Origin of the sequence: Methylotuvimicrobium sp. (assembly GCF_050611805.1) — a bacterium.
Lineage (GTDB): Bacteria > Pseudomonadota > Gammaproteobacteria > Methylococcales > Methylomonadaceae > Methylotuvimicrobium.
This window is the reverse complement of the sequence record NZ_JBNGHF010000013.1, coordinates 1-57,671: the sequence shown is the minus strand read 5'-3', so window position 1 is coordinate 57,671 and position 57,671 is coordinate 1. Positions and strand designations below refer to the sequence as shown.

The following is a 57,671-nucleotide window of genomic DNA, read 5'->3' as shown; positions in this document are numbered from 1 at the left end:
CCAATGGCTTTTGGTTAATACAGGTATTTTGGTTCGATCGCGTGTACTTGGTCAGGTTATAAATATCGACCCCAGGCTCACCTGACTCGGTTTCGGCATCGTTCACCCTGACCACAATCCTAGCAGCATCGACGGCCTCAATGGTTCCGCCTCGCGTAGCTACGACAGCCACCCCGGAATCCTTTGCTACGGTTCGCTCCATACCCGTTCCTACTAGCGGCTTCTCGGCTCTTAGAGTCGGAACCGCTTGACGCTGCATATTCGAACCCATTAACGCTCTATTCGCGTCGTCGTGCTCCAAGAAAGGGATGATAGACGCTGCAACCGATACGATTTGTTTAGACGATACGTCCATATATTGCACGGTATCGGACATCGACAATGTAAATTCGTCTTTATAACGGCATGATACCAGCCCTTCTTTTAGACGACCGTCCGCATCGACCGGCACAGCAGCCTGAGCGATGACAAATTCCCCTTCTTCGATCGCCGAAAGATATTCAACCTGATCAGTCAGTTTTCCATCGACAACTTTTCTGTAAGGCGTTTCAAGAAAGCCATATTCGTTGGTGCGCGCATAAACGGCCAATGAGTTGATCAAACCGATATTCGGCCCCTCCGGAGTTTCGATCGGGCAAACGCGTCCGTAATGCGTGGTATGAACATCACGCACCTCGAAGCCGGCACGCTCTCGCGCCAATCCACCCGGGCCCAAAGCCGATACCCGGCGCTTATGCGTAACCTGAGAAAGTGGATTATTTTGATCCATGAACTGTGACAGCTGGCTTGAGCCGAAAAACTCTTTAACCGCCGCAGATACCGGTTTCGCGTTGATAATTTCCTGCGGCATCAGGCCTTCGGAATCGGCTAATGTCAGCCGCTCTTTAACCGCACGCTCAACCCTGACCAAGCCAACTCGGAATTGGTTCTCTATCATCTCGCCAACGGAACGGACTCTTCGGTTACCCAAATGATCGATATCATCGACATTACCGTTTCCGTTTCGGATATTGATCAATTCCTTTAATACATCAATGATATCTTCCTTGCTGAGCGTACCCTCTCCAGTTGTTTCTTGACGACCCAGACGGCGATTGAATTTCATACGTCCGACGGTCGACAAATCGTAACGGTCTTCGGTAAAAAACAGGTTTTGAAACAGATTCTCCGCTGATTCTTTAGTCGGCGGCTCTCCCGGTCTCATCATGCGATAAATTTCAACTAACGCTTCCAGCTGCGTGCTACTCGTGTCCAAACGCATCGCGTTCGAGATATAGGGCCCTCTATCCAGGTCGTTGACATAAATCGTGTTTAGCTCTTGTATACCGCTATCTATGATTTTATCAAGCAATTCCTCGGTAAGCTCATCATTGACATTGGCAATCAGCTCACCTGTCGATTCATCGATCAGGTTACGGCTTAGCACTTTTCCATGCAGATAGGCTTTAGGGACTTCGATTTGAGTGACGCCCGCTTCTTTTAATTGGCGTATATGTTTTGCCGTTATCCGACGCCCCTCTTCGATAAGAACCTTTCCGTCATGTTTAAAATCGAAGGCGGCAATTTCGCCTCTCAGTCGCTCCGGCACTAAATCAAACAAACAACTATTATCATTCAAGACAAAGCGATTGGTTTCAAAGAAAATATCCATCATTTCTTCGTTATTATAACCCAGCGCTCTTAATAAGATCGTTGCCGGAATTTTTCTACGTCTATCTATTCTGACATAGACACAGTCCTTGTGATCGAACTCGAAGTCAAGCCAAGAGCCGCGATAAGGGATAACTCTTGCGTTGAATAATAACTTTCCTGATGAATGCGTTTTACCTTTATCGTGATCAAAAAACACGCCCGGAGAACGGTGTAACTGAGAAACGATTACCCGCTCGGTTCCATTAATGACGAAAGTTCCGTTATCGGTCATTAACGGCAACTCCCCCATATAGACTTCCTGCTCCCGGATATCCTTAACAACTTTCGTGCTTCCAGGTGCGTCTTTATCGTAAATGACTAAACGCACCAACACTCTCAGTGGCGCTGCAAAAGTTGCACCCCTTTGTTGACATTCCCTGACGTCGAATGTCGGCTCTCCTAACCGGTACTTTACATATTCCAGAACTGCATACCCGGAATGACTTTCTATTGGGAAAACACTGGAAAAAGCGGCGTGCAAACCTACGTTCGACCGTTTTTCCGGTAACATACCGGATTGCAGAAAACTTGCGTAGGAATTGATTTGCGTCGCTAAGAGATAAGGCACGTCGAGTACTTCTGTACCTTTGCCAAAGTTGTTACGAATGCGTTTTTTTTCGGTAAAAGAGTAGGCCATATTGCTTCCATACCTATTTCATCAGGAATTATTTTTTGCCGCCTATAAATAAGCAGCAAAAGGCCGATGACAAAATGTCACCAGCCGTACTAAGAGGCTTAATGCCTTAAATTTTGCGTCAAAATCGTTACTTAATTTCGACTGAGGCGCCTGCGTCTTCAAGATCCTTTTTGACCGCTTCTGCTTCATCTTTGCTAACGCCTTCTTTCAAAGTAGTTGGCGCTCCTTCAACGGCGTCTTTCGCTTCTTTCAAGCCCAGACCCGTGATTCCGCGAACCGCTTTAATCGCGGCAACTTTGTTGGCTCCGGCCGCAGTCAAAATAACATCGAATTCAGTTTGTTCTTCAGCCGCTGCCGCCGTCGCTGCCGCTGGAGCCGCAGCCATGACAGCCGCCGATACGCCGAATTTTTCTTCCATCGCTGAAATTAAATCAACGATTTCCATAACCGTCATGTTAGAGACCGCTTCCAAGATATCTTCTTGTGAAATTGCCATTATGTATTCCTCTAAAATAGATGTAAAACTGGTTAAAAAAAGGTTATGCCGCTTCTTTAAGATCTTTAAGTGCAGCCAATGTCCGTGCAAGCTTACCAACCGGTGCTTTCATCACCGACATCAACATGCTAATTCCTTGATCGCGCGTCGGCAATTTTGCCAGTCTTTCAAGTTCATTAGCATCATATGCCTGCCCACCGATAGCCACTATTTTAGTGACGAGCTTGTTATGACTTTTTGCAAACTCATGGATTAATCTTGCCGCACAACCTGGGTCTTCCATCGAAAAAGCTAGCAATAACGGACCGACTAAGCCCTCTTGCATACATTCGAATTCTGTCCCGGCTATGGCTCTTTTTGCCAATGAGTTTTTCACAACCCGCAGATAAACACCCGTTTCTCTTGCATTTTTCCGTAATTCGGTCATTTCCGACACGGTCAAACCGCGATATTCCGCCGCGACGGCGGAATGGGCTTTAGCGGCGAATTCGGCAACCTCTTCGACGACAGCTTTCTTGCTATCTAAATTTAGTGCCACAATTTACCTCCGGTACATTTCTGATTTTTTGTCAGAATCAATAAAACGCATCTTTAAGTAGATGCCCCTTACGGTCCCTTTCACCATCTTTGCGGCTCCAGCTCCCGTCTACGCAGGACAATTAAGTTTTTACAACACCTGCGGTCTTTGACGGTTGCCGGCATTTCCGGCAACCCAAAGTCTTTCCCCTTAACCTGCTAGTCCGCTCTGATCGATCCACAGCCCTGGGCCCATGGTCGAAGACAGCGTAATTTTCTTCATATATACGCCTTTTGCAGCACTTGGCTTGGCTTTGCGCAAATCGGCCAATAACGCTTCCAGGTTTTGTTGAATGGCTGTTGCGTCAAAATCCACTTTACCGATTGAGCAGTGGATGATCCCCGACTTGTCGGTACGATAACGAACTTGCCCTGATTTTGCATTTTTAACGGCGGTTGCAACATCAGGCGTAACCGTTCCGACTTTTGGATTTGGCATTAAGCCTCTTGGGCCCAAAATCTGTCCAAGTTGACCAACAACTCTCATTGCATCGGGAGAAGCGATCACTACGTCGAAATTCATTTCGCCTTTTTTAACCTGATCGGCTAAATCGTCCATACCAATAATGTCCGCACCCGCTTCTTTCGCCGCATCTGCATTGGCTCCTTGAGTAAATACAGCAACTCTTACCGATTTACCGGTTCCATTCGGCAATACGGTAGCACCACGAACATTTTGATCGGATTTTCTTGGATCAACGCCTAAGTTGACACTGACATCTATCGATTCGATAAACTTGCTGTTACCTAGCTCTTTCAATAAACCAACCGCTTCATCGACCGAATATTGTTTGCTTCTATCTACTTTCGACTTAATCAGTTTTGCTTTTTTAGTCAGCTTTGCCATTACACGCCCTCCACATTGAGGCCCATACTACGAGCACTTCCGGCTATAGTTTTAACTGCCGCATCCAAACTTGCCGCATTTAAATCTTCCATTTTTGTTTTGGCGATTTCTTCAAGCTGTTCACGCGTCACTGTGCCAATTTTCACTTTATTCGGCGTACTACTGCCGCTCTTTACACCAACCGCTTTTTTCAACAAAATCGAAGCAGGCGGCGTTTTAGTAATAAAGGTAAAACTACGATCGCTATAAACGGTAATAACAACCGGAATCGGCAAACCTTTTTCTAACTCTTGAGTTTTTGCATTAAAGGCTTTACAAAACTCCATAATGTTGACACCATGCTGACCTAATGCAGGCCCTACTGGTGGACTAGGATTTGCTTCGCCAGCTTTTACTTGCAACTTTATGTATGCATTAATTTTTTTTGCCATTATTTACTCCAAATCGGGTGCAATCGCTTTTCAGCTCCCCTAATAAACAAAAATCCCGGACACAATCATATCCAGGATTTTAAAAAATTTTTAACGCTTTTTTATGATTTTTCAACTTGATTGAAATCCAACTCTACCGGTGTCGACCTGCCAAAAATTAAAACCGAAATCCTAAGTTTGCTCTTTTCGTAATTAACTTCTTCTATCGTTCCGTTAAAATCCTTAAATGGACCGTCGTTTACTCTTACAACTTCACCGACTTCAAATAAAACTTTTGGCCTTGGTTTATTAACCCCTTCCTCGACTCTATTTAAAATAGACATCGCCTCTTTTTCTGTTATAGGCGCCGGCTTGTCGGATGTTCCACCAATAAACCCAAGTACTCTAGGGACATCTCTAACCATATGCCATGTTTCATCGGTCAACTCCATCTGCACGAGCACATAACCCGGAAAAAACTTCCGTTCGCTTTTACGCTGCTGCCCCATACGCATCTCGACAACTTCTTCTGTAGGCACAAGAATTTTGCCGAAATACTGCCCTAGACCTTCTCGCTTTATCCTTTCTTCTAACGCTTCTTTAACTTTGTTTTCAAAGTTTGAATAAGCATGAACAACATACCAACGAAGTGCCATTTATTATCCTCCTTGACCGGTCAATAAACGCACACCCCAGAATAAAAACATATCAAGCAACCAAAGTATCACGCCAACGATAAGAACCATTGCAAACACCATTAAAGTCGTCCGCATTGTTTCTTGACGCGTCGGCCAAACTACTTTTCTTACTTCTTGTTTCGATTCCAGCGCAAAAGTCCAAAATCCTTGACCTATCCGGGTTGTTAACATGAGCCCCATCGCAATCATCACGATAACGACTAGTGAGAGAACCCTATATAATAAGGCATATTCGGAAAAGTAGTAAAAACCCGCAAGACCTGCAATAACAAAAACAATTGAGAAAACTTGCTTAACAACATCACCTACCGATGCTGAGGATTCAACTTGTGTACTCATGATTGTTATTACGATTTATAGTTATTGTATTTTTCTGATGGCAGGCCAGGAGGGAATCGAACCCCCAACCTGCGGTTTTGGAGACCGCTGCTCTGCCAATTGAGCTACTGACCTAATTCAGAAAATATTAAAAAAGTTATTTAGCGCTTTCGTTATTCGATAATCGAAGCAACAACGCCCGCGCCAACGGTACGGCCACCTTCACGAACCGCGAAACGCAAACCTTCTTCCATCGCAATCGGAGCAATTAATTTTACTTCAACGTTGACGTTATCGCCCGGCATCACCATTTCCACGCCTTCCGGAAGATCGACCGCTCCGGTTACATCCGTTGTTCTGAAATAAAATTGTGGACGATAGCCATTAAAGAATGGTGTATGACGCCCGCCTTCGTCTTTCGATAATACGTAGATTTCCGCCTTGAAATGAGTATGCGGCTTAATGGTACCTTTGTGCGCCAAGACTTGTCCGCGCTCGACGTCGTCTCTTTTAGTGCCTCTTAACAAAACCCCAACGTTATCGCCCGCTTGGCCTTGATCTAATAATTTACGGAACATTTCCACGCCGGTGCAAGTTGTCGTCGTAGTCGGTCTAATTCCGACGATTTCAATCTCTTGCCCGACCTTAATAATCCCACGCTCGACACGTCCGGTAACCACGGTGCCGCGACCAGAAATCGAGAACACGTCCTCAATCGGCATCAGGAACGGCTGATCGATCGCACGCTCAGGCTCGGGAATATAGGTATCTAAGGCTTCGACCAGTTTAAGGATCGACGGCACGCCAATTTCACTAGTGTCGCCTTCCAGCGCTTTTAACGCCGACCCGATAACTAATGGGGTATCGTCGCCCGGAAACTCGTACATGTCCAATAATTCTCTGACTTCCATTTCCACCAATTCGATCAATTCGGCATCATCCACCATATCGGCTTTATTCAAATAAACTACGATATATGGAACACCCACTTGACGCGCCAATAATATATGCTCACGAGTTTGCGGCATCGGACCGTCGGCCGCCGAACATACCAGGATCGCTCCATCCATTTGCGCCGCACCGGTAATCATGTTTTTAACGTAGTCAGCATGACCCGGGCAGTCCACGTGCGCATAGTGACGTGCTTCTGATTCGTACTCCACATGAGCCGTTGCGATTGTAATACCACGCTCGCGCTCTTCGGGGGCGTTATCAATTTGATCGTAGGCTTTGTAGACGCCGCCACGCGCATCCGCCATCACTTTTGTCAATGCCGCGGTTAATGTGGTTTTACCATGATCGACGTGACCGATGGTTCCTACGTTTACGTGTGGTTTTTTACGTTCGAATTTTTCTTTGGACATTTTACTTTCCCGAAAAAGCTTTTATTGTTGCAAATTTATGGAGCCCATAACCGGATTTGAACCGGTGACCTCTTCCTTACCAAGGAAGTGCTCTACCTACTGAGCTATATGGGCAGAAACCACCGATCATCTGGAGCGGGTGATGGGAATCGAACCCACGTGACCAGCTTGGAAGGCTGGAGTTCTACCATTGAACTACACCCGCAATCTTAAATTTAAACAGGATGGTGGAGGGGGGAGGATTCGAACCTCCGAAGGCAGAGCCGGCAGATTTACAGTCTGATCCCTTTGGCCACTCGGGAACCCCTCCAAAACCAGGAAGCAGGCCATTCTCACAAAACTCTATGACATTGTCAAGAAGAACAACCTATTTTTGCGTTTCTGCCGCCATTCAAACTGACAAAAACACAACTTATAAACTTTTTAGTCTTATATTTGCCTACATATTGGCAAACACGGGTAGAGCATTAATCGATTACTCTTCAGTATCTGAAGCAGCCTCGGTCTTTTCGACCTTTGGAGGCACAATTGTCACCACTGAAACATCCGCATCATGATCGTCGCCGTGTGACAACGCTAAGAACTCAACACCTTTCGGCGCATTTAATTGAGAAACATGCAACGATTCACCAAGATTCAAATTCGTTAAATCGACTTCGATATACTCAGGGAGATCTTCTGGCAAGCAAGCCACCTCTATGTCGACTAAATTATGCATAACCACACCGCCTACTTTAGCACCAACACAGATTTCTTCATTGATAAAATGAAGAGGCACTTGAGCCTTTAACTTATCATTCGCATTTACTCGCAAAAAATCCAAATGCAAGACCTTAGCTTTAGCAGGATGTCTTTGTACGGATTTTAGAATTGCTTTTTGCACCTTGCCCGCAACAACCACATCTAAGATATGCGAATAAACAGCCTCGTGAGCAAGATGCTTAACAACTTCATTATGATCCAAAACCAACATTTCAGGATCATCTTCTCCGCCGTAAATTACCGCCGGAATTTTTCCTTGTCGACGAACCGACTTAGCAGAAGCAGTTCCCGGTTTTACCCGAGCTTCCGCTACGAATTCAAATACGCTTGACATTTCATTCTCCAAAGCTGTGCATCTATACACTTCGCTAATTTATCAATCCACATACAACGAGCTAACCGACTCACCGACTGCGATACGTCTTATCGTTTCCGCCAGCATCTCCGCAACGCTGAGCTGCCTAATTTTACCAATGCGACTTGCTTCTAAGCTTAACGGTATCGTATCGGTTACGACCAATTCATCCAAAACCGAATCCCTCAAATTATCAATTGCTCTTCCGGAAAGAACAGCATGCGTACAGTAAGCCACAACCCTGAGCGCACCGTGATCTTTCAATGCTTCCGCTGCATGACATAGAGTACCGGCAGTATCGACTAGATCATCGATCATAACGCAGGTACGCCCCTCAACATCGCCTATGATATGCATTATCTCGGAAACATTAGCTTTAGGACGTCTTTTATCTATTATTGCCAAATCAGCATCATCAAGCCGTTTAGCCAGAGCCCTTGCCCTAACAACCCCACCCACATCGGGCGAGACAACTATTAGATCCTTATACTTTTGCCGCCAAACATCGCCCAGCAAAATCGGCGAAGCGTAGACATTATCTACCGGTATATCAAAAAAACCCTGAATTTGATCCGCATGAAGATCAACAGTGAGCACTCGATCCGCCCCTGCCTCACCTATCATTTTGGCGACTAGTTTAGCACTGATAGGAACTCTTGCGGAACGCGAACGCCTATCCTGCCTTGCATAACCATAATACGGCATAACCGCCGTTATTCGAGATGCCGATGCCCGACGAAATGCGTCGATCATCACCAGCAACTCCATTAAATTCTCATTTGTCGGAGAACAGGTCGGCTGAATGACAAACACATCCTTGCCTCTTATGTTTTCCTCAACCTCAACAGCGATCTCTCCGTCACTGAATCGACCTACCGCAGCCATCCCCAGCCGCATACTAAGCTTTTTAACAATACCTTCCGACAACGCCCGATTTGCATTACCGGAAAACACCATTAAAGAGGCATCACTCATTCAGGCACTCCCAGATTGAATTAATTCGCTATTTAGGTAATGGCTGGGCCGCCAGGATTCGAACCTGGGTATGCGGGGATCAAAACCCCGTGCCTTACCGCTTGGCGACGGCCCAATTACTTAGATATACTTACCAGTCTTAAGCATCATTCAGACTTGAGTACAACGGAGACCTGTTTATTCCCTTACACAGATAGGATTGCCACTTTCCGCTAAGCGACAAATACGCTTTTTTAGCTGCCAACTCTGTATCAAACTGAGCAAAAACGCATGCTCCTGTACCTGTCAACCTTGCTTCGGAAAATACGGACAATTCTCTCAAAGCCCTATCAACAGACGGGTAAAGCTTCCGAACAACGCCCAAACAATCGTTTTGGTGCTGCCCTGCAATAAAGTCAGCTATTTTGATTGATTTACTATCCCTTGTCAAATCTTTTGATGAAAAAATTTCCTTGGTATCGACATGACAATCTGGCTTCAGCACTACGACCCATTTTTCCGACACTTCAATCTCCTGAAACACCTCACCAACGCCTTCCGCCCAGGCACTATGGCCCAAAACAAAAATCGGCACATCCGCGCCCAGCCGCAAGCCTAACTGCATCAGCCGCTCACGGGAAAGCCCTAACTGCCATAAATCATTAAGCGCTACCAACGTCGTTGCCGCATCGGAACTCCCCCCGCCTAGACCGCCTCCCATAGGCAAGTGTTTTTCAATCTCGATGACAACCCCCCCCTCATAACCGGTTTCTTCTTTTAACAACTGAGCAGCCCTAAAAGTTAGATCATCACCCTTAGGAACCCCGGGGAGCGGTGTACGCAACGAAATCGCCGACTCATTTACTGGTCGAAACACCAACCAATCGCACAAATCAATGAATTGGAATACTGTTTGCAGCAAGTGATACCCATCTTCCCTCTGCCCCACAATTCTCAACATTAAATTCAATTTTGCGGGCGCAGGCCATCGTTTATACACCTCACTCATGCGTATTCCATTGATCTATGATTAGTTTTAATTTCACTTCCGGATTAGAAACATCGATTTTATAGGGCAACAGCCCTCGATCGGTTTTTTGCATCTTTCTATATCGAATCGTCCAGTTGTCCTGGATAAAACCATTACCAATATTTTCGAACGACTCATTCGGATCGGTCAAGCCTATCACCCAGTAGCGCAATGATCTTAATGGCACATAAAAACCCAGTTGTTCGGTTATAAATTCATCGGACCGATCATAATATCTAACCGCACCGTCGCCTCGATCGACGTCGACATAATCGTCGGCAATATTAATGCCCACCGCTCCCTGACCGAATGGCCCCGAAACTCGAATCATCTCTTCGCTATCCGCGCGCCGCCATTCTATAGCACCAGCCCACGAATCATGTCGAGCCGTTAACGACACACGCCCATCCAGACTCCATTCCCGCAATTGATACAACTCACCTCGACCAAGCTCCGAATAAGCCGCCAAATCTTTAATCGGTGAGGCCGAACACCCCGTTAAAACCGATAGAACCAATACCAGCCATCCATAGCGAGATTTTGTGTATTGATTTCTCATTCAGCATCAAGAATGCGCTGCTGAAAATCCAAAAGATATTCATCGTCCGGCGACATTTTTATCGTCTGCTCGAATAATTTCTTCGCTTCATCCCTGCGACCCAAGACCCATAAGACTTCCGCCAAATGCGCCGCAATTTCGTTTTCTTGCTGCTTGGAATAAGCCTTCTGCAAATATTCTAAAGCCTTTTCATAATTCCCCAGCTTAAATTGCAACCATCCATAGCTATCAATAATGACCGCCTCATCCGGCTGCAATTCCAGAGCCTTTTCAAGATACACCAGCGCCTCTTCGTAACGCTCGGTTCTATCCGCCAAGGTATAGCCCAATGCGTTCAAAGCACTCACATCATCGGGATACTGAGCCAGTATCCTTCTTAAATCTTGCTCCAGTACGTCTAGGCGATCAATACGCTCCGACACCAAAGCCCGAGTATATAACAATTCTTTTTGCTCGGGCATTTCTTCAATTGCCTTGCTCAACAAGTCGAAAGCCTTGATATATTGCTTTTGTTCGTTATAAAACTCCGCCTCTAACAACAGCGCTCGCATCTTTTCATCGGACGAACGCGCACGAAGCCGGCTTAATCGCTGGGACGCCTCTTCAAATTGCTTATCTTTAATCAGTAGCGATATTCCCGCAGCCGCAGCATCGAAACGTAGACTCCCCCTCGAGACCTTATCGAACCAAACCAGCGCCTCGCTATTTCTGCCATCCCGAACCGCAATTCTACCCAGGTAAAAACTTGCCTGATCACTCCATTCGGGATAAGGAATCAAACCCTTAAACAAGGACTCTGCCTTATCGTCTCGCTCCATCTGTAAATTAACCAACGCCAAAGAAAAACGCGATTCAAAATCCTCCGGTTCCTGATCAATGATATCCAGATACAACCTGCTAGCCTCATCATACTCGCTCAACTTAACCAGGACTTGGGCCAACAACTTCTTAATCTTCAAACTATCCTGATTTTGCTCCGATAAATCCGTGAGATAAACCCTTGCATTATCTAAATCTCCAGAAAAAGCCGCAATTTGCGCCCTAAATAACAAAGCCTTTTCCCAATCCGGTCGCAATTCAATGGCTTGATCAATTTTACGTTGCGCCAAAACATTGCTGTTTAACTGCATTGCCAACATGGCTTGAATAAAAAAAACAGTGGCTTCTTCCGGCCTTTGCTCGGCAAGATCTTCCAATACATCATATACGAAAGCGGTATTGCCTTTTTGACCCAACGCTCTAATTAACTCAACAAACGCATCTTCAAAACCTTCTGGGTCCATATCCAACAAAAAGAGAGCATGCTCGATAGCCGAAGGCTTTACTTCCTTTCTTAAGGCCGATAGCAAGGCTATTTTTCTTGCTGTTAAATTATCCGGCTCTTGTTTCAACCAAAGCACAACAGCCTCATCGCCTCGTTCGGTATCTTTAATGTAAAGAGCAATCTTCGCAGCACGCTCGGTCAACCTAACATCGTTAACCCGTTTTGCGGCCTCGAGATACCCTTCCAGAGCAACATCGTACTGTCCTCTTTGCCCGGCAATTTCAGCGGCCAGCAACATGTACATAATATCCGGCTCAATAGCGGTTATAGGCTCCGCTGATTCGACGCCTTGCTCGTCATGAGAACTTTGTGAATACTCGTCAAGCTCATCCATGGCTCGCCCTCTTTCCTGAGAGGAACCGCAACCACTAAGAAAAACAAGGGCTATTACGGCAATTAACTTATAATTCGACACACTCACATCCTTCATATTTTGCAATACAGTTTTGCAATAGATTAGCAGAAAAACATTTCAGTTCGGATAGTTGTTTTACTGCATTTGAATAAAACTTAATTATTTAATTAAAATATTAAAAAATTTGACTAAAAAAATAATTTTGGCAAACAATGGCGCGCCATAGAAAACTAACTTAGGATTTGACCATAAATAACATCTCTATTTCTTATGACAGGATCTTCAGGAGTCTGGGTCGAGCAGGTTTTTGCTCTCGCAACATGTGCTTTCACCCAGCACCTAAGCCCCATAGCCCATTGGCTTATGGCCAACTATCTTGGATAATTAAGGCGCTAGGCCTGTCAAGCGAGCAACCGAACCTATTAAAAACACATAGACCTGAAGTTGCTTGTCACGAAATTCTTATGACGAAACTTAAATCCGCTAAGTTCAATCGGTAATTTCACACACGCAAATCGATACAGCAACTTTAGACGATTTCAATAGCCTAATGGCCTGACTTACCAAGCTAAAAAACCACATTCGCTCCGAACTCTAAATTTAAAACGATGACACTTCTTGCCGTAGGGATAAATTACAACACCGCCCCCGTTTCTATCCGAGAAAGGCTAGCTTACCCTGCCGAAATATTGGATTCATCACTCAAAGATCTATGGCGTTTAAAGGATATATCCGAAGCCGCTATTCTATCGACCTGCAACCGAACGGAATTTTATTGCGAATCATCCAATGAAAATAAACACATTTTGATCGATTGGGTCGCTCAAACCCGTAACATCAAGCCTAACGATTTAACCCCCTATCTTTACACCTACAACGATAACCAGTTAATTCGGCATATGTTTCGAGTTGCATGCGGCTTGGACTCCATGGTCCTCGGCGAACCGCAAATATTAGGTCAAATGAAAGCCGCTTATCAAGCCGCTAATGAAGCGGGCACCTTGGGCAAATATTTAGGTAAGCTCTTTCAGCATACTTTTTCCGCGGCAAAAAAAGTCAGAACCGATACCGCCATAGGATCGAGCCCGGTTTCAGTAGCCTTCGCCGCCGTGCAACTGGCACAACAAATCTTCGACAAATTAAGCGAGCAAACCGCGATTCTAATCGGCGCGGGCGAAACCATCGAATTGACGGCACGGCATTTGGTCCAACATGGCATCGGACGCATCATCATCGCCAATCGAACCTATGATAAAGCGCACGCCTTGGCGACGCGCTTTAACGGTTATGCCATTGCGCTATCGGAATTACCGATGCACTTGGCCGAAGCCGATATCGTCGTTTCATCGACAGCAAGCTCACTGCCGATTTTAGGGAAGGGTCGAGTAGAAAGTGCCATCAAAAAACGCAAACACAAGCCAATGTTCATGGTCGACTTGGCAGTTCCGCGCGACATAGAATCAGAAGTCGAACAACTGAACGATGTCTATCTCTATACGGTCGACGACCTCAAAAACACGATCGACCAAAACATGGATAACCGGCGCAAAGCCGCCGAACAAGCGGAAGAAATCATCGATACTCAGGTCGAACATTTTCTTTCCTGGTTGCGTTCGCAAGGCGCGTTAACCACGATCAAAGACTACCGCATTCAGGCCGAGCAAATTCGCGACGACGCGTTACGCAAAACATTAAATCAATTACAAAGCGGCATTTCCGCCGAAGAAGCGCTGCAGAGACTCGCTCATACATTGACTAACAAGCTAATCCATACGCCCAGTGCGCAAATTCGGGAAGCCGGCACCAACGAAAGACACGACTTAATAGCGGCGGCCCGCGAAATTTTCAAATTGAACAACACACAATGAAGCCATCCATAGAACACAAATTAGCCAACTTAAGCGAACGTTTCGATGAAATCACCGCCTTATTGGCCGAGCCCGAAGTACAAGCCAATCAGAATAAATTCCGCTCATTGAGCCAAGAATACGCTCAAATCAACCCGATTGTCACATGCTATAAACGCTATCTCGATACCGCCGAAAATCTAGCCGGGGCGCAAGAAATGGCAAAAGACCCGGACCCGGATCTGCGCGAAATGGCCCACGAGGAAATACTCGCCGCCGAAAAACAACAAAAGGTCATTGAGCAAGAACTGCAGATTTTATTATTGCCGAGAGACCCTAACGACAACAGAAACATTTTCCTGGAAATCCGCGCCGGGACCGGCGGCGATGAAGCCGCGATATTTTCAGGCGATCTCGCGCGCATGTATCAGCGCTATGCCGAGAAAAAAGGCTGGAAGACCGAGATTATCAATGAAAACGAAGGCGAACATGGCGGCTATAAGGAAATTATCCTGCGTGTAACCGGCCAAGATGTCTATTCGCAACTCAAATTCGAATCGGGAGCGCATCGAGTACAACGCGTCCCGGAAACCGAGTCCCAGGGGCGCATCCATACTTCGGCTTGCACCGTTGCAGTCATGCCCGAAGTCGAGGAAGTCGATGCTATCGACATTAATCCCGCAGACCTTCGTATCGATACGTATCGCTCATCCGGCGCGGGCGGTCAACATGTCAACAAAACAGACTCGGCAATCCGCATCACTCATCTTCCGAGCGGCATCGTCGTCGAATGTCAGGACGAACGCTCACAACACAAAAACCGTGCCCGAGCGATGTCGTTATTGCAATCGCGCCTATTATCGGCCGAACAGGAAAAACATCAAGCCGAACAACAGGCGAATCGCAAACTTCAAGTCGGCAGCGGCGACCGCTCCGAGAGGATTCGCACCTACAATTACCCGCAGGGGCGCATGACCGACCACCGAATCAATCTGACGCTGTATAAACTTGACGAGATCATGGAAGGCGGACTCAATCATGTCATCGAGCCGTTAATTAACGAGCATCAAGCTGAACTATTGACACAACTGGGCGAAAATTAAACCGATGCCCACCGTTCAATCGGCATTGGCACACGCGGCCCAAAGTTTGAGTTTCGTTTCCGAATCGCCCTTGCTCGACGCCGAAATTCTGCTCTGCCTCGCGCTCGATAAAGACCGCTCTCATCTGCGCGCATGGCCGGATAAAAAGTTATTACCCGAACAAAACAGCCATTTAGAAGCGCTACTGCAAAAACGGCTTTCCGGCATGCCGATCGCATACATCACCGGCAACCGCGAATTCTGGTCGCGTGATTTCGAAGTTAACCGCGACGTGCTGATCCCAAGGCCCGACACCGAACTACTAATCGAACTGGCCTTGCAACGGATACCGGAACGGCAACCTTACCGACTGATCGATTTAGGAACCGGATCCGGTATCATAGCCATTACCCTGGCCGCCGAGCGCCCCGATAGCGAAGTCATTGCCACCGACTTCAGCACTAACGCGCTGACAATCGCCCGCCGAAATGCCCAGGGACACAATGTTCGGAACATCCAATTTTTGCAAAGCGATTGGTTTGGGGCGATAAGCGACTCGGCGCTGTTCAATCTTGTCGTCAGCAACCCGCCCTATATCGCGGATTACGACCCGCACTTAACCGAAGGCGATGTCAGATTCGAACCCATGGCCGCATTGATCGCGGACAATCATGGCTTGAGTGATATCGAGCGCATCGCGACCGCCGCCAGACGACATTTGCTTCCTCAAGGTCACTTATTGATCGAACACGGCTACAATCAACAAGATCAAGTCCAGGCTATCTTCAGCCAATTGAATTACCGTAATATCGTCACCTATCACGATCTTTCAGGTCAGCCTCGGGTCACTTATGGACAATCGTGTCCATAGCGATTAAATTTAGGAACGAGCATCGAGTAACTTCTTCAAATGCAGGAAGGGGGGTCGGCGGCTCGATTGACAGGTATCGGCGGCAAGGCAGATTTTTGCTCCTGCAAAATCTGCATTCATGCCATCCATGGCAATCAGATTCCGCCGTCAAGCCAACATGGATGTATTTACCCAGCACCTAAATTCCATAGCCCATTAGCCATGGTTAATTGTCTTGGATAATTTAGGTGCTGGGTTTACGGCATCCTGTCAAGCGAGTCACCGATCCTCCACAAAGCTTAATGTTTTGAGAAATTATTTTGTGCATATTCCTTAAATTATCTATACGCCAACAACTTAAACAATAATGCAAACTTCAGAAATTCATATTCCCCGAAAAATCACCAATCAACTGCTGCATCTCGCGCAATTGTCACCCGAAGCCGAGGTCTGCGGACTGATCGGAAGCCTGAACGGCATTCCGAACCATTGCTACCCGGTCGACAATAGCGCCGATCACCCTGAAAACCGGTTTTTATTGGATCCCAAACAGCAAATTGCTGCGATGGGACAAATGCGCGAAAATGGTGAGGAATTGTTCGCGATTTATCACTCTCACCCGACAGCGCCGGCATTTCCTTCAAAAATCGATTTGAAAATGGCAAACTATCCTGAAGCACTCAATTTGATCATTTCGCTTAATACGAAAGGCGTACTGGAAATGCGCGGCTTCCGGATCGCTGAACAAAAGGCTGAGGAAGTCCCGTTGATTTTGGGCTAATAGTTGGTTTTGAAGCAACAAAATCGTTCCTCAGTCATCGCCATCGTTACCAAGGCATAAGCCTTCATAAATATCGCCTATTTCGACAACACAATCGATCGATGCAAAAAAAACGGCCTGGCCTTGCTGAAACAGCAGCAAATCCCATTGTTCATCGCGCCGGTAACATTCGACACGCTGCGTATCCTGAGCGATCAACACATACTCTTCGAGACTGGTTAATTTCCGATAGTGATGAAATTTCTCGGAGCGATCGTAACGCTCGGTTGCGTCGGAGAGTATCTCGACGATCAATTTCGGCTGAGTGTTGAAATGCTCATGAGTATCGTCAGCCGAACAGGTAACATGCAGATCGGGATAGAAAAAATTATCGTCCGTTTCGGTTTGCACCCGGACCTTCATTTCGCCTGAATGAACTCGGCAAGGCGAACCGCGCAAATGTGCATGCACATGAGCGATCAGGTTCATTGCGATCGTGTCATGCGCACGCTTAACGCCGACCATCGCATAAACTTCTCCCCCGACATACTCATGCTTGATGTCACTGAGTAACTCGCCTTGCAAATAATCCTCTATGCTTATCTTCAGTTTTTCCGCAAATGCCATATAAACCGCGCCTATTCCGTTGGATGGGCCGGAATTCCGCCCATCCATAAACCTAAAAAGAGCTGTTGACATGTGTTGTAGACCGTTCGTGCTGAGCTAAGTCGAAGCATGAAGGGTCTACAACACTTTCACCGGCTTGGTGAGGCCTCAAACTACCGTTCACCCTTCGACAGGGCTCAGAGCGAACGGTAGTTTGAGGCTCTCAACTGCTCTTTTTAGGATAAATCTTACCTTTTCAACTTAGTTTTCAAAATCTTATTGACCTCTGCCGGATTCGCCTTACCCTGCATTTCCTTCATGACTTGGCCGACAAAAAAGCCGAAGACTTTATCCTTACCGCCGAGGTATTGTTCGACTTGACCAGGATTGTCGGCGATGATTTTATCGATGATCGCCTCGATCGCGCCGGTATCGGTGATTTGCTTTAAACCTTGGCTTTCGATGATTTGATCGGCCGTTTCTTGGCCTTGCCACATCGCCTCGAAGACTTGTTTTGCGATTTTTCCCGAAATCGTGTCATCGGCGATACGTTTCAACAAGCCCGCCAAACGCTCGGCATCGACAGGACATTGACCGACTTCTAACCCGGCCTTGTTCAGAGCGCCGAGCACGTCGCCGGTCACCCAATTTGTACAAATCTTCGCTTCGCCGCCGGACGCTTCGACCAATGCTTCGTAATAATCGGCTAATTGCCTCGACGAAGTCAGCGTAGCCGCACTCTCATCGTCCTGACCGTATTGCTCGATAAAACGCCGTTTCTTCGCATCGGGCAATTCCGGTAAAGTGGCGCGTACTTCGTCTTTGAAGGCTTCGGTAATCTCGACCGGCAATAAATCGGGGTCGGGAAAATAACGATAGTCGTTCGCCTCTTCTTTGCCTCGCATCGAGCGGGTTTCATCTTTGTTCGCGTCGTAAAGCCGCGTTTCCTGAACGACCTTGCCGCCGCCTTCGATCAGGTCGATCTGACGTTCGATTTCGTGATTAATCGCTTTCTCAACGAAGCGGAACGAGTTGATGTTTTTGATCTCGGCGCGCGTGCCGAATTCCGCTTGGCCTCTCGGACGCACCGAAACGTTTGCGTCGCAACGGAACGAACCTTCTTGCATGTTGCCGTCGCAGATTTCCAGATAGCGCACCAGTTCGTGCAGCTTGCGCATATAGGCGACCGCTTCTTTCGCCGAACGCATGTCGGGTTCCGAAACGATTTCCAGCAATGGCGTGCCGGCACGATTCAAATCGATGCCGGTTAGGCCGTGAAAATCCTCATGCAAGGATTTTCCGGCATCTTCCTCTAAATGCGCTCGCGTCACGCCGACGCGTTTCGTTGCCCCATCGACGTCGATATCCAGGTGCCCATTGCCGACGATCGGCAACTCGAACTGACTGATCTGATAACCTTTCGGCAGGTCCGGATAAAAATAATTTTTGCGCGCGAAGACCGAGTAAGGCGCGATTTCCGCTTCGATCGCGATACCGAATTTGACGGCCATGCGCACGGCCTCTTGATTCAACACCGGCAACACGCCGGGCAAGCCTAAATCGACCGCGCAAGCCTGTGTGTTCGGTTCGGCGCCGTAGGCTATCGATGCGCCTGAAAAAATTTTGGATTTTGTCGCGAGTTGTGCATGAATTTCCAACCCGATGACGACTTCCCATTGTGAATTCATTGCTAGTTCCTTATTGATTTATTCGGCAAAAACTTCGGCCAAATCGATTTTTAGTTCGGGAAAAAGATAGGGCTGTGCCGTTTCGTCGCCTGCATAGAGGGCGTGGAGCCGATAGGCTTCGCCATCCCGGTCCAACACAAATTGCTGCACGGCGCGTTCATACGGAAACACCAACCAGTATTCGCCGACGCCGCTTTCCTGATACAGATCGTATTTGAAGCGAAGCTCCTTCTTATTATTGCCCGGAGAAAGCACTTCGATGATCCAATCGGGCGCGCCGTCGCAGCCTTGTTCGGTCAATTTGTTTTTATCGCAAATCACGCACAAATCGGGCTGTACGACACTAAACACTTCGCGGTCGCTCAATTTCGATTTGCGGCGATCGTAAAGCTTGACGTCGAACGGGGCCGAGAAGACTTCGCAGCGTTTATCTGCCATATAATTAACGATCGGCTTGAAAAGATTGCGAGAAATCCGCTGATGCTTGACATTCGGCGCCGGCGACATCGTAAAGATCTTGCCCTTGATCAACTCGACCGTTTGATCCAAACTCCACGTCAAATAATCGGCGTAGCTGTAACTCCCGTTCATATCCAATTGCGACAATTCGGTAACCTTGGCCATATCCAACCTCTTATTCGAACCCTTTCGGCACCTGTTTGTGCCAGTCAGTATTCATCTGATAGCGATGAGCTACATTCAACAACCGGTCCTCGGCAAAATAATTCCCGATGATTTGCAAACCAACCGGTTTATTGTCAACGAAACCGGCCGGAATCGACATGGCCGGAAGACCTGCCAGATTGACCGCGATTGTATAAATATCGGACAAATACATTTGAATCGGGTCGCCGGTTTTTTCGCCGAGACCGAACGCCACCGTCGGCGACACCGGCCCCATCAACACATCAACCTCGGCCAATGCGCTTTTGAAATCATCAGTGATCAAACGCCTGACTTTTTGAGCTTTTAAATAATAGGCATCGTAATAACCGGCCGACAAGGCATAGGTTCCGATCAAGATACGGCGCTTAACTTCCTTGCCGAATGCTTCGCCGCGCGAGCGCGTATACAAATCGGCCAAATCGGCAGGATTCTCACAGCGGTAGCCGAACCGGACACCGTCGAAACGCGAAAGATTCGCTGAACATTCAGCTGGCGCGATCACATAATAAGCCGGAATCGCATGTTTCAGATTCGGCATCGAGACTTCTTTAACCTCGGCACCCAATTTGCGATATTCATTGACGGCTGTTTCGATGACTGCCGCGATTTCGCCGTTCAACCCTTCGCCGAAAAATTCTTTCGGCAGACCGATTTTCAAACCGCTTAACGGCTGATTCAGCCCGGCCGAATAATCGGGAACCGGCATATTGACGCTAGTCGAATCCTTTTCGTCGAAACCGGCCATCGCTTGCAGCATGATCGCCGCATCCTCGGCAGTACGCGTCATCGGACCGCCTTGATCGAGGCTTGAGGCATAGGCAATCATGCCATATCGGGAAACGCGCCCGTAAGTCGGCTTCAAACCGGTAATACCGCAAAAAGCCGCCGGTTGACGTATCGAACCGCCGGTATCCGAACCTGTCGCGCCTGCCGTGAGTCCTGCGGCAACCGCCGCGGCCGACCCGCCCGAAGAACCGCCCGGAACGCACGAAACATTCCAAGGATTTTGTACCGAACCATAAAAACTGGTTTCGTTCGACGAGCCCATTGCAAATTCGTCCATGTTCGATTTACCGAGCATCACTGCTCCGGCTGCATTGAGTTTTTCGACGACAGTTGCATTGTACGGCGAGATGAAATTATCGAGCATCTTCGAACCGCAAGACGTTTTAACACCATCGGTACAGAAAATGTCTTTTTGCGCAACCGGTATTCCGGTTAATAAATCGGCCGTTCCTGCCGCCAACCGTTTATCCGCGACTTCGGCTTGGGCAAGCGCCTGCTCGGCGGTCACGGTAATATATGCATTGAGGGCCGAAAACTGCCGAATCCGCTCTAAATAGTCTTGCGTCAACTCCACGCTGGAAAATTCGCCGGCTCGCAAGCCTCTGGCTAGTTCGGCGATGGTTTTATTATTCATAGCCTTTCCCCATCCTTCATTCGATCACCTTAGGGACTAAATACAATCCCGCTTCGACTTGAGGTGCAATCGCTTGAAATTTTTCTCTCATATTCGTTTCGGTTACCCGATCCGGTCTCAACCTCTGGCCTTGCTCCATCGGATGCGCCATGGGAGCAACTCCCTCGGTATTTAATTGGCTCATTTGCGTAACCAAATCGAGTATCCCCGATAAATCATGCGCATAAGTGTCGACATCTTGAGTATCGACGCCCAACCTTGCTAAATGCGCGATTTTATTTACATCATCGGTCGTTAAAGACATTTTACAACTCCATTAATCATCAATCCGAAAACATGACTGTTCGCAGCTCAAAATTCGTGCATTTCATAACTTTTTGGAAACATCTTAAGGATTTGGTCGAAAATAACCTCCCTATATTTATGGAGGATTCGGTTGCTCGATTGGCAGGCGTCGGCGGCGGCAGGGCAGATTTTTGCTCCTCGGCAATTGCTCCTGCATTGCCCTAATACACGCCATCCATGGCAATCAGTAACCGCCACAAGCCTAATCTGACGTATTTACCCAGCACCTAATCCCATAGCTCATGATTAATTGTCTTGGATAATTTAGGTGCAGGGTCTGTCAATCGAGTTACCGAACCCTCAACAAAGCTCATAGCTGCAGGAGGTTATTTATCACGAAATCCTAAGGCGTATCCGTATCTGGTTTACCTAATAAATCCGATTTACCAATTCTCGCGAATCCGGCGGCATTGCACGACCGTTATTTCCATGCCCAATTATAGTCCCTATGACCCCGCCCTTGCCGGAAAAAGGCGTTTAATTGCAGTGCGGCAACAAGCGAATATTGAAACGGAATTTTAAATTGCGTTAAGTATAATACTTTATATCTTGCTCAATTACCCGCTTGATTGATAAAGTAATACAATTTATTCGCTCAGGATACAGGTTAATAAATGTTCAAACGAATACGCGGCCTTTTTTCCAACGATCTCTCGATAGATTTAGGAACCGCCAACACTTTGATTTACGTTCCAGGAAAAGGAATCGTATTAAACGAGCCCTCGGTTGTGGCCATCAAGGAAGACAAAATTCGCGGAGCTAAAACTATCGCGGCGGTAGGTATGGAAGCAAAAATGATGCTTGGCCGAACCCCCGGCAACATCACCGCGATTCGTCCTTTAAAAGATGGAGTGATTGCCGATTTCGCAGTTACTGAACGCATGCTGCGGTATTTCATCGAAAAGGTTCACGAAAATAAACTGCTACGTCCCAGCCCTCGTATCCTGATTTGCGTCCCATGCGGCTCCACCCAAGTAGAACGCCGAGCGATTCGAGAGTCCGCCTCGATGGCCGGCGCCCGTGAAGTTTATTTGATCGAGGAACCCATGTCGGCTGCGGTCGGAGCAGGACTCCCCGTCGATGAAGCCCAAGGTTCGATGGTGCTCGATATAGGCGGAGGCACATCGGAAGTCGCCGTCATCTCATTGAACGGTATTGTCTATTCGGCATCGGTACGAATCGGAGGCGATCGTTTCGATGAGGCAATCATCAATTATGTCCGCCGTAATTACGGCACACTGATAGGCGAGGCTACAGCCGAACGAATCAAACATGAAATTGGGGCGGCTTACCCGGGTAGCGAAGTCAAAGAAATTGAAGTTAAAGGGCGCAATCTCGCCGAAGGCGTACCTCGCAGCTTTTCATTAAACAGTAATGAAATTCTAGAAGCACTTCAAGACCCTTTGTCCGGCATAGTCGGTTCTGTTAAAGTCGCACTGGAACAGACTCCGCCGGAACTCGGCGCCGATGTTGCGAACCGAGGTATCGTTCTGACCGGCGGCGGCGCGCTGCTCAAAGATATCGATCGTTTGATCGCAGAAGAAACCGGACTACCGGTTTATATCGCCGACGACCCTCTAACCTGCGTGGCTCGAGGCGGTGGAATCGTTTTGGAAATGCTGGATAAAAAAGGCCCTAGCGCATTTTCGCTAGAATAACTTCAACCGTAAAACAATACTCGCCACGCCGATTTATTCGGCAGAATCGAAGCTTTGAATAGCTTAGGATTTGGTCGTAAATAACTTCCTTATTTTATGGAGGGTTCGGCTGCTCGATTGGCAGGCCCAACGAGTTACCGAAACCTCAACACAGCTCATAGTTACAGGGCGTTATAATCACGAAATCCTTACTAAATCAATTTCCACGGATAGAATGTCGATTCGAATGATACACAATCGAACTATCCAAATAATATTCTGTCCGTTATGGGATACATATCGCGCGACCATGCTTGTAGCGTTTATGGCAATGCCACCGACTAAAAGAGCTCGTCAGAAACTCGCAAACATGACCGCACGAAATATCTTTACCTATACGGTTCATTTTCGAGGTAATCGTTATTAATCCTTTATTTGCCACCGGCCCTTCGATTAATACGCGACTGCTGGTGGCGATAGTGGCCTCAATCGCACTTCTGGTCGCTGAACGCAAAAGCTCGCAACTGGACAAACTTCGCAGCGTACTATCAATGATTACCTATCCGATTCAATCGATTACGGACTGGCCTCTACATCACTCAAAAGAAACCGTAGAATCGATAAAATCACTTTATAGTCTAAAAGAAGAAAATGAACGACTAAGCCAAGAACAATTGATTTACAAATCCCAATTGCTTAAATATGAAGCCCTGGAGAAGGAAAATATCCGGTTAAGGGCATTACTGGAAAAATCCTTTAAACTGGGCGAACAGGTACTGGTGGCCGAGTTATTATCCGTCAACCTAGCACCCTTCGAACATGTCGTCGTCGTCGATAAAGGAACGCGGTTCGGCGTGCATGCTCAGCAAGCGGTTTTGGATGCATATGGCGTGGTCGGCCAAGTATACCGCGCGCTTCCGCTTAACTCCGAGATCATGTTAATTACCGATCCCGGCCATGCAATTCCAGTACAGATCAATCGCAACGGCTTACGTACAATCGCAGTCGGCAGCGGGCGAATCAATAGGCTAATATTGCCTTATTTAGCCAACAACGCCGACATCAAGGAAGGCGACCTACTGATTAGTTCAGGCCTAGGCGGCATCTTTCCGCAAGGCTATCCGGTTGCTGTCGTAGAAAAAATAATCCTCCAGCCTAACAAACCTTTCGCCGAAATATACGCAACACCTAAGGCACAATTAAATCGAAGCCGGGAATTGTTAATCGTATGGAAAAGCGAAGCGCCTATCCCGCTGGAAACTCAAGAAACAGATCAAGCGGACGAAAACCATGCCGAAGAATAATGCTTTCGGCTACGGCCGTTATTTCCTCTCGATTATTTTTGCCATGTGCCTGAATATCGCCGCCTGGCCTCAACCCATGGCGCAATTCAATCCCAATTGGATATTACTCGTGGTTATTTACTGGGTACTGGCCGCACCCGAACGAGTCGGCATATTTAGCGCTTGGACCATCGGCTTACTGACTGACGTATTAACCGGTAGAATGCTGGGCTTGAATGCGCTCACCAACTCGCTGGTAGCCTTTCTGTGCTTGAGGCTACACAAGCGACTCAGACAATACCCGATTCTGCAACAAGGCCTATTTATCTTTTTTTGCCTACTCGTATCTCAATTTTTGATATTCTGGATCACTGATAGCCAAACTATCGCACGCGCCTCTTACACTTTTTGGTTACCCGTATTAACCGGCACCTTTTTCTGGCCCTTAGTCTTTTTTTCTTTGCGTGCAATACGACTCTACCGACGCATTCGTTGAATCGTTTGTCTCATGCCTCGCACCTACACCATAAAAAACCCGGCGGAGGAAAACCGCATTTTTACGGGACGCGCGATTGTCGCGATGATCTTCATTCTCCTTCTATCGACCGGCTTAATCGTTCGCTTGGTTTATTTGCAGATTGTCGGCCACGAACATTACGCGACCTTAGCTAAAAACAACCATATTAAAATATCGCCGCTGCCACCGACCCGCGGCATCATCTTCGACCGAAAAGGTAGAGTGTTGGCCGATAATGTTCCAACATACAGCCTTGAGCTGATACCCGAACAAATCAAAGATCTCGACGACACACTCGCTCGATTACAAGAATTATTGGACATTCCCGAAGATAAAATCGAGCAGTACCAAAAATTGCGCAAACGCGAAAAACGCTTTACCAGCACACCGCTATTGTTGCGCATGTCCGAGGAAGAAATCGCCAAATTCGCTGCAGTTAGACCTTATTTTCCGGGTGTCGATATTCATGCTCGCCTGGTCAGGCACTATCCCTACGACATTCTAACCTCGCATGTTATCGGTTATGTTGGGCGTATCAACGAAAATGAATTAAAAAGGCTTCCGGTTTCTGAATATCGCGGCACACACCATGTCGGCAAAGTTGGGATCGAGTTAGCTTATGAGACCGAACTACACGGCAAAGCCGGCTATGCCGAAATAGAAACCAACGCGCAATCCCGAGCGATAAGCACTTTAAAAACAGTCGACCCTACTGCGGGCTCGAACCTACACCTAACCCTCGATATCGATCTACAAAAGACCGCTTATGATGCTCTCGATATTTATAACGGGGCGGTCGTGGCGATCGAGATAAAAACCGGTGGCGTCTTGGTTTTTACCAGTCGCCCCGGCTTCGATCCGAATCCGTTCGTCTACGGCATCGACACTAAATCATATAAAGAACTACAAACCTCGGATGCTCAACCGATGTTTAATCGGGCACTCCGAGGGCAATACCCGCCCGGCTCAACGATCAAGCCTTTCATGGCCTTGGCCGGGCTTGAATATCAAGTGACTCACCCAGGCCAAAAAACTTATTGCCCCGGTTATTTTCAACTTCCCAATGTCAAACATAAATACCGAGATTGGAAAAGAGGAGGCCATGGTACGGTGGATCTGAATCTCGCAATCGTTCAGTCTTGCGATGTTTACTTTTACAGCCTGGCTTTATCGCTCGGCATCGACAACATCCACCGTTTTTTCACGAAGTTCGGCTTCGGAGAAAAATCCGGCATCGATCTAGTCGGCGAACTATCAGGCCTACAACCCTCTAAACAATGGAAGCGCAAAGCCCGTAATCAATCCTGGTATCCCGGCGAAACGGTTATTACCGGCATCGGCCAAGGTTATACTCAGGTCACGCCGCTGCAATTAGCTCGAGCTACTGCTACGCTGGCTAATAAAGGCAAGGTCGTCCATCCGCACTTAGTGGGCTCGTTTACCGAGAACGGTATTCTGAAACCCGCGGAAGCCAAACCGGAAACCACCCTCGCGCTAAATCCTAGGAATATCGACGCGGTCGTCTCTGCCATGATCAATGTCGTACATAGCGCTAGGGGGACGGCTAGGAGCATCAGCCGGGGCATCGATTATCAAATTGCCGGCAAAACCGGCACGGCCCAGGTCTTTACCGTCAAACAAGAAAAGCGCTATAACGAAAACGAAATCGCTTTTAAACTACGCGATCATGCTTTATTCATGGCATTTGCGCCGGCTCACGACCCACAAATCGCTGTTGCCGTCATAGCCGAGAACGGCGGCCATGGCGGTTCTGTTGCGGCTCCGATAGCCGGAAAAATCATTCGTCAATATTTACAGGAACCCAGCGATGAAGACCGAAACACGCAGTGAACAATTCGTACCGCACTCGCTCCTCGGCAATCTATTGAGAAAACTGCATATCGACATTCCCTTGCTGATATGTTTGCTGCTAGTTCTTAGCCTAAGCTTTCTGATTTTGTATAGTGCTAGCGGGCAAGATACCGACATCTTGATCCGTCAGGCCACCCGCATGCTGATTGCCTTTGTCCTGATGATCGTACTTGCCCATATTAATCCTTATCAATTTAAACGCTATTCGACGATTCTATACGGAATCGGCGTAACTTTGCTGGTTGCCGTGCTGATCATGGGGCAAATCGGTAAAGGCGCGCAGCGTTGGCTCGATTTAGGGTTCTTTCGCTTTCAGCCCTCGGAAATGCTCAAAATTACCGCACCGATGATGATTGCCTGGTATTTATCGGAAAACACTTTGCCCCCGAAGTGGAAGCAGATGGGTATCGCCGGCTTGCTACTCCTGCTACCGGCGCTACTGATTGCAAAGCAACCCGATCTCGGCACCTCGATATTGGTGTTCAGCTCGGGAGCCGCGGTCATTTTTTTTGCCGGACTATCATGGCGATTCATCATCAGTATCGGCGCTATTATTGCCTCGTTGACTCCTATTATTTGGCATTTTATGCGCGACTATCAACGCGCCCGGGTTTTGACCTTTATCGACCCGGAAGCAGACCCGCTCGGGCGCGGTTATCATATCATCCAATCGAAAATAGCCATCGGCTCCGGCGGCATCTTCGGCAAGGGCTGGCAAGGCAGCACCCAGGCCCAACTCGATTTTCTGCCAGAAAGCTCAACCGACTTTATATTCGCTGTATTTGCCGAAGAATTCGGTCTCTCCGGTTGCCTTGTGTTAATCGCGCTCTACATTGTTATTATTAGTCGTTGCCTGTATATTTCAATACAAGCGCAAGACAGTTACAGCCGCTTATTGGCGGGAAGTCTCAGCTTTACCTTTTTTGTCTATGTCTTTGTTAACATAGGCATGGTCATCGGCATCCTTCCGGTTGTCGGTGTTCCGTTACCGCTGATCAGCTACGGCGGAACCTCGATGGTTACCTTGCTCGCAGGATTCGGCATCCTGATGTCCATCCACACCCACAAAAAATTCTTACCGACTTAACGATGAAGCAAACCTCAATAGCCACTTTAATGCTTTGCGGAGCCCTGATACTGAGCTCCTCCTCCCCTTCTTCGGCGCAAGCGACCGCGCCGGTCTCGCAGTCCGAAACATTGCCCGAAAACATGTCGGCATTCATACGTACGATGACGGCTAAGCACGGCTTCGACAAAAACAAACTGAATACATTATTCCGGTCGGTCGAATTGCAACCGCGCATCATCGAGGCCATCACACGTCCTGCCGAAGCGATGCCCTGGTACAAATACCGGAAAATATTCATGACCGAAGCGCGCATCGAAGGCGGCGTTAAATTTATGCAAGATAATGCCGCGGCCTTGGCCGTTACACAACAAAAATACGGCGTCCCGCCCGAAATCATCACGGCGATCATCGGCGTCGAGACTTCCTACGGTAAAAATACCGGCAGTTACCGGGTCATCGATGCCTTGTCGACATTGGCTTTCAACTACCCGAAACGGAGCCCGTTTTTCACCAGCGAGCTTGAAAACTTTTTATTGCTATGCCGCGAGGAACACATCGATCCGTTACAACCGACCGGATCTTATGCCGGAGCAATGGGTATCCCGCAATTTATGCCAAGCAGTTTTCGCAGCTATGCAGCCGATTTTGAAGGAGACTATCACCGCGACATCTGGAACAATTCGGCCGATGCCATTGCCAGCGTCGGCAATTATTTTTACAAACATCACTGGCAACGCGGACAACCGGTGACTTTTCAAGCGGCCGCGCAGGGCAACGCTTACCGCAAAGCTCTTGGGGGAGATCTGAAACCGGACCGTACTATAGCCCAACTTAGGGCTTTAAATGTCGAATCGATAGAAACTGCGAGCTCCGACCGAAAAGCCAAACTCCTTGCTTTCGAACTGGAGCAAGGAGAAGAGCTTTGGCTAGGCTTGGACAACTTCTACGTCATTACCCGTTACAATCATAGCCCTCTCTATGCCATGGCGGTTTATCAGCTCAGCCGCGCGATTGCCGAACATTCGGAAACTCCCAAGATAAGCGCCGGCCTACCGAACAACCCAACCGTTGTCCCTCCCCTCCCGGAAAGCGGTCAACAGGCCGTCATCTATATCCAACTAGGTGCTTTCGGTAATGAAGCCAATGCTCAAGCTTTACGCAAAAAAATCGCCGAACATAGCCTCCTTCCGCTACCCAAAATTAAACCCGTCACTCAAAACGGAACGACGCTTCACAAAGTGCAAATCGGCCCGTTAAAATCCGCCGAAGATGCCGAACGGTTGAACGCCAAACTGAATGAAATCGGCATCAATCAGACACGGTATATCGTCGAAAGCATCGGAAATTAACCAATCACTGTTACAATATGACCTTCTGTTTTTGTATGCTCACACCGCGAATAATGACCTCCTCAAAAGTTTACCTCAGCCTGATTGTTTATCTATTTTTTAGCTTATTGCAAACGGCAAACGCGGCTTCCGATAAGACCGATCCAATCATGATTCCTTCGCCGCCGAGTATCGCCGCGAGCAGTTATATTTTGCTTGATGCCGATAGCGGCAAAGTGCTGGGCGAGAACAATGCCGACGTCAAACTCCCCCCCGCCAGTCTGACCAAAATCATGGCCGTTTATGTCGTCTTCACCGAATTGAGTAAAGGCCATCTGAGCCTGAACGAAAATGTCACGGTCAGTCAAAAGGCCTGGCGCACCCCGGGCTCGCGTATGTTTATCGAAGTCAACAAACAAGTCACGGTCCAAGAGTTGCTCAAAGGTATCATTATCCAATCGGGGAATGACGCGAGCGTCGCACTAGCTGAACATGTCGCCGGAGACGAAGCCACTTTCGCCGAAATGATGAACCAACAAGCCGCCATACTCGGCATGAAAAACAGCCATTTCGTCAATAGCATGGGACTGCCCGACGACGACCATTACACGACCGCGCAAGATTTAGCCATTTTAACTCGCGCAATGATCCGCGAATTTCCGGATTATTATGCGTGGTTTTCGGAAAAAGAATACACCTACAATAAAATCACGCAACGTAATCGCAATAAACTTCTTTGGCGCGACCCAAGCGTCGACGGCGTCAAAACGGGCCATACCGAAGCGGCCGGTTACTGTTTAGTCGCATCGGCAGTTCGCGACGGCATGCGCCTGATTTCAGTCGTCATGGGAACCGGCAGCGAACGCGCTCGTGCCAATGAAAACCAGTCCTTGTTGAATTACGGTTTCCGCTTCTATGAAACTCATCGACTGTACAAAGGCAATGAAGCCTTGACCGAGACCCGCATCTGGAAAGGCGCAGATAAAAACTTGGCTTTAGGTCTGGCCGAAGACCTTTATGTCACGATTCCACGCCGCCATTACGAAGACTTGAAGGCTGTCATTAATTTTGAACAAAAAATCATCGCACCGGTCAACCAAGGCGACAATTTAGGCACCGTCAGTGTGACGCTGGCCGGCGAACCATTAATGGAAAAGAAGCTAATCGCACTAACTACCGTAGAAAAAGGCAACTTAGTGCGCAAACTTTACGACACTGTTCTCATGCTGGTGAAATAAAAAATGAGTGATAACCCGACAGTTTATTTAAACGGCCAGTATCTTCCGCTCGATCAAGCCAAAATCTCAGTGCTTGACCGCGGCTTTTTATTCGGTGACGGCATTTACGAAGTCATTCCCGCTTATGCCGGGCGCTTATTCCGCCTGCCGGAACACATCGACCGTCTCGAAGCCAGCCTGAAAAGCATTCGCCTAATTAGCCCTCACAGCCGCGAGCAATGGGCCGGTATTCTAGAGCCGCTGCTCGAACCGGGACAGGATCAATACATTTATCTGCAAATCACACGCGGCGTAGCACCGAAACGTGACCATGCATTCCCCGAGCATATCGAGCCAACCGTATTCGCCATGTGTTCGCCGATTGTGCCCTTAAGCGACCGCGACAGTGGTGTCAAAGCCATCACGCTTGACGACACCCGCTGGGCATTATGTCATATCAAGGCGATTACCTTATTAGCCAACATTTTGCTTAGACAAAAAGCGGTCGACCAAGGCTGTACCGAAGCGGTACTGGTCAAGGACGGCTACGTGACCGAAGGCGCGGCCAGCAATATTTTCGCGGTCCTCGACGGCATTCTAGTGACGCCACCGAAAGGCGAAGAAATTTTGCCCGGCATCACCCGCGATGTCATCCTGGAACTGGCTAAAACCAACGACATTCCCTATAGCGAAGATATTATTTCGCTCGAAGCCTTGAAAACCGCCGACGAAATCTGGCTTACCAGTTCGACTCGCGAAATCATTCCAGTCGTCGAACTCGACTCCCAACCTGTCTCGGACGGTAAACCGGGACCGGTTTGGCAAAAAATGCATCAACTTTATCAAGCGTTCAAGAAAGCCCAGTCATGAGTGACCAAGAAGATATACTGAAATTCCCCTGCCGCTTTCCAATTAAAGCGATGGGCATGAACAGCATTGAATTAGATATTCATGTCGTCGAAATTATTCGGCGCCATGTCAACGACCTTCACGAAGGCGCAGTCACATCGCGCCCCAGTAAAGGAGGAAAGTACACTTCAGTCACAGTCACCATCATCGCGACCAGCAAACAACAACTAGATGCGATTTATCAAGATTTAACGGACTCGCCGCTCGTATTGATGGCTTTATAGTGACAAACGGATAACGCTTTCCAATGAAGACTTTCCATGAAATACCGTTGACGGCAATGATAACGAAGAATATCGGCGATAATATGCCCTATCTGAATAATCTGCATCCCATTGCATAAGATAACACGATGACACTGGCGATCCGCAACCTCGGCCTGCAACCCTACGAAGGGGTTTGGCGCGACATGCAAACGTTCACGCAGCAACGCGATACCCATACTCCGGACGAACTGTGGATCGTCGAGCATCCGCCGGTTTATACGCTCGGTTTGAACGGCAAACGCGAACACCTCTTGCAAGCCAGCGATATTCCCGTCGTACAAACCGATCGAGGCGGCCAGATTACCTACCACGGCCCGGGACAACTGGTACTATATACATTACTGGACATCAAGCGCTTGAACCTGGGTATCCGAGCAATGGTCACGACGCTCGAGCAAGCAATCATAGAAACGCTGGCCCAATACGGCATTCGAGCATCATCGCAAGCCGACAAACCCGGCGTTTATGTCGCGGACAAAAAAATCGGATCGATCGGATTACGGGTAAAAAAAAACTGCAGCTATCACGGACTGAGCTTGAATAACCACATGGACTTAAGACCGTTCGACCGAATCAACACTTGCGGCTACGCCGACATGCAAGTCACGCAATTAGCCGACTTCGGCATCGAAATCGAAACTAGCGAACTGGCCGTACCGGTCGCTCACGCCATCACTCAGGCAATACCACGATGACTTTACAAGCCCCCTCACGAAACACGCCGGAGTCGCATCAACGCAATTCCGTCAAACTCTCTCGAATCCCAGTCAAAGTCGAACCGGCTGCGGAACCGCTTCGCAAGCCTGATTGGATACGCATTAAAGTCTCGGCGAACGACGAAATCAACCGCATCAAAAAACTATTGCGCGAAAACAATCTGCACACGGTTTGCGAAGAAGCCGCTTGCCCTAACCTCGGCGAATGTTTCAGCCACGGCACCGCGACTTTCATGATCATGGGCGACCTCTGCACCCGTCGCTGCCCCTTCTGCGACGTTGCGCACGGAAAACCAAAACCGCTCGATCAAAACGAACCGCTACATTTGGCGCAGACGATCAAGGCAATGAAGCTGAAGTATGTCGTGATTACCTCGGTCGACCGCGACGATTTGCGAGACGGCGGCGCAGGCCATTTCGCCGATTGTATCGCCGCAATTCGGCAAGAAACGCCGACCACCAAAGTTGAAATACTGGTTCCCGATTTTCGCGGTCGCCTCGACAAGGCCGTCGACATACTGAGCCGAGAGCCTTGCGATGTATTCAATCATAACCTGGAAACCGTTCCGAGATTGTACCGAGAAGCAAGACCGGGCGCCGATTACCAAGGCTCGCTCGATCTGCTCAAACGTTATCATGAAATCTGCCCGGAAACACCGACCAAGTCCGGTATAATGCTGGGCCTCGGTGAAACGCACGACGAAGTCGTCGAGGTTATGAACGATTTAATCGCTCACGGCTGTTCAATGTTGACATTGGGCCAATACCTACCGCCAAGCAAGGATCATTTGCCGGTCAAGCGCTATTGGACGCCCGAGGAATTCGACGAACTGGCCGAAACGGCTCACGCGCTCGGCTTCAAACAAGTCGCCAGCGCGCCGCTAGTCCGCTCGTCCTACCACGCCGATCTGCAAGCCAAAGCGGTGGTATCGACAGATTAACAATAAAACCCATCGACCGGAAGTTGTCGATGGGTTTCACTCTGTTCAGCCAATCCTACGCTAAGACCAAAACCCGTTCGTTGGAAACTAACCGAATCTTAACCAATCCATTCACTTTTTACGATTCACTATTCACCAAAATATGGACATCACTCAACGCATCGCCGAAGAATTAGCCGTCAGCCCGAAACAAGTCAATGCCGCGATTTCGTTATTGGACGAAGGCGCGACCGTACCTTTCATCGCTCGTTACCGCAAGGAGATCACCGGCGGCCTTGACGACACGCAACTGCGTAACCTGGAAGAACGCCTGATTTATTTACGCGAGTTGAACGACCGGCGCGAAACCATTCTCGAAAGCATCAAATCGCAAGGCAAACTGACGCCCGATTTGGAAAAATCCATCCTCGATGCCGACACCAAAACGCTGCTCGAAGATCTCTATCTACCGTACAAACCGAAACGCCGCACCAAAGCTCAGATTGCGCGCGAAGCCGGCCTCGAACCCTTGGCTGATGCGATACTGGACGACCGCAGCCTCATCCCGAACGAAGCCGCGCTTAGCTATATCGATCAAGATAAAGGCGTTCCCGATACCGCCGCCGCACTAGACGGCGCACGCCAAATCATCATGGAACGCATTTCCGAAGACGTCGAACTACTCACCGAATTGCGCGAACGCATCTGGCAAAAAGGCATCATTCACTCGGCCGTCGTAACCGGCAAAGAGCAGGAAGCCGCTAAATTCAAGGACTACTTCGATTATCAGGAAGCCATCAACAAGATTCCGTCGCATCGAGCGTTGGCACTCTTCAGAGGCCGCAACGAAGTCTTGCTCAGCATCACATTGAAACCCGCTCAAGAAGACCAGGACGAACATCGTTTATGCGAACAATTCGTCGCGAAATGTTTGAATATCACCGACACATCCAAACCGGCCGATGCCTGGCTCGCGGAGACTGCACGCTTCGCTTGGAAAATCAAATTATTCACACGCATCGACTTGGACTTGAAACTGCGTCTTCGCGAAGCCGCAGAACTTGAAGCGATCAGGGTATTCGCAAGCAACTTGCGGGATTTATTACTCGCCGCACCGGCCGGCCCAAAGGCGACGATGGGCCTCGACCCTGGCATCCGAACCGGCGTCAAGGTCGCGATCGTCGACCCAACCGGAAAGTTGCTCGCAACCGAAACAATCTATCCACTTCAACCTCGCAATCAATGGGATCAGTCTATCGACACATTAGCCCGACTGATAGCGCAACATCGAGTCGATTTAGTCAGCATCGGCAACGGCACCGGCTCGCGCGAGACCGATCAACTGGTCGGCGATCTGATCAAGCGCCATCCGGAACTGAAAGTCACCAAACTGACTGTTTCGGAAGCCGGCGCATCGGTTTATTCGGCATCGGAACTAGCCGCGAAAGAATTTCCCGATCTCGACGTCTCGCTCAGAGGCGCGGTCTCGATTGCGCGACGTCTGCAAGACCCGCTCGCCGAACTGGTCAAGATCGATCCGAAATCGATCGGCGTCGGCCAATATCAGCACGATGTCAATCAAGCGCAACTGGCCCGCATGCTCGACACCGTCGTCGAGGATTGCGTGAACGCGGTCGGTGTCGACGTCAATACCGCATCGGTCGCATTGCTCAAGCAGGTATCCGGCTTATCGGCCAGCGTCAGTGAGAATATCGTCGCGTTCCGCGATCAAAACGGGCCGTTCAAAAACCGCAAGCAATTGAAGAAGGTTCCGCGCCTCGGAGACAAAGCCTTCGAACAGGCGGCCGGTTTCTTACGCGTAATGAACGGCGACAATCCGCTCGACGCTTCCGCCGTGCATCCCGAAGCCTATCCTGTCGTCGAAGCTATCATTGGCGACACCGGCAAATCGGTCCGCGACCTGATTGGTCAAAGCGCTTATCTTCGCTCACTGAACCCGGCCAACTACATCGACGAAACCTTCGGTCTGCCGACCGTAACCGATATTTTGCAAGAACTCGAAAAACCGGGGCGCGACCCGCGCCCCGAATTCAAGAGCGTGCAATACAAGGAAGGTGTCGAAAAAATCACCGACCTGAAACCTGGAATGATGCTCGAAGGTGTCGTCACCAATGTCGCAAACTTTGGTGCTTTTGTCGATATCGGCGTACACCAGGACGGTCTGGTGCATATTTCGCATTTGGCCGATGTCTTCGTCAAAGACCCTCGCGATATAGTGAAAACAGGCGACATGGTCAAGGTCAAAGTATTAGAAATCGATGTGCCCAGACAACGCATTTCGCTGACCATGAAAAAGGAAGAATCCAACGCTGAAATAAAGCCGGTCTCATCGTCTCGCAAACCCGCCAAACAACCCCAGCAAGCACCGAGGCCTAAAGGCGCGATGGCCGATGCATTAGCCAAAGCGTTGAAAAAATAAACTTTAAATCCTCTGCTATACTGAAGCGAAAAATTAAATCAACCGGCAGGACTTGCTATGACATCATCTAATCGCACCATGATCCCAGTGCTACTGGTCAGTTTTTTGGGAGCCTTCGCGCCAGAGTCTCAGGCTCAAAACACCCATCCCCGCGTTTGCGGCAGCTATGGCGAAATAGTCGGCCATAAAGCGCTTAATGCTTTCGGTAACCTGGGTGGCTCGGTACTTGAATTACCGAAGAATGTCATCAATACATCGAATCAAAGCAACGTTTTTTACGGCTTCACCGGAGGCCTTTTTAAAGGCATCGTCAACATGGCAGGCCGGATAGGCGTCGGCGTCGCCGACTTGGTAACGATTCCGCTTCCGACCAAACCCATCGCATATCCTCTCTATGTTTGGGACGATTTCGACATCGATACGACCTACGGCGAAGCTTACCGTCTCTACCAATGCACACCGAAACCGAAACCCATCGTCCAAACCCCGGAACCGGAGCCCGTCATTGAGCCCGAACCGGCGGTATTCACTCCGCAGCCAATAGAGACACCGAAAGTCTATCACGACACCACACGTAAAATAGACCAGTTATTCAAAGAAGAAATGCATAAATAACGAAACCAGGAGGAACCGAGCATTAGGTGTTCCGCCGACTGTTCTCACGATCTCGGTCTTTGAATACTAGAGTATATGCACACAAAAAGCATCGGGACTCTTAATAAAACCAATATATCATGTCCGCCGATAACCCTCTTTGCTTAGCCAAATTGCACTCATCCGAACGTGTACAGCACTTTCATTTTCCGGGCTGATTAATAAATTTTCACGACCTACTATGAAAGTGCGGACCGAACTCCTCATAAAATAGAAAAGATATTTATGACCACACCCTAAGCACTGCCGAAATTTGAAGTGCGATGGTTACATATTCTTAGAGCGCTGTATACGTAACAGAACTGAAGTCTAAGCCGGAAATTCTTCCGACAAAGGCTTTAGTTTTACAGACGTAGACGATTGAATATTAAGCAATTCTTCTTCAACACCAGCGGCATGCGTCAATTCCGCGACATTTTGTTTAGTGAAAAATCCGTCGAAATCGCCAAATCGCTGCACATATTCAATGATTAATGACGAATGCTCTGAAGCACTTGAAAATATCTGCTTAATACCTTCTTCTCTCGAACCGATAACGTCCAACAAAAACTTTTTTCCCTGACGAGAAATCTCACTCACCACGTAGTCGATATTTTCCATGCCGTTATATTCGCCGTCATTAACACCGATCGCTAAATGATGCAGGCGAGGCCCGTAATTGCGGACAAAGGTTTCGGTCGGTGACGGTAACTTTTCCAAGTGATTGACAAAATATGGCGTATTGTTAGCCGTAAACACTTTTGCAGGACTATTGATCTCATCCGAAAAATGCACGCTTTTAGTCACATTAGTTGAAGAATTTTGGTCTTTGATATCGTATGAACCCCAATAAAAATAACTCGACAACGATAGCCATTCGAGAATCGCGGTTTCGCGATTCTGGCTATAAATACGTGTTGCCAAGTGATCGATGGGATTCAATAACTTGTCGATACCGAGCTCTTCCTGCAGCTCTTTGGCTTTCCGGTAAGCCGTTTGCACATCGTCTCGAATCTGGGAAAGCCCCAATGAATAGACTCTGATCTGGTTTTCCGGTCGCTCCATATAAGCGACAATATTATGGCTATAGGGAGAAGGCTTACTGATCGCCAAATTACCCGGCAGCTCCAATCGACGAATCTCATCTTGCGAAAAAAAGCGAAATTCACGCTCTTGTTGCAAACGCGTCACCTCGCTCATGTTTTCCACTCGAAGAATTTCACCCATATAACGACTGTTCGGCTTGCTCGCACCAATTGGGTAGACTTCATTCAAACTTCGAAAAATACCCATAGTCGATGAGTCTTTCACCTCCCTAATCAGCAGGTCGGGCGAATTCATATCGATACGCAAAATATGCGTCCAATGAGATTCGCTTTCCAGCGTCACGAGATAATGATAAGGCGTCATTAAGCAAAGTTCGCCGACATAGCGAATAGAGTGGCCAGGATCCACAGTGATCATTAGCGCGTCGATCTGCCCTATCATGTCGGTCAAACCAACACGATCCCGTTCGGTCAAAAGCTCGCGCAGATAATGTTCGAAAAAATCGGAATTCTCTTTGTCACCGTGGCGTGGGAAAGAAAGTGATTTCATGGTATGTCTTCCTGAAATTTGTTCTTGCATCAGGCCGTTACCGGCCCATTAAACAAATTTATTAAGCACAAGACATACCATATCGCGACAACACCTATTTTTATTCAATATCAATTACGTACAAAAAACCCTCTGAAACTAACGATTTGTTTATGCGTCAAGATTGTGCATTAGGATTTGGTCATAAATAACTTCCCTATTTTTAATGCAAGGTTCATGAAGATATTTGCACTAAGAAACGTTCACCTTATGTTTATTCCATAAATGCCGGAATAACTCGGCTAAACAAAGAATGATCAATCCCGTAACTATCCCGACCAAACCTTCGTAAGCTTTCTCGTGCAAATCCAGATAACGCCATAATATGGCGACCGCCAAGCCGCTCGCGACTGCAGCAAGACTCGCGAATTGAGTGGGCCGCATTCCCACGCATAACACCAACAGTAAAGGCGCAAAGGCGCTTGCCAATCCGGACCATGCCATGATTACCAAGCTGAACACACTATGATTATTTGCTAAGGCACCGAGTAAAGCCAAGAATGTCACGACAATGGTTACCCCTTTGATCAAATACTGGTTTTCGATTTGATGAGGCAAGATGTCGTGAGTCAACGCCGCCGAACAGCTTAACACCACCGAATCGGCAGTGGACATAGTGGCTGCGAATAAACCCGCTAAAATCAAACCGACCATGGCTGGAGACAACAACTCCATAGCCATCGTCGGTAACGCCAACTCGGCATCGAAAGCCTCCGTATCGACCAGATAAATGCGGGAAAGCAGCCCTACGCCGGTGGCCGCCAAGTAAAACGCAATATACCAAAGGTAATACCACAAACGTGCTTTGTTCATACTGGCGGTATCGTCAAGCGTCATGAAGCGCACCATGATATGAGGCTGACCGATGACCGACAATCCGGCAAAAAGCCAACTGATTGCGAATAATAAACCGCCGGCAATACCCGGCAAGGCCAAAGACTTAGGGAACCAGTCTAAAAAACCGTCAATCGCTTGCATTTGCATTAGGGTCGATTCGATCCCACCCAACGCCTGAGTGGCTGTCACCAATAACACACTCATGGCAACGATCATCACTATCGACTGCGCAGCATCCGTCCAAATAGAGGCTCGAATACCGCCCGCGAAACAATACAAGGTAACTAATACGCTACCCATAACCGCTCCTGCCCATGACGGCCATCCGAAAAGTACATGCAATGCCTTACTACCGGCGACCAGTTGCGCGCTGGCGTAAGCCAATAGAAAAACCAACGAAATCACGCCGATAACCCGTTGCAGCGCCGGCTGATTCCCCCCTGCGCTCCAGACGCTAAGCACGCCGGCGTAACTGACTTCACCGGTGGTTGTGGCCGCTGCCTTAAGTCGTTTATGCACCAATAGCGATGCTAAAAAATCTCCGGCAATCCATCCTATCATTAACCAAATGGCAGCGAGTCCGGTGACATAGGTATAACCGATAACGCCGATGAACATATAGCCACTGTTATTCGTAGCCACCGCCGATAAACCAACCAGCCAAGGTTTGACATTGCCGCTGGCCAAGTAATAATCCTGCTTGGTGCCACGGCTTTGCCAGAAGGATGCTAAGCCAATTAGCGTAAACAGCAGTAAAAAAAAACTAAACGAGAGAACCATTAATACTCCTATCTGGCCAAAAAAAACTCTAATTTTCAGGAGGTGCAGGGTATTCGAAAAAGGTGCAGGAGAGTGCTGCTGAACAGACGCTCCTCGCATCGTCACCAAATTTGAACGCTTTTTCAGCATGAACCTAAAAGAGCTGCCGGTATTTGTTGTAGATCGTTCTTGCTGGGCCAAATCAAATAATGAAGGACTCAAGACAAACGGCAGTTTGAGGCACTCAACTGCTCTTATTACTGTGAAAGCTCGAAGATTCGAAGTCTTTATCTAATTTTTCGATATGAAACACAATGCCGGCTCTCCCACTTTCATTTTCCGGGGCGATTGCCAGGCATTCATGAACGTAAGAAATAAGGAATTAATCCCGTTTGAGTCATTTGGCTATGACCTGTTACGAACACCATCAGACTTGTGTTTATCAACAGAAGACAGAAGTTAATGAGTGTTATCTTCGCCGGGCAACAACTCGATAAACGGCTCAAAGTCTTTTAAGGCCTGCAACGCAGGGTCATCGGCAAACTTATCGCGATAATCCTCAGTGCGTTGCAGCGCCTCGGATAAACAGTTAACGGCCTCTTCATATTGATTCAATGCGGTATACGCACAAGCCAATTGGTAAAAAGCATGGCCGTTTTCAGGGTCGATTTTCAACGCTTGCTGACATAGATTGACAGCCCACTGCGGCTCCCCCATATCGAGTACCGCATCAGCCTTATAAGTCAATGCTTCGCAATCCTCGGGACGCAATTTTAAAATTTGATCGTAGATGGCGATTTTATTGGCCAAACTACTTGCTTGCCCTGCCCTGAGCCACAGTGATTGCACATCTTGCGTCCGCTCGATATCCTCGCCGATTTTCTCAATCAATTGTGCTTCTTTGTTGAGTTGTTGCTCGACAATTGCCAAACGCTCTTCGTATTCATGGACCAGTTTCGATACTTTCTTATCCGCCATGGACTGTACACGCTCTTTGATATCTCTGAGCGAGGTCCAACCCAGCAGCACCAAAATAGTACTGGCACCGGCAATCAAGTAGAAAAAATAAGTGACTGTATTGGTGGCGTAAGTGACGCCTCTATCGACCGAGCTGAGCTCTCTATCCACAATTTGCTGAATCAGCTCATTCCTCTGCGCTGCCATGTCCATACGCAACTGCTTAAGTTCATCCAGCATATAGCGCTCGATGAACGGACTATATAAAGGCTTATCCAAAGACTCAATCGCATCTAAGCGCTCTTGAACCTCTGCTTCATCGTCGACAGCCTCGCCCATCACGGAACAAGGCGCCAGCACGATCAACACCATTAACATTCTAAGCATAAATCGACTGGTCGGCAGCAGCGATAAAAGGCCGCGGCTCAATAGCACGTATAGCCTTGCGACTGCAAAGGTATTCGGGACGAGGCGATAAACCGCAAAACGGCCATGTCACTCGATTACTGATCGCGTTATAGACGAAAAAGACATTCGAGCGAGGCCATGGGGTGATATTACTATTCGAACCGTGCATGACATTGCTGTCGAAAATTAAGACACTGCCGGGTTTTCCGATAGCCGATACAATGCCGCCATCGGCAACCAAGCTAGCCAAGCATTCATCGCTGGGTATGCCATACTCCTGCTTTTTCAACGAGACTGAATAATGATTCTCCGGCGTTTCTTCTTTGCAAACGACAAATTTTTTATGTGATCCGGGAATCAACATTAAAGCCCCGTTATGCTGGTCGTTTTCAGTCAGAATAATGGACATACTGAGCGCACGCATTCTGGGCATGCCGTCTTCAACATGCCAGGTTTCAAAGTCGGAATGCCAATTAAATTCCTTACCACGAAAACCCGGTTTATAGTTTAAGCGCGACTGATGAATGTAAACCCGATCATTCAAAAGATGCTGGGCCAACCCCGCTAAACGATTATCGGCAGCTAATCTTTTAAAGACCGGACTGATCTCATGAATTTTAAAGAGTGAACGGATTTCGTCGCTGGATAATTCAGTTATCGCTTCCGCTGAGGCTTTTATCTCTTTATCGTCATTCAAACGATTGAGTTCTTGCCTGAAACAATCGACTTCCCGCTCATTAAAAACATTATCAAGAATAAGAAAACCCTGTCGTTCATAACGAGCTTGCAAGTCCTCGGTAATAAGGCTTGGGTTAGCGGTTTGAGCATAAACCACAGGGTCTACGCGTTGAATTATTTTCGGTTTATCACCGTTACGAGATTGATAAACATCTTCGCTTTGTTCGGACTGTTCGGCTTTCTCGGTAATCATTGAACATTTAACCCATATTGATTAAAGACTTCACGACAACAGATACCCCCGGTCATCGGTCATTCCCAACTTACGCAGGGCTTACCCGTACATCTTAAGTTTATTGAAAAAAGACGGTTAAACCATTCATTGCTCGACTGACTTGCCATGAATGGCTTAACCATGGACGAAAGTTGACTTGCGACTCGCCTTAATCCGCTACCGCTCTAGCTGTCAACTCATAAGCACCTTAAGCATTCGGTCATAAATAACTTCCCTATTTTTGGAGGGTTCGGCCGCTCGATTGGCAGGACGCCGTGAACCCACACCTCATACCTTCATAAAATCAGCCCTTTTTTGAGTACAAAAGGAGTAATGTATCGTTTTGGCCAAACTGAAGAAGGGTTTCAGCAGCACCATCAGGACGCGAGGCATATTGCAATTCCGTGATCATGAACCTCCACCAGATGACTATGCAAACTTTTGATCGCGTCAGTGTAGGCATCTTCATCTATCACAAACTGCATATCGACTTGACGCATTGACTGATGCATCGCCAACACGCTGATCTGTTTCTCTGCCAGTGCCGAGACAGTTTTAGCCAGAATACCGGGAATTTTCATGTCACTGCCGATGGCGGAAACAATCGAAACTTTTTGCTGATTGATTTCGGCATCCGGATAGGTCTCTTGCAAAGCATCGCGGATGCGGCGGATTTTTTTCAGACTGGCAGATAAATAATGGGTAATGGTATTGGCATTAATATCTTTGGAAACAATATGCGCTCTGAAGCGACGGATCAGCGCCAGGATTTCCTGATCGTAATTGTGGATCTCGCCGGCCATGTTTTGATCGAATACCTCGAAAGCATAGACGCCTTTACACCCGGCAATAATTTCCACACAAGGCTTACTGCTGACATAGTCGCCGGTAATCAGCGTCCCGGCATGATCCGGCTCAAAGGTATTTCTGACGCGAAGCGCTATCGCGTTCTGACGCAAGCCTTTTGCTGCCTTGGGATGAATCGCTTCCATGCCCAGGTTCGCAAGCTGGTCGGCCACATCGTAATTGGTACGGCCAATCGGCACGGCCTTGTCTTCACCTACCAGACGCGGATCTGCGCTGCTGAGATGAAATTCCTTATGAATGATGGCTTCATCCGCCTCTGTCAGCACCGCAATCCGGCTAAAAGTCATTTCACTGTAGCCCCGATCAAACGTTGACATCAACCCGTCAATACTGTGCGCATAGCCTGTGGCAATTGGTAGCTGCTGACTCAGATCGATCTCAGCAAAGGCTTTTTTAATGCGTTCGTCGAGCGTCATGTGTTTATCGGTCTGCCAACCGGTCAGATCGACAAAGACTGCGTTAATACCGTCTTGTTGCAGCAACTGGACAGTGTTCCACGCACTGTGCGCCTCACCGATACTAGCCAGCATTTCCCGAACGGTAGAAAGATGTGCATCCAGTGAAAAATGACCATGCTGACAAAGACGCTGCAAATCGGCCAGACAGCGTTCCGTGTCATCAAGCCGTTCGCCAATGAACGCGTCGGCTTTTTTGATGGCCTCAGCAGTGTCAAAAATGTTGGCATTGATTGCAAACATTTCTTGCTTAAGTGTTACCAACGAAGCCTGCCAGCCGGCATCGTTTAGACTGTTGGCAAACTGACCATAAATTCCGGCATGACCGTTTTTTTTGTGCTCCAGCAACATATCGGTGATGCCACCGTAGGCGGAGACCACAAAAATACGCTGATACAGATCCTCACGATGGACAGGCTTGAGAATGATATTGTCGCGCACTGCGACATAATCACTCATGGATGTGCCGCCGATTTTTTCAACGGTGTGAAACGTCATAACGTCCTCTCTTACTTCGGGCATGCCGAGGGCCTCTACCGCCCTGCCATGATTGAAAATTAGTCACTGACTGTTTCGGCTTCCAGTTCATAGGCACCTTCTGCGTTGTGTACTTCCTTGCCGTTTAGAGGCGGATTAAAAACACAAGCCAATTTCAGTTCCTTGAAGGCACGCAGAATATGCCGATCGTGTTGATCCAGGTTATAGAGTGTGCCTGGGGTGATAGAATACTTCTTGCCATCGTCCAGCGTTTCCACTTCGCCTTCACCACTGATGCAATACACCGACTCTAGGTGATTCTGGTAATGCATGCGAAAATCGGCACCGGCAAAAATGGTGGTGATATGAAAGGAATAGCCCATACCGTCATCCTTCAGTAGCATTCGGGTGCTTTCCCAGTTGCCGTCAGGTGAAACGATGCGTCTGTTAGTCTGCTGTGCGTCTTGTAACTGTCTTACGATCATTTTAGTTCTCTTCAGTAGGTTCTCGAATAGGCTGGTTGGCTCAGCGGGCTTTAGGATTTCGTGAAAAATAACTTCCTGGAGCTATGAGTTTTGTAGCGGGTTCAGTAACTCGCTTGACAGGACGCCGTGAACCCAGCACCTAAATTATGCAAGACAGTTACCATAGCCAAAAGGCTATGGAATTTAGGTGCTGGGTGAATACGTCCGTGTAGTCTTGACGGCGGATTTCCCTGCCGCCGACACCTGTCAATCGAGTTACCGAACCTGCTTACCGTGCATTAAAAATAGGGAAGTTATTATGGCCGAATCCTTAGTGACCCGCTTTGCTAACCTCTTTACTGACTGAGTAGTCGCCTTCAAAAAAGTCTTTTCCTTCTGGGATTGTGTCTGCTTTATCACAGACCTCTTTAATGGCTTGCTCCAGAATGTCGATGCCTTTTTCCAGCTCATCATCTGTAATAATCAGAGGGCACAAGAACTTCACGACATGATCGTCCGCGCCACTGGTTTCAATAATCAGACCTTTCTGAAAACATCTGCGGGTAATCTGACCGGCCAAATCACCGCTGACACAGTTAATACCCCGGAACATACCTCGCCCATGCGAGTTGAAATTACCCTCGCCATACTTGGCGACAATGACATCTACACGATCGGCAATGTACCGACCTTTGCGTTGGATATCTTTGGCAAAGCTGTCGTCTTTCCAGAAGTGATCAATAGCCGCCTTGGCAGTGACAAAAGCATGATTGTTACCTCGGAAGGTACCATTGTGCTCACCCGGCGACCATTGATCGATTTCGGGTTTCATTAACACGATAGCTAACGGCAAACCATAGCCGCTCAGCGATTTCGACAAGGTCACAATATCAGGATAAATTCCGGCTTCTTCAAAGCTGAAGAAAGTGCCGGTGCGACCGCAACCGGCCTGGATATCATCAATAATCAGCAACACATCATGCCGTTTGCAGATTTCCGACAGGCTTTTTAACCAAGTCATTGAGGCGGCGTTGATACCGCCTTCGCCCTGAACCGTTTCAACGATGACGGCAGCCGGCTTATCGACGCCACTGCTGGAATCCGACAGCATTTTGTCGAGCAAATTGGTGGTATCGAAATCATCACCCAGATAGCCGTCATAGGGAATACGGGTTGAGCCATGCAAGGCGATGCCGGCACCGCCACGATGAGTAGAATTTCCGGTAACCGACAGTGATCCCAGCGTCTGGCCATGCCAACCATTGGTAAACGAAATAATGTTTTCACGACCGGTTTTTTTGCGGGCGATCTTCAGTGCTGCTTCAACCGCGTTGGTGCCGGTGGGGCCGGTAAACATCACTATGTAGTCCAAGTTCCGAGGCTTAAGGATGTACTCATTAAAGCTTTCCAAAAACTCACCTTTGGCGCGGGTATGCAAGTCCAAGCCCTGCGTGATGCCATCATTCTGGATATACTCAAGCAACTTTTCCTTAAATACCGGGTGATTGTGGCCGTAATTTAGGGAACCTGCACCAGCGAGAAAGTCCAGATATTCATTGCCTTCATGGTCATAGATTTTTGCGCCTTGGGCACGATCAAACACGCGTGGAAAAGCGCGAGCATACGAACGCACTTCTGATTCAATTTCTTCAAAGATTTTCATTCTAATTCTCTCCTGAGCAATATGGGATAATAGTGTAGTGAATTAAGCCTGAACCGCTTTGAACGGCCCAACCTTCACCAGCATTTCGGTTTCATGTTGATCTGCAAAATGGCGTGTCTTATCAAACATCACAGCACTGCCAATTTGGGTGTCCAGTTTTTTTGCCAGCCCTTCAAACAGGGCCCATGAGGCCTTATTATTCGGGGTAATGGTCGTCTCGATTCGGTTAATATCCTGATTGGCCGACCGCGCCAGTATGGCTAAGAGCATCCGCGTGGCAAGCCCTTGGCCACGGGCTTTTTCGCCGACAGCCACCTGCCAGACAAACAAGGTATTCGGACGTTGCGGAATACGATAACCCGAGACAAAACCAACCAACTCATCGCCAATTTTAGCCGCCACCGCCGTTTCAGAAAAATGGCTGCTCTGCAGCAAATTGCAGTACATCGAATTGGGATCTAGGGGCGGACACTCGCTAATCAGTCGATGCACCTGCGCTCCGACTTCGGCAGTAGGCTGACTAAGTGTAATGATCGGCAAGGCAGTTTTATCAGACAACATATAAATAACTCTATTATTTAGATTTCTGTGCAATTAACTCGGCTTTAACTAAATAAGCCGGTCTTGAATGTGATTTTTATGAGCCATTAGCACGAATATTCTGGCTTCATTGGAAAACATAATATATAGTACACTAAATATTTTAAATGTCCAGGCCGCGTACTTTTGCCTAAGATTAATTAGATGTCATATCAAATTACAGCAATGGCTTTGTAACGCGACGGAATCTTTATTAGCTAGATTGGTGATCAATGATGCAAAACCCGCAACCACACACACCCCATTCGCTGGATACGCTCGACTTAAATCCGGTTGAAAAGGAGCATTTGCTGAATCAAATTGAAGAAGTGCTGGTCGCATTACGCAGAGTCATACGAGCCACCGACTTACACTCAAAATATCTGGCAAAAACCACCAGCCTGACCGCGCCGCAGATTCTTTTATTGCAAACGCTGCGTGCCAAAGGTCAATTGACCATTGGGGAGCTAGCTCAGGACATGAGCCTCAGCCAGGCGACTGTGACAACAATTCTGGATCGCCTGGAAAAACGCCAACTGGTGTTCCGGCAGCGCTCCCAGACGGACAAGCGAAAAGTCCATGCATACATGACTGAGGCGGCCACGGAAATGCTAATAAATGCCCCTATCCCTTTGCAAGATCGCTTTACACGAGAATTCAGTAAACTACAGGAATGGGAACAGTTGATGATTATTGCATCACTGCAGCGTGTTGCTCAGATGATGGACGCGCAAGACATCCCTGTTACTAAAGAAGCGTTTGATTTTCCGGTTTAAGCTCTAATGATTCAGCTCAGCTGCAACCCGCATCACGCTCTTTCCCAAGCTCCAGTTTGGGAAAGACAACCCGGAAGCTCCCCCTTCGACAAGGCTCTCCTGAGCGCAGCCGAAGGGCTCAGGGCAAGAGCTTCCTGAGACCGACACAACCTCCGCACATTCTCAATCAACCCCGACTCGCTCGTTCAATCTTTCTTGATTGTCGGGAAGCTAGAGCTTCCTGAACAGGTTACCCAAGCTGGAGCTTGGGTAACAGCATAAAGGTATATTTAGCCTAGCTGCCCCCGAACATCAATAAACTTACTTAATGATGTTCTTTACTGTGAAAGTTCGTGGATTTAGACTCATTATCTAATTTTTCGATATACAAATCTCCGCTCTGGCAATTCCGGTTCCGGAGAGGGTGCGGTTGCTCGACCGGCAGGCGTCGGCGGCAGGGAGCCGCCGTCGAGCCTACATGGACGTATTCACGGCGTCCTGTCGGGCGAGTAACCGCACCCTCCATCACCAGAGAACTTTCATTTGCCGGGGCGATGACTAGGCCTTCATGAACGTTACTTTTTCAGCAAAAAAAACAAGCCCATGAGTGTCGTCAACGAGTAACTGAAGCCGAAGATGATCGATATCGCCGCACTCTCCTCTGCCGGTAAACCGGCAAACGATAAAACATATACGGCAAACATTTCTCTCGTCCCCCAATCCGAAATAGAAATAGGCAACAAAGTTAAACCGGCGAAAATCAGCGGTAATAAGGTAAACAGTGTAAACGGCAGCTTCGGGGCGCCCAAACCGAAAGCCGCCAATAAAAAGCCAAGCATCAACAATAATTGAATCAACGACGATAACTCATAATGCGACTGTCCGAGACTCATGACTTCACTGATTTTATTACGATCCATCAGGGCTCGAGTTTTCGTAGATAGCATGACTCTAAACAGAACAACACCAGAAATCGATAAGATCGCCAGACTTTGTAGCAACGTCGCAGCCGGAATCATTTCGGCAAATAGCGGCCAATTCAACGGCAAGGTCAGTAGCAGTATAAACACTAAAGCAACCAATCCCGACAAGCGGTCAAGTACTTGGCTACCGATCAGCGATTGATTATCCCCATAATCTTGAAGGACTTTGAACCGAGCTACTTCGGAAAAAATCAACGGCGGCCCGATTTGGCCGCTTAACGCACCAATCCATATTGCTTTCAAATAATCCGCATAAGCAGCCTCAACATTCAATTGTTGAGCAATGAGCCGCCATCGGTAAGCCATCAACATCAGCACGGCAATATGACAAACCACCAAGAGCAATCCAAACGCAGGATTAAAGCCACATAAAGTCTGCCAGAGTAAATCGCTATCGGTTTTATTCAGAATAATCACCAACAAACCGATAGCGACAAACCATCGAAAAATTACTGTTAGCCACTGTTTTGATTTATGCATCATATCCACCCACTATATTGAAGGAACAGCGTTTATCTTCAGCGATCAATGGACTGTAAGCTGTTTAGCCCAGCCTATCTAACTATCTTGAAGATACGCTCATCAACCCGAAAATGCATTACATCCCTGAAACTTTACCGTTGCCGAAAAGTAACAATCCGCCCTCCCAACACCTAGGAACCCGCCCTTTTATAATCATGACTCAAATTGAATGATCATGTTTTTCTCACCTATTATCATTGACTCGACAAGCAAAACGCTTCCCTACATAAACGTTCAAAAATCGTGAAGCTTTGTCCCCACGACCGGTTTTCAAAATATTGTCGACCCCGGAAACTGCGCCGTAACGCCGACTCGCTAATCAACCTTGCTAAATGAACGCGCAGCGCATCAACATCGCCGGCGACAAACAAAAAACCGTTGACTCCATGTTGAACAATTTGCCCGGCTGCTCCGGTCTCGGAAGCAACGATCGGCAGACGCATCGCCGCCGCCTCGGCCAGCGCGATGCCATAGGATTCGTAATGGCTCGCCGAGACAAAGACATCCGAAACGCGCATCAATTCCGCGACCTGCTCCGAAGTCAGAACACCTTCGTAATGAATGCGATCGAGTAGATTCAATTCGCCGACAGACTGCCAAAAACATTGCGTAAATTCCGTATTAACGCTATCGCTGCCGCAGAAATGCCATTGCCACGAACACTCGGTCAATCCCGCCAGCGCTTGAAGAATATCGAGATAGCCTTTTTCCGGCAATAAATTGGCTACCGTCAAAAATTGCACTATCGTACTTGTATTTTTTTGCACAGGTTCCGGCTTGAAAGCTTCGTCTATGCCCGGCTCGCATAAGCCGACCGATTTGCTTGGAAACCGTCTTTGAATCTCGTCGAAAACCTCTTGCCCGGTCGCAATGACAAAGCGCAACGACTCGATCGCTCGGCACTCAATCTCGCACCGAACGGCCCGATCGCGCGCCGCCACCAACGGATTCAGAGACGGCAAATAATGACATAAAAGACAACCGGGACTGTTCTTCAGAGTTTCAACCATGCCCGCCAACTCTTGCCAGAATAGACTATCCCAAATCAACAACTCGTAATTTTCCTGCCACTCTGCCAGTCGTTCGCGATCGATAGCCGAGACAGTGACCGAATGCAACGGAAAACGGCACAGGCGTGCTTGATGTAGTATATTCCGATTATAGAGATTACCCCCCGAGGTTTCGCCGAGGGGCGGATGCAACAACGCTATCTTCATCGCAACACTCCGAATGAATTCGATACCATGATAACGGAACCCTTGATACAAGCTAAATTGATTCGTTGGAGCAACCTGCATTCGACAGTCTTGTTAGCGGCCAGCACTGCAATGCTGCTGTTATCATGGCCTATTGTACTACTACTAGGCTCTGCGGCGTTTTCATTTGCCTGGTTCATTGTTCGCGGCCCAGGCAATTGGACATCAATAGGTCAATTCGGCCCGGCCAATGCCGTGACCTTGTTCCGCTTGCTGCTGATCTTTAGCTTGACAGCTTTCGCCGACCGGCCCGACTTGATAATTCTCCTGGCATTACTGATTCTATGCCTCGACGGCATCGACGGCTGGTTGGCCCGTAAATTCAATTGCACATCGGAATTCGGCGAATATTTCGATAAAGAAACTGATGCTTTTTTCATGCTGGTGTTGTGCTGGCTGATCGTGCTCGATCAACGCTTGAGTTTGTGGATACTCGTACCGGGATTGATGCGCTATGTATTCGTGTGCTTTTTAATGCTCGCAAAGCCGCCAGCCTACAAAGAACAACAAACAACCACAGGCAAAGTTGTTTTCGTCGTCACGATGCTGATTTTAATCGCCTGCTTTACCGACTATCCAACGATCTACCAGCCTTTGGCGCTAGCAATCACGTTGCTGCTCTGCTATTCGTTTATGGCCTCGATCCGCTTGATTTACCGCCCCGCCTGCAATGATAAATAAGCTTAAAACCCGACAAGCGGCCGATTCGGCCGATGTTCGCGCTTTTTTCGACCGCATCGCCGGCAGTTACAGCGAAGCGCACGGTCGCGCCGGCCGCCTTTTAGCTTACCGTCTTTCAATCATCCGGTCATTGCTCGGCAAACAACGCGGCGCATTGCTCGAAATCGGCTGCGGCACCGGCCTGCATTTATTCGAATTGGCCGGTCTATATGAACAAGCCATCGGCACCGATCTTTCGCCGAATATGATCTCGGAGGCCGACGCGTTGCGCAAACAGCATCCGAATCGTAAAACCATTCGGTTCACGGTCGACCCGGCAGAACAATTAAAGACTATCGAATCCGGGCAAATCGATACCGTACTGTGCGTCGGCGCCTTGGAACACATGCCGGACAAACCGAGAGTGCTTCGACAAATCGCGCGCGTCTTGAAACCCGGCGGCGAATTCATCTGCCTAACCCCGAACGGCGCTTATTGCTGGTACACAGCGATTGCCCGCAGATTTCGCTGGGACACCCGCCACTTGAGCAGCGACTGCTTCGTGACGCGTCAAGAGCTTTGCGGGTTACTAAACGACGCGGGACTGGCTCCGGAAACGATAGGCTATTGGACCTTCATCCCAAAAGGCGACATGCCTTCGCCTATTTATTGGCTGCTATCCGGTTTGAATGTTATCGGTGAAAGGCTGAAAATACCGGCCTTGCGTGGCGGAATATACCTAAAAGCAGTTTTTAAGGAGGGGCAAAGCAAGGATGCCAACAAGGCTGAATAATTCATAATGACGTGAAGTAGCACAATGCAAGGCGGATAATGTTCCTGTATTTTCCGCCTTCACTCCTCCTGCGCCGCTTAGCAATTGCCGAAGAACTAAATCAGTCTCCCACTAAACTCTCAGTGCGCGCCGAACGGACAATGGATGCTTAGCGACGGCCTGATGCTGATGTAAGCCGACTATTTCGCAGGTACCGCCTGATCTTTGATACTCGGCGCGAAAGTAATAGATAAATTCCAATACCGTGCTATCGATCAAATTGGCTTCACTCAAATCGAAAATCACTTGCTTGGCTTTAGGTAAAGTGCCGGCCATGCTTTTTAGCGCAAGAAAGTTTGAAAACACGGCGGCGCCATGGACCTGTACATGAAAAATGCCCGGTTCTTGCTCATCAATACGATAGGCGACCTGAAAAATCTGAGCAGGTTTTAGACCACGCAAGCCATGCAGCGCCAGCTCACAGACAATACCGATCAATACTCCCAGCAATAGATCTGTCAGTAAAATACTGATTAGAGTTATGATAAACACCACAAAATGGCCAAAACCAATACTTAAAGTTTTAGCAAACTCCATCGGAGAGGCGAGCCTAAATCCCGTATAAACCAACAATGCCGCTAATGATGCTAACGGAATCTCTTGTATCAGATTGGCGCCTAAGCTGATAAATAGCAGCAGGAATACACCATGAAAAAAGTTCGACCAGCTGCTTTGCGCGCCATAACTGATGTTTGACGAACTCCGCACGATTTCCGCAATCATCGGCAACCCGCCGACCAGGCCGCAGAGCGTATTACCCATGCCGATGGCCATCAAATCGCGGTTCAAATCGGAACAACCATGTTTGGGATCTAACTTGTCCACCGCCGCGGCGCTCAACAAGGTTTCTAAACTGCCGATAAGAGTGATGTTAAAAACGCAGAACCAAAATTTAGCCGTGCCGATCAGAGCAAAGTCCGGCAAATACAGCGCATCCATCGGATTGCTTGGAAGATTGAGCAAAAAAGTAGGACCGATTAAAAACTCGCTCTGTGTCAAAAACTGCGTTACTACAGAATGATAGCGGTGCACATGATCTAAATTGAAGTAATGCGTCAACAGCAAACCGGAAAACAAAACCCAAAGCGGTGCCGGTAACATACGACTGAATTTAAAAGGAAGACGAGGCCAAAAGATCATGACGGCTAAGCCGATCAAGCCAATCATCGCAATCGGGACATTCATATTGATCACTGCCCTCGGCAAAGCCATCACTTGTTGCACAATAGAGCCTGCCTCCGCCGGAACCCCAAGCAAAACATAACTTTGTTTAACCAGAATAATGATACCGATGGCAGCCAGCATCCCGTGTACTACCGAGGAAGGAAAAAAGGCACTGAGTTTACCCGCGCGCAATGCGCCCAGGGCAATTTGGATCAAGCCCGATAACACGATCGCCGCCAACGTATAGGCAACGCCGGCGGCAGTATTGCCCGCACCTAAGGTATGCACGGAATCCAACACCACTACGATTAAACCGGCCGCCGGACCGTTGATCGTGAGCTGGCTACCACTCACACGAGACACCAAGAGCCCACCGATGATAGCGGTAATCAGGCCGCTCATCGGAGGAAAACCCGAGGCCATCGCGATACCTAAACATAGCGGCAATGCAATCAGAGAGACAAAAAAACCGGAACGAAGGTCTTTATAGACAAGTGCTTGAGTCATGAGGGTTATGAAAAATAATAGGTTTATGATAACTGCCCAATAGACTATCCTTTCGGACCACTTTAATCTAATATATTATTTCTGTATTTTCGTTATATTTTATATATCGATACCGATAATACTGTCCCTTTCTCTCCTATGCTGCACTATTGAACAATCATGACCATCTTGAACTATCACCACCTTCGTTATTTTTGGGTCATTGCCAATGAAAACAACTTGACCCGTGCAGCAGAAAAACTGCACATCTCACAATCCGCACTGAGTATCCAGCTGCGTAAGCTCGAAGAAAGCTTAGGGCAAAAACTATTTGAACGCGAAGGCCGGCAGTTGATCTTGACCGAAGCCGGCCACATCGCCTTGGATTATGCTCAAGCCATTTTCCGCGCCGGTGATGAGCTGTTAAGCGTCATGCAGCGCCGCGAAGCTGGAAGCCGGCTTTTATTACGTGTCGGCGCAGTTTCCACCCTATCGCGCAACTTTCAGTTGGACTTGATTAAACCACTGCTGGCTTTGGAAAATATTGAGTTGGTGCTGCATTCCGGCAGCCTTAACGCCTTGATGCAGCAAATGCAGGAACATACCCTGGACTTGATCTTATCTAATCGTCCAGCTCCCGATGCCCTGGATCGAAACTGGCAATGTCATTTGCTCGATGAACAGCCAGCCAGCCTAGTCTGTCAAGCGCGAACGAGCCCGGTCAACTTTCGTTTTCCGGAAGATTTACACCATGCCGGATTATTCGTGCCCAGCATGGAAAGCGAAATTCGCACCGCTTTCGATTTTTTGCTCAACCAGGCCGGCGTTCGGCCCAAAATCATCGCGGAAGTAGATGACATGGCCATGCTCAGACTCCTGGCGCGTGAATCCGGAACATTAACACTGGTGCCGCCCGTGGTGGTACGTGACGAATTACTGAGCGGCCATTTAGTCGAATGCGTGCAGATCACGGAAGTCAAGGAACGCTTTTATGCTATCACCCCTGAACGACACTTTCCCAATCCGCTACTGAAAACCCTATTTCAGAATTTTACGCCCTCCAATCAAGGGAAATCAGAACAAAAAAAGGGGTCAGGTTGAATTATTAATTCAACCTGACCCCTTTTTTTGGGATACCCCACACCCTAAATCAAGTGAGAATGCTCAAACTGGGAATTGCTGGATATTGACCATGCACTTTGATCATTGGCAAATTTTCCTATAATATCCAGCTTTGTTTAACAACAGCGTTAATGATGTCGATCCTTGTCGCACGCCATTCAGCCAGTTTTGGCGAGTTTCGCATTAGCGCTCGAACTCAAACTAAGGAAAAAGACCATATCTGGCTATGTTGATGAAGTTGTCATTCCGTATGATCGCGACCTTGGACCGGTCCTATTCGAGCATTACGGCGCCGATACCGCAAGACGCGTCGCCGAACAAGCACCGATGAACGTGCTGGAAATCCCCGCCGGCACCGGCATCGTGACCCGTCACTTGCGCAACTTATTGGCGAAAGAAGCTCGCTTGACCGCAGTCGACATCAGCGATTCAATGATGGACGTGGCTAGGCAAAAGTTTCATCCGGGTGAACAGGTCACCTTCCAGAACGTCGACGCCACCGCCTTGCCGTTCGATGACGAAGCCTTCGATGCCGTCGTCTGTCAATTCGGCATCATGTTTTTCGACCGGAACAAAGGGTTTCGGGAGGTTTACCGCACCTTGAAACCGGGCGGCCGTTATTTATTCCGCGTTTGGGACTCCGAACGCTACAACCCGTTCGCCAGTTTAAGCTTCGAAGTTCTTAAACGATACTTTCCCTCGGACACCCCGCAGTTTTTATTCGATCCGGTGTCCTGCCACCAAATCGACCCTCTCAAAGAACAGTTGATTCAGATCGGCTTCGACCCTGTGGTCATTTCCGTGCAACGCCATGAATACGATATTCTCGATGTGACGGCGTTCGCGCGTGCCTTGGTGTACACGCCGGTGATCTTCGAAATCAGAGACAAGGGCGGCGTCGACCCTGAGGACATCGTGACGGAATTGGCCGAGGCCTTCAAAAAAGAGTTTGGTTCAAGCCCGATGCGCTATCCGATGCAAGCGATTCTGTTCGAGACGGAAAAGCCTAAGATTTGATAACCTTGGCCCTAAATTCGGCAGTTTAAGCATGAAGCCCATAAAGTTTTAATAGCTTATCCTAAGCCTTTTAGGGGAACAAAAATGAACTGGATAGGCAAAATAAGCCATTGAATTAACCTCTTATTCTTCTTGATTTTCATGGTGAACTGCTTTTTCTTGTTTGATACTTACCCAAATACCGTTGTGCACACTATGAAAACAAAAAACTTTACCCCCAAGTCCTGTTTAGCGGCGCTGACGCTTCTTTTGACGCAAAACCTGTCTTATGCGATGCCTGGCATGGACATGCCGGCCGGCGAAAACGCAAAGCCGCACCCTTTAGCGCAAAGCATCGGCGAGCCGATCAACTCCTCGGCTTCGGAATTTGAACTAACCTACAGCGCAGATGGCAAAACGGTCGTTTTCGTTTCGACTCGACCCGGTGTCATCGAATCACAAGGCAATCCCTACAGCTTCGACATCTGGATGTCTCACAACGTGAATGGCGTTTGGCAAACACCGATTCATCTGGGACCAAGCGTCGACCCAACCGTGGGGCCGAACATCAATACCTCTGCCTGGGAGTTGGAACCGAGCCTCTCGGATGACGGCAACGCCCTTTATTTTACCCGCTACGAACCGGGCAATCTGTCGACCGGCGATCTCTACGTGGCGCAGAAAATCGATGGCGTCTGGCAACCGGCCAGAAATTGGAATGATGTGCCTGAACTGCCTAACCTCAACACGCCGACCGGCGAAGAACATTGCCCTATCATCGTATCGGACAGCCTGATTTACTTCAGCTACCAACAACCCGGAGTCACACAAGACAGCGACATCTGGAAAGTCGAAAAGAAAAACGGCGTTTGGCAGAAACCCGAAAGCCTAGGACCGAGGATCAACTCCCCTTACCGAGACCATCTACATTGGACGGGACTATCGAAGGACGGCAAAAGCCTGATCATCACCAGCACGCGTCCAGACATGGGCTCGCGTGGTGGACACGACGAATGGATTTCCTATCAAAATCCCCAGGGCGAATGGCAAGAGCCCTTGAACCTGGGCGACACCATCAATACCGCAGGCGAAGACATGTGCTGGGCCTTCCCGCCGGATGGCAAGAAATTTTTCGGCGGTTGGGGACCGCAAGGCTCCTATGATATGAATGTGATGTGGGTCAACAAAGACGACGTGCCGTTGCTCAAGAACTTCGATCCGATCGGCCCGCCTCCCAACTTACTAGCCAAAAACAAAGCAAAAGCCGCCAAAACTGATTAAATGTCCCGTTGTTCCGTTAACCATTAAGCGTCCCAGCCTAAAACAGGCCACTAGGTAATGCGCCTCTACTCGAAGGCGAAGACTGATTGCCAAGAATGGCATTAACCCAGCACCTAAATTATCTAAGATAGTTAACCATAGACAATGGATTATGGAATTTAGGTGTTAGGTTCATTACATCCATGTAACTCAGCAACTGCCGACGCCCGCCAATCGAACAACTGAACCTAGCACGAAATAGGGAAGTTAGGGTTCGGTCATAAATAACTTCCCTATTTTTAATGCAAGGTAAGCAGGTTCGGTAACTCGATTGACAGGTGTCGGCGGCAGGGAAAGCCGCCGTCAAGCCTACAAGGACGTATTCACCCAGCACCTAAATTCCATAGCCTTTTGGCTATGGTAACTGTCTTGCATAATTTAGGTGCTGGGTTCACGGCGCCCTGACAAGCGAGTTACCGAACCCGCTACAAAACTCATAGCTCCAGGAAGTTATTTTTCACGAAATCCTTATTTACGACCAAATCCTTAGGATTTTTAAACGCTTCCGGAAGCAAATGAGACTTGCAACGAGTACCTCGCACAAAGCCTATTTTTTCTTATAAAAATTAGAAGTATAGCAAGCCATCAGCGCACCTCTAACCATCGCGGCATCATCTTTTTTATACAGTTGACTCTCTTTATCGCTCATCGAAAACATGAGCCTTTTGGTTTCATCGGAAATATCCCTATTGCCGAAAACAGAATCGGCAACACAATTACAATACGACTTAGCCTGCTCGACAGGGCGCGCAAGCCCTTCCTTTTGTATACAACTATCAAGAAAAGTCGATTTTACCTGAGACATACCGCTATCCTCACCGCCGCCACCGCACGCCGACAAAGCGACCACCCAAACAGCCATGATAACTGATTTACTTTTACTCATTTCATTCCTTAATTGCTTAGGCCCAAATGTTTCAATATTAACAGCTCAGCCCTGATTGACTAACAAAAATCAAAATTCGGAAGAAAAAAGGGATCAGGTTTAATTAATAATTAAACCCTACCCCTTTTCGGCCTGAAGGCATTCCACGACATCAGTTGGTCTTACATTCCGACAACGGCAGCCCGATG

General features: G+C 48.2%; 53 protein-coding genes and 5 tRNA genes (1 of these 58 running past the window's edge). 23 read left to right on the top strand and 35 right to left on the bottom strand.

Translation table 11 applies throughout. The features are described from left to right. The 18 genes from rpoB to ACRJJO_RS08535 all read right to left on the bottom strand — a co-directional run. Positions 1–2,329, bottom strand: partial view of a DNA-directed RNA polymerase subunit beta gene (rpoB, locus tag ACRJJO_RS08620; RefSeq protein WP_431065419.1) — the 5' portion only. It extends 1,748 nt beyond the left edge of the window; 2,329 of the gene's 4,077 nt are visible here — the first part of the coding sequence; the start codon lies at positions 2,327–2,329; its stop codon lies beyond the left edge, outside the window. 127 nt (positions 2,330–2,456) lie between these two features. Next, positions 2,457–2,825 carry a 50S ribosomal protein L7/L12 gene (gene rplL, locus ACRJJO_RS08615; protein ID WP_404357555.1) on the bottom strand — a complete coding sequence of 123 codons (369 nt, stop codon included), beginning with the start codon at positions 2,823–2,825 and terminating at the stop codon, positions 2,457–2,459. 43 nt (positions 2,826–2,868) lie between these two features. Then, a complete protein-coding gene (rplJ, locus tag ACRJJO_RS08610; protein ID WP_404357557.1) occupies positions 2,869–3,363 on the bottom strand; it encodes a 50S ribosomal protein L10 in 495 nt (164 codons plus the stop codon). A gap of 189 nt (positions 3,364–3,552) precedes the next feature. After that, a complete protein-coding gene (gene rplA, locus ACRJJO_RS08605; protein ID WP_431065418.1) occupies positions 3,553–4,248 on the bottom strand; it encodes a 50S ribosomal protein L1 in 696 nt (231 codons plus the stop codon). Next, positions 4,248–4,679, bottom strand: coding sequence for a 50S ribosomal protein L11 (gene rplK, locus ACRJJO_RS08600; RefSeq protein WP_014149784.1), 432 nt, complete (start codon positions 4,677–4,679; stop codon positions 4,248–4,250). Before rplK ends, rplA begins: the two co-directional genes overlap by 1 nt. Before the next feature lie 101 nt (positions 4,680–4,780). Then, positions 4,781–5,314: a transcription termination/antitermination protein NusG gene (nusG, locus tag ACRJJO_RS08595; RefSeq protein WP_341326293.1), complete on the bottom strand. Its 534-nt coding sequence runs from the start codon at positions 5,312–5,314 to the stop codon at positions 4,781–4,783. A 3-nt stretch (positions 5,315–5,317) separates the two neighbouring features. Continuing rightward, positions 5,318–5,695, bottom strand: coding sequence for a preprotein translocase subunit SecE (gene secE, locus ACRJJO_RS08590; RefSeq protein ID WP_404357562.1), 378 nt, complete (start codon positions 5,693–5,695; stop codon positions 5,318–5,320). Positions 5,696–5,733: 38 nt separating this feature from the next. Beyond that, positions 5,734–5,809 (bottom strand) — tRNA-Trp (locus ACRJJO_RS08585). Positions 5,810–5,847: 38 nt separating this feature from the next. Then, the gene (gene tuf, locus ACRJJO_RS08580) at positions 5,848–7,038 is read right to left on the bottom strand and encodes an elongation factor Tu (RefSeq protein WP_404357547.1); all 1,191 of its coding nucleotides are present in this window, start codon (positions 7,036–7,038) and stop codon (positions 5,848–5,850) included. Between the two features lie 38 nt (positions 7,039–7,076). Further along, a tRNA-Thr gene (locus tag ACRJJO_RS08575) sits at positions 7,077–7,152 on the bottom strand. A gap of 17 nt (positions 7,153–7,169) precedes the next feature. Beyond that, a tRNA-Gly gene (locus ACRJJO_RS08570) sits at positions 7,170–7,243 on the bottom strand. A gap of 20 nt (positions 7,244–7,263) precedes the next feature. After that, a tRNA-Tyr gene (locus ACRJJO_RS08565) sits at positions 7,264–7,348 on the bottom strand. Positions 7,349–7,513: 165 nt separating this feature from the next. Beyond that, positions 7,514–8,134, bottom strand: coding sequence for a 50S ribosomal protein L25/general stress protein Ctc (locus ACRJJO_RS08560; RefSeq protein WP_431065417.1), 621 nt, complete (start codon positions 8,132–8,134; stop codon positions 7,514–7,516). Positions 8,135–8,176: 42 nt separating this feature from the next. After that, positions 8,177–9,130: a ribose-phosphate diphosphokinase gene (locus ACRJJO_RS08555; RefSeq protein ID WP_431065416.1), complete on the bottom strand. Its 954-nt coding sequence runs from the start codon at positions 9,128–9,130 to the stop codon at positions 8,177–8,179. Positions 9,131–9,170: 40 nt separating this feature from the next. Next, positions 9,171–9,245 (bottom strand) — tRNA-Gln (locus ACRJJO_RS08550). Between the two features lie 24 nt (positions 9,246–9,269). Then, on the bottom strand, positions 9,270–10,118 hold the full coding sequence (gene ispE, locus ACRJJO_RS08545; RefSeq protein WP_431065415.1) for a 4-(cytidine 5'-diphospho)-2-C-methyl-D-erythritol kinase: 849 nt from the start codon (positions 10,116–10,118) through the stop codon (positions 9,270–9,272). Further along, entirely contained in the window at positions 10,111–10,698 is a 588-nt protein-coding gene (gene lolB / locus ACRJJO_RS08540; RefSeq protein ID WP_431065414.1) for a lipoprotein insertase outer membrane protein LolB, read from the bottom strand. The genes ispE and lolB overlap by 8 nt, the downstream gene beginning before the upstream one ends. Next, entirely contained in the window at positions 10,695–12,356 is a 1,662-nt protein-coding gene (locus ACRJJO_RS08535) for a tetratricopeptide repeat protein (protein WP_431065413.1), read from the bottom strand. Before ACRJJO_RS08535 ends, lolB begins: the two co-directional genes overlap by 4 nt. A 629-nt stretch (positions 12,357–12,985) precedes the next feature. Here ACRJJO_RS08535 and hemA point away from each other — a divergent pair. The 4 genes from hemA (at position 12,986) to ACRJJO_RS08515 (ending at position 16,937) form a co-directional block, all read left to right on the top strand. Beyond that, complete coding sequence (gene hemA, locus ACRJJO_RS08530; protein WP_431065412.1) at positions 12,986–14,245, top strand: glutamyl-tRNA reductase; 1,260 nt, start codon at positions 12,986–12,988, stop codon at positions 14,243–14,245. Then, positions 14,242–15,327 carry a peptide chain release factor 1 gene (gene prfA / locus ACRJJO_RS08525; RefSeq protein ID WP_404357578.1) on the top strand — a complete coding sequence of 362 codons (1,086 nt, stop codon included), beginning with the start codon at positions 14,242–14,244 and terminating at the stop codon, positions 15,325–15,327. Before hemA ends, prfA begins: the two co-directional genes overlap by 4 nt. A gap of 4 nt (positions 15,328–15,331) precedes the next feature. Continuing rightward, positions 15,332–16,177, top strand: a complete 846-nt coding sequence (gene prmC / locus ACRJJO_RS08520) for a peptide chain release factor N(5)-glutamine methyltransferase (RefSeq protein WP_431065411.1) — start codon at positions 15,332–15,334, stop codon at positions 16,175–16,177. Between the two features lie 346 nt (positions 16,178–16,523). Next, entirely contained in the window at positions 16,524–16,937 is a 414-nt protein-coding gene (locus ACRJJO_RS08515) for a M67 family metallopeptidase (RefSeq protein WP_431065410.1), read from the top strand. Positions 16,938–16,967: 30 nt separating this feature from the next. Here the strand turns inward: ACRJJO_RS08515 and ACRJJO_RS08510 are convergent, their stop codons facing one another. The 5 genes from ACRJJO_RS08510 to gatC form a co-directional block, all read right to left on the bottom strand. Next, positions 16,968–17,615, bottom strand: coding sequence for a Uma2 family endonuclease (locus ACRJJO_RS08510; protein ID WP_431065409.1), 648 nt, complete (start codon positions 17,613–17,615; stop codon positions 16,968–16,970). 155 nt (positions 17,616–17,770) lie between these two features. Beyond that, the gene (gene gatB, locus ACRJJO_RS08505; protein WP_431065408.1) at positions 17,771–19,210 is read right to left on the bottom strand and encodes an Asp-tRNA(Asn)/Glu-tRNA(Gln) amidotransferase subunit GatB; all 1,440 of its coding nucleotides are present in this window, start codon (positions 19,208–19,210) and stop codon (positions 17,771–17,773) included. A gap of 18 nt (positions 19,211–19,228) precedes the next feature. Continuing rightward, the gene (locus tag ACRJJO_RS08500) at positions 19,229–19,834 is read right to left on the bottom strand and encodes a Uma2 family endonuclease (protein WP_431065407.1); all 606 of its coding nucleotides are present in this window, start codon (positions 19,832–19,834) and stop codon (positions 19,229–19,231) included. 10 nt (positions 19,835–19,844) lie between these two features. Then, positions 19,845–21,296, bottom strand: coding sequence for an Asp-tRNA(Asn)/Glu-tRNA(Gln) amidotransferase subunit GatA (gene gatA / locus ACRJJO_RS08495; protein ID WP_431065406.1), 1,452 nt, complete (start codon positions 21,294–21,296; stop codon positions 19,845–19,847). Between the two features lie 16 nt (positions 21,297–21,312). After that, positions 21,313–21,600, bottom strand: a complete 288-nt coding sequence (gene gatC, locus ACRJJO_RS08490; protein ID WP_014149801.1) for an Asp-tRNA(Asn)/Glu-tRNA(Gln) amidotransferase subunit GatC — start codon at positions 21,598–21,600, stop codon at positions 21,313–21,315. A gap of 655 nt (positions 21,601–22,255) precedes the next feature. Here gatC and ACRJJO_RS08485 point away from each other — a divergent pair. The 13 genes from ACRJJO_RS08485 (at position 22,256) to ACRJJO_RS08425 (ending at position 36,430) form a co-directional block, all read left to right on the top strand. Further along, complete coding sequence (locus tag ACRJJO_RS08485) at positions 22,256–23,299, top strand: rod shape-determining protein (RefSeq protein ID WP_014149802.1); 1,044 nt, start codon at positions 22,256–22,258, stop codon at positions 23,297–23,299. Between the two features lie 395 nt (positions 23,300–23,694). Beyond that, positions 23,695–24,582: a rod shape-determining protein MreC gene (gene mreC / locus ACRJJO_RS08480; protein ID WP_431065440.1), complete on the top strand. Its 888-nt coding sequence runs from the start codon at positions 23,695–23,697 to the stop codon at positions 24,580–24,582. Next, positions 24,569–25,057, top strand: a complete 489-nt coding sequence (gene mreD / locus ACRJJO_RS08475) for a rod shape-determining protein MreD (protein ID WP_431065405.1) — start codon at positions 24,569–24,571, stop codon at positions 25,055–25,057. The genes mreC and mreD overlap by 14 nt, the downstream gene beginning before the upstream one ends. 12 nt (positions 25,058–25,069) lie before the next feature. Then, complete coding sequence (gene mrdA / locus ACRJJO_RS08470; RefSeq protein ID WP_431065404.1) at positions 25,070–26,929, top strand: penicillin-binding protein 2; 1,860 nt, start codon at positions 25,070–25,072, stop codon at positions 26,927–26,929. Next, a complete protein-coding gene (gene rodA, locus ACRJJO_RS08465; RefSeq protein WP_431065403.1) occupies positions 26,907–28,037 on the top strand; it encodes a rod shape-determining protein RodA in 1,131 nt (376 codons plus the stop codon). Before mrdA ends, rodA begins: the two co-directional genes overlap by 23 nt. A 2-nt stretch (positions 28,038–28,039) precedes the next feature. Then, the gene (gene mltB / locus ACRJJO_RS08460) at positions 28,040–29,368 is read left to right on the top strand and encodes a lytic murein transglycosylase B (protein WP_431065402.1); all 1,329 of its coding nucleotides are present in this window, start codon (positions 28,040–28,042) and stop codon (positions 29,366–29,368) included. A 53-nt stretch (positions 29,369–29,421) separates the two neighbouring features. Then, the gene (locus ACRJJO_RS08455) at positions 29,422–30,585 is read left to right on the top strand and encodes a D-alanyl-D-alanine carboxypeptidase family protein (RefSeq protein WP_431065401.1); all 1,164 of its coding nucleotides are present in this window, start codon (positions 29,422–29,424) and stop codon (positions 30,583–30,585) included. 3 nt (positions 30,586–30,588) lie between these two features. Beyond that, positions 30,589–31,434 (top strand): D-amino acid aminotransferase, encoded by an 846-nt coding sequence (locus ACRJJO_RS08450; RefSeq protein ID WP_431065400.1) that lies wholly within the window; start codon positions 30,589–30,591, stop codon positions 31,432–31,434. Next, positions 31,431–31,697, top strand: coding sequence for a YbeD family protein (locus ACRJJO_RS08445; protein ID WP_431065399.1), 267 nt, complete (start codon positions 31,431–31,433; stop codon positions 31,695–31,697). Before ACRJJO_RS08450 ends, ACRJJO_RS08445 begins: the two co-directional genes overlap by 4 nt. Before the next feature lie 128 nt (positions 31,698–31,825). Next, the gene (lipB, locus tag ACRJJO_RS08440) at positions 31,826–32,434 is read left to right on the top strand and encodes a lipoyl(octanoyl) transferase LipB (protein WP_431065398.1); all 609 of its coding nucleotides are present in this window, start codon (positions 31,826–31,828) and stop codon (positions 32,432–32,434) included. Further along, the gene (gene lipA, locus ACRJJO_RS08435) at positions 32,431–33,396 is read left to right on the top strand and encodes a lipoyl synthase (RefSeq protein WP_431065397.1); all 966 of its coding nucleotides are present in this window, start codon (positions 32,431–32,433) and stop codon (positions 33,394–33,396) included. Before lipB ends, lipA begins: the two co-directional genes overlap by 4 nt. A gap of 142 nt (positions 33,397–33,538) precedes the next feature. After that, on the top strand, positions 33,539–35,815 hold the full coding sequence (locus ACRJJO_RS08430; protein WP_431065396.1) for a Tex family protein: 2,277 nt from the start codon (positions 33,539–33,541) through the stop codon (positions 35,813–35,815). 57 nt (positions 35,816–35,872) lie between these two features. Further along, the gene (locus tag ACRJJO_RS08425; protein ID WP_431065395.1) at positions 35,873–36,430 is read left to right on the top strand and encodes an exosortase system-associated protein, TIGR04073 family; all 558 of its coding nucleotides are present in this window, start codon (positions 35,873–35,875) and stop codon (positions 36,428–36,430) included. 348 nt (positions 36,431–36,778) lie between these two features. Here the strand turns inward: ACRJJO_RS08425 and ACRJJO_RS08420 are convergent, their stop codons facing one another. From ACRJJO_RS08420 to ectA, 8 genes are all read right to left on the bottom strand, one after another. Further along, on the bottom strand, positions 36,779–38,044 hold the full coding sequence (locus ACRJJO_RS08420) for a hypothetical protein (RefSeq protein ID WP_431065394.1): 1,266 nt from the start codon (positions 38,042–38,044) through the stop codon (positions 36,779–36,781). A gap of 231 nt (positions 38,045–38,275) precedes the next feature. Then, complete coding sequence (locus ACRJJO_RS08415) at positions 38,276–39,700, bottom strand: sodium/proline symporter (RefSeq protein WP_431065393.1); 1,425 nt, start codon at positions 39,698–39,700, stop codon at positions 38,276–38,278. A 438-nt stretch (positions 39,701–40,138) separates the two neighbouring features. Next, complete coding sequence (locus ACRJJO_RS08410; protein WP_431065392.1) at positions 40,139–41,023, bottom strand: TPR end-of-group domain-containing protein; 885 nt, start codon at positions 41,021–41,023, stop codon at positions 40,139–40,141. After that, complete coding sequence (gene thpD / locus ACRJJO_RS08405) at positions 41,016–41,975, bottom strand: ectoine hydroxylase (RefSeq protein WP_431065391.1); 960 nt, start codon at positions 41,973–41,975, stop codon at positions 41,016–41,018. Before thpD ends, ACRJJO_RS08410 begins: the two co-directional genes overlap by 8 nt. Before the next feature lie 398 nt (positions 41,976–42,373). Then, a complete protein-coding gene (locus ACRJJO_RS08400) occupies positions 42,374–43,816 on the bottom strand; it encodes an aspartate kinase (protein WP_431065390.1) in 1,443 nt (480 codons plus the stop codon). 59 nt (positions 43,817–43,875) lie between these two features. Beyond that, the gene (locus ACRJJO_RS08395) at positions 43,876–44,280 is read right to left on the bottom strand and encodes an ectoine synthase (protein WP_404357622.1); all 405 of its coding nucleotides are present in this window, start codon (positions 44,278–44,280) and stop codon (positions 43,876–43,878) included. 310 nt (positions 44,281–44,590) lie between these two features. Further along, positions 44,591–45,922 (bottom strand): diaminobutyrate--2-oxoglutarate transaminase, encoded by a 1,332-nt coding sequence (gene ectB, locus ACRJJO_RS08390; RefSeq protein ID WP_431065389.1) that lies wholly within the window; start codon positions 45,920–45,922, stop codon positions 44,591–44,593. Positions 45,923–45,964: 42 nt separating this feature from the next. Further along, on the bottom strand, positions 45,965–46,483 hold the full coding sequence (gene ectA, locus ACRJJO_RS08385) for a diaminobutyrate acetyltransferase (protein WP_404357626.1): 519 nt from the start codon (positions 46,481–46,483) through the stop codon (positions 45,965–45,967). A 254-nt stretch (positions 46,484–46,737) separates the two neighbouring features. Between ectA and ACRJJO_RS08380 the strand changes: the two genes are divergently transcribed. After that, positions 46,738–47,277 (top strand): MarR family winged helix-turn-helix transcriptional regulator, encoded by a 540-nt coding sequence (locus tag ACRJJO_RS08380; RefSeq protein ID WP_431065388.1) that lies wholly within the window; start codon positions 46,738–46,740, stop codon positions 47,275–47,277. Between the two features lie 554 nt (positions 47,278–47,831). Here the strand turns inward: ACRJJO_RS08380 and ACRJJO_RS08375 are convergent. Both ACRJJO_RS08375 and ACRJJO_RS08370 read right to left on the bottom strand, forming a co-directional pair. Further along, on the bottom strand, positions 47,832–48,719 hold the full coding sequence (locus ACRJJO_RS08375; RefSeq protein WP_431065387.1) for a lysylphosphatidylglycerol synthase transmembrane domain-containing protein: 888 nt from the start codon (positions 48,717–48,719) through the stop codon (positions 47,832–47,834). 236 nt (positions 48,720–48,955) lie between these two features. Continuing rightward, positions 48,956–49,978, bottom strand: a complete 1,023-nt coding sequence (locus ACRJJO_RS08370) for a glycosyltransferase family 4 protein (protein ID WP_431065386.1) — start codon at positions 49,976–49,978, stop codon at positions 48,956–48,958. On the opposite strand from ACRJJO_RS08370, the gene ACRJJO_RS08365 reads away from it, so the two are divergent. After that, on the top strand, positions 49,958–50,698 hold the full coding sequence (locus tag ACRJJO_RS08365; protein WP_431065385.1) for a CDP-alcohol phosphatidyltransferase family protein: 741 nt from the start codon (positions 49,958–49,960) through the stop codon (positions 50,696–50,698). The genes ACRJJO_RS08370 and ACRJJO_RS08365 overlap by 21 nt on opposite strands. Then, the gene (locus ACRJJO_RS08360; RefSeq protein WP_431065384.1) at positions 50,688–51,470 is read left to right on the top strand and encodes a class I SAM-dependent methyltransferase; all 783 of its coding nucleotides are present in this window, start codon (positions 50,688–50,690) and stop codon (positions 51,468–51,470) included. The genes ACRJJO_RS08365 and ACRJJO_RS08360 overlap by 11 nt, the downstream gene beginning before the upstream one ends. Positions 51,471–51,581: 111 nt before the next feature. Here the strand turns inward: ACRJJO_RS08360 and ACRJJO_RS08355 are convergent, their stop codons facing one another. After that, positions 51,582–53,180: a SulP family inorganic anion transporter gene (locus ACRJJO_RS08355; RefSeq protein WP_431065383.1), complete on the bottom strand. Its 1,599-nt coding sequence runs from the start codon at positions 53,178–53,180 to the stop codon at positions 51,582–51,584. Between the two features lie 159 nt (positions 53,181–53,339). Between ACRJJO_RS08355 and ACRJJO_RS08350 the strand changes: the two genes are divergently transcribed. From ACRJJO_RS08350 to ACRJJO_RS08340, 3 genes are all read left to right on the top strand, one after another. Further along, positions 53,340–54,260, top strand: coding sequence for a LysR family transcriptional regulator (locus ACRJJO_RS08350; protein ID WP_431065382.1), 921 nt, complete (start codon positions 53,340–53,342; stop codon positions 54,258–54,260). Positions 54,261–54,425: 165 nt separating this feature from the next. Further along, positions 54,426–55,298, top strand: a complete 873-nt coding sequence (locus tag ACRJJO_RS08345; protein WP_431065381.1) for a class I SAM-dependent methyltransferase — start codon at positions 54,426–54,428, stop codon at positions 55,296–55,298. A 195-nt stretch (positions 55,299–55,493) separates the two neighbouring features. Next, on the top strand, positions 55,494–56,558 hold the full coding sequence (locus ACRJJO_RS08340; RefSeq protein WP_431065380.1) for a TolB family protein: 1,065 nt from the start codon (positions 55,494–55,496) through the stop codon (positions 56,556–56,558). Positions 56,559–57,144: 586 nt separating this feature from the next. Here the strand turns inward: ACRJJO_RS08340 and ACRJJO_RS08335 are convergent. Further along, positions 57,145–57,483, bottom strand: coding sequence for a hypothetical protein (locus ACRJJO_RS08335; protein ID WP_431065379.1), 339 nt, complete (start codon positions 57,481–57,483; stop codon positions 57,145–57,147). Positions 57,484–57,671 lie beyond the last annotated feature (188 nt).

Excerpts from the sequence above, each read along its gene's own strand:
- ACRJJO_RS08350 (WP_431065382.1), top strand. The coding sequence starts at position 53,340 with ATGACCATCTTGAACTATCACCACCTTCGTTATTTTTGGGTCATTGCC.
- ACRJJO_RS08355 (WP_431065383.1), bottom strand. The coding sequence starts at position 53,180 with ATGACTCAAGCACTTGTCTATAAAGACCTTCGTTCCGGTTTTTTTGTC.
- ACRJJO_RS08425 (WP_431065395.1), top strand. The coding sequence starts at position 35,873 with ATGACATCATCTAATCGCACCATGATCCCAGTGCTACTGGTCAGTTTT.
- prfA (WP_404357578.1), top strand. The coding sequence starts at position 14,242 with ATGAAGCCATCCATAGAACACAAATTAGCCAACTTAAGCGAACGTTTC.
- thpD (WP_431065391.1), bottom strand. The coding sequence starts at position 41,975 with ATGATTACCGAGAAAGCCGAACAGTCCGAACAAAGCGAAGATGTTTAT.
- hemA (WP_431065412.1), top strand. The coding sequence starts at position 12,986 with ATGACACTTCTTGCCGTAGGGATAAATTACAACACCGCCCCCGTTTCT.
- ACRJJO_RS08380 (WP_431065388.1), top strand. The coding sequence starts at position 46,738 with ATGCAAAACCCGCAACCACACACACCCCATTCGCTGGATACGCTCGAC.
- nusG (WP_341326293.1), bottom strand. The coding sequence starts at position 5,314 with ATGGCACTTCGTTGGTATGTTGTTCATGCTTATTCAAACTTTGAAAAC.
- ACRJJO_RS08420 (WP_431065394.1), bottom strand. The coding sequence starts at position 38,044 with ATGAAATCACTTTCTTTCCCACGCCACGGTGACAAAGAGAATTCCGAT.
- ACRJJO_RS08415 (WP_431065393.1), bottom strand. The coding sequence starts at position 39,700 with ATGGTTCTCTCGTTTAGTTTTTTTTTACTGCTGTTTACGCTAATTGGC.
- prmC (WP_431065411.1), top strand. The coding sequence starts at position 15,332 with ATGCCCACCGTTCAATCGGCATTGGCACACGCGGCCCAAAGTTTGAGT.
- ACRJJO_RS08510 (WP_431065409.1), bottom strand. The coding sequence starts at position 17,615 with ATGTCAACAGCTCTTTTTAGGTTTATGGATGGGCGGAATTCCGGCCCA.
- ACRJJO_RS08400 (WP_431065390.1), bottom strand. The coding sequence starts at position 43,816 with ATGACGTTTCACACCGTTGAAAAAATCGGCGGCACATCCATGAGTGAT.
- ACRJJO_RS08535 (WP_431065413.1), bottom strand. The coding sequence starts at position 12,356 with ATGGATGAGCTTGACGAGTATTCACAAAGTTCTCATGACGAGCAAGGC.
- ACRJJO_RS08485 (WP_014149802.1), top strand. The coding sequence starts at position 22,256 with ATGTTCAAACGAATACGCGGCCTTTTTTCCAACGATCTCTCGATAGAT.
- ACRJJO_RS08560 (WP_431065417.1), bottom strand. The coding sequence starts at position 8,134 with ATGTCAAGCGTATTTGAATTCGTAGCGGAAGCTCGGGTAAAACCGGGA.
- ACRJJO_RS08340 (WP_431065380.1), top strand. The coding sequence starts at position 55,494 with ATGAAAACAAAAAACTTTACCCCCAAGTCCTGTTTAGCGGCGCTGACG.
- mrdA (WP_431065404.1), top strand. The coding sequence starts at position 25,070 with ATGCCTCGCACCTACACCATAAAAAACCCGGCGGAGGAAAACCGCATT.
- ACRJJO_RS08450 (WP_431065400.1), top strand. The coding sequence starts at position 30,589 with ATGAGTGATAACCCGACAGTTTATTTAAACGGCCAGTATCTTCCGCTC.
- rplK (WP_014149784.1), bottom strand. The coding sequence starts at position 4,679 with ATGGCAAAAAAAATTAATGCATACATAAAGTTGCAAGTAAAAGCTGGC.
- lipA (WP_431065397.1), top strand. The coding sequence starts at position 32,431 with ATGACTTTACAAGCCCCCTCACGAAACACGCCGGAGTCGCATCAACGC.
- gatB (WP_431065408.1), bottom strand. The coding sequence starts at position 19,210 with ATGAATTCACAATGGGAAGTCGTCATCGGGTTGGAAATTCATGCACAA.
- ACRJJO_RS08370 (WP_431065386.1), bottom strand. The coding sequence starts at position 49,978 with ATGAAGATAGCGTTGTTGCATCCGCCCCTCGGCGAAACCTCGGGGGGT.
- ectA (WP_404357626.1), bottom strand. The coding sequence starts at position 46,483 with ATGTTGTCTGATAAAACTGCCTTGCCGATCATTACACTTAGTCAGCCT.
- ACRJJO_RS08555 (WP_431065416.1), bottom strand. The coding sequence starts at position 9,130 with ATGAGTGATGCCTCTTTAATGGTGTTTTCCGGTAATGCAAATCGGGCG.
- ACRJJO_RS08515 (WP_431065410.1), top strand. The coding sequence starts at position 16,524 with ATGCAAACTTCAGAAATTCATATTCCCCGAAAAATCACCAATCAACTG.
- lolB (WP_431065414.1), bottom strand. The coding sequence starts at position 10,698 with ATGAGAAATCAATACACAAAATCTCGCTATGGATGGCTGGTATTGGTT.
- ACRJJO_RS08500 (WP_431065407.1), bottom strand. The coding sequence starts at position 19,834 with ATGGCCAAGGTTACCGAATTGTCGCAATTGGATATGAACGGGAGTTAC.
- secE (WP_404357562.1), bottom strand. The coding sequence starts at position 5,695 with ATGAGTACACAAGTTGAATCCTCAGCATCGGTAGGTGATGTTGTTAAG.
- mreD (WP_431065405.1), top strand. The coding sequence starts at position 24,569 with ATGCCGAAGAATAATGCTTTCGGCTACGGCCGTTATTTCCTCTCGATT.
- tuf (WP_404357547.1), bottom strand. The coding sequence starts at position 7,038 with ATGTCCAAAGAAAAATTCGAACGTAAAAAACCACACGTAAACGTAGGA.
- ACRJJO_RS08455 (WP_431065401.1), top strand. The coding sequence starts at position 29,422 with ATGACCTCCTCAAAAGTTTACCTCAGCCTGATTGTTTATCTATTTTTT.
- ispE (WP_431065415.1), bottom strand. The coding sequence starts at position 10,118 with ATGAGTGAGGTGTATAAACGATGGCCTGCGCCCGCAAAATTGAATTTA.
- ectB (WP_431065389.1), bottom strand. The coding sequence starts at position 45,922 with ATGAAAATCTTTGAAGAAATTGAATCAGAAGTGCGTTCGTATGCTCGC.
- rplL (WP_404357555.1), bottom strand. The coding sequence starts at position 2,825 with ATGGCAATTTCACAAGAAGATATCTTGGAAGCGGTCTCTAACATGACG.
- mltB (WP_431065402.1), top strand. The coding sequence starts at position 28,040 with ATGAAGCAAACCTCAATAGCCACTTTAATGCTTTGCGGAGCCCTGATA.
- rodA (WP_431065403.1), top strand. The coding sequence starts at position 26,907 with ATGAAGACCGAAACACGCAGTGAACAATTCGTACCGCACTCGCTCCTC.
- ACRJJO_RS08335 (WP_431065379.1), bottom strand. The coding sequence starts at position 57,483 with ATGAGTAAAAGTAAATCAGTTATCATGGCTGTTTGGGTGGTCGCTTTG.
- gatA (WP_431065406.1), bottom strand. The coding sequence starts at position 21,296 with ATGAATAATAAAACCATCGCCGAACTAGCCAGAGGCTTGCGAGCCGGC.
- ACRJJO_RS08430 (WP_431065396.1), top strand. The coding sequence starts at position 33,539 with ATGGACATCACTCAACGCATCGCCGAAGAATTAGCCGTCAGCCCGAAA.
- ACRJJO_RS08445 (WP_431065399.1), top strand. The coding sequence starts at position 31,431 with ATGAGTGACCAAGAAGATATACTGAAATTCCCCTGCCGCTTTCCAATT.
- ACRJJO_RS08375 (WP_431065387.1), bottom strand. The coding sequence starts at position 48,719 with ATGCATAAATCAAAACAGTGGCTAACAGTAATTTTTCGATGGTTTGTC.
- lipB (WP_431065398.1), top strand. The coding sequence starts at position 31,826 with ATGACACTGGCGATCCGCAACCTCGGCCTGCAACCCTACGAAGGGGTT.
- ACRJJO_RS08360 (WP_431065384.1), top strand. The coding sequence starts at position 50,688 with ATGATAAATAAGCTTAAAACCCGACAAGCGGCCGATTCGGCCGATGTT.
- ACRJJO_RS08410 (WP_431065392.1), bottom strand. The coding sequence starts at position 41,023 with ATGCTTAGAATGTTAATGGTGTTGATCGTGCTGGCGCCTTGTTCCGTG.
- rplA (WP_431065418.1), bottom strand. The coding sequence starts at position 4,248 with ATGGCAAAGCTGACTAAAAAAGCAAAACTGATTAAGTCGAAAGTAGAT.
- ACRJJO_RS08395 (WP_404357622.1), bottom strand. The coding sequence starts at position 44,280 with ATGATCGTAAGACAGTTACAAGACGCACAGCAGACTAACAGACGCATC.
- gatC (WP_014149801.1), bottom strand. The coding sequence starts at position 21,600 with ATGTCTTTAACGACCGATGATGTAAATAAAATCGCGCATTTAGCAAGG.
- ACRJJO_RS08365 (WP_431065385.1), top strand. The coding sequence starts at position 49,958 with ATGCAACAACGCTATCTTCATCGCAACACTCCGAATGAATTCGATACC.